Genomic DNA, 57,671 nt, shown 5'->3' with positions numbered 1-57,671 from the left:
ATTACCAATGCAAAAGATATTCAGGTTAGTGAAGAGGATCGTAAAGAACGCATAGGTTGGTTAAGTTGTGTGAGCCGCGCAATCCTAGACCAAAAAATCATTACTTACACACAGCCGATTGTTTCGGCCAGAACCCATGAAGTGATTGCTCAAGAGTGTTTAGTGAGAATCATGGAGCCGGATGGCAAAATAGTCATGCCGGGTAAGTTCCTGCCTATTATTACTGATACGCACCTATACACTAGACTCAGCCGACATATGATAAAGAGTACTTTAGGGTATATGGCGGATAAACAAGGTTCATTTTCCATTAACCTATCCCCTCAAGATTTGTTTAGTGACAAAACGCTCGAAGTGCTAGAAAGTTCAATCCTGAATATGAATGATCCGACTCGACTTGGTTTGGAAGTCTTAGAATCAGAACAAATAAAAGACTATGGTCGTATGATTGAAGTGTGTAACCACTTTCGTGCACTAGGGGCTCGTATCATTGTGGATGACTTTGGTGCTGGGTATTCGAATATCGATGAAATCATTAAGCTTGAGCCACAAATTATTAAATTAGATGGCAGTTTGATTCGCAATATAGATCAAGATATTAAGCAGCGAAAAATTGCTTCACAGCTCGTGCGATTGTGTCAGGTTTTCAATGCGAAAACTGTGGCCGAGTTTGTTCATAATCAGGCAGTTTGTGATATTACAAAGGATATGGGTGTCGACTATTTGCAAGGTTATCATTTAGGTAAACCGAAACGCTTGTTTTAGCAAAAAACGAAAGAAATTAACTGTATATTGGTGGCGCATTCCATAAACTGGATGACACGGACCTCACATTATTAATAAAGCTATCAGTTTTATTACGTGCATAGCACTAGAAATGCGAGCAGAATAACAAGCCATTAACTTAAAGATTAATGTGAATATGCAGTCTATTTCAATCTTGGTACAAGATTTTGACCAACTTCAAACGGAGTTAAGTCAGGTCTCTTTTTTATCTAATGAAAAACTATTAATTCAGGTCTTTTCTTCATTTGAAAAGAGTCGAGTTGAATCTGCATGTCTGGAGATTAAAAAGACTTTCCCCAACGCTCAGCTCATTGGTGCAAGCGCAAATCATTTTATTCGTAAAGGTGAAATAGAGTATCAAGGCCTTTACCTTATTATCACTCGCTTCTCTTCAGTTTCCCTTTCTTGCAGCCTTGTCTCATATAGCGATGACTTAGCAGCCGACAGCGCGCAAATGTGGCACCAATTAGAATGCACTAAGCATACTCAAGCCATTATTTGCTTTGCCGACCGAATGAATATGAGCAAACAAGCTCTTTTTTCCTCATTCAATCACTCTCGATTACAAATCCCGATTGCTGGTGGTGCTTCAACGATTACTGATTACGGCCGCTGGGTCATGTTGGATGGTTGTTGTTATGAAAATGCTTATGTGATGGTGGCTCTGCATGGCTCCGATTTGGCTATTGCCAAAGGCTTTTATACCGAGTGGAACCCAATAGGTAAAACATTCCGCGTGACTGCCGCTGATGGGAAATTGGTTTATGAACTGGATGGTCGCCCAGTAAGAGAACTTTATAATCATTATTTAGCGGATGGTCTAGAAGTACCTTTAGAGCAACTGCATGATTTTCCATTAATGGTTGGTGAGCCTAAAGACCAAAGTATTTTTTTACCGATGAGAATTGTCGACGATAATGCGCTTGAGTTTAATGGGGAATTTAATGTAGGTGATGAGGTTCGCTTTTGTTACGACCATCCATCGCTGACCCTGGAGCAAGTGCGGAATGGTGTGCAGCAAGTCGCTAGTCACGCTCCCGAACAATTTTTTATTTATAACTGTACCTCGCGTCTTGATTTCATTGAAGGCAACCAAGAAGTTTCTGTGTTCCAAAATTTGGCAGACAGCTTTGGTGTTTATTGTATGGGGGAGCTATACAGAGATGATGACCAGCAGCGATTATTGCACCATAGTTTGACCTATATAGCGTTGAGAGAAGGGGTTCACTCTAGCGAACAAGCCACACCTCTCAATAAAACGGCAAGTGCAATATCGCCATTATTTTCTTTGATCCGAAATGCGCTTGTTGATGTTGATGGCATGAACCAAACCATGACGAGTAAAATACAAAAACAAGCGACGGAGTTGACGGCGAGTTATCGAGTAGATCGCCGGACTCAGTTACCCAATCGTAGTGTATTGAGAGAAAAGCTCGCGCAGATGAAGCCATCAAGCCATTTATTGAGCTTAAAGGTGAGTAACTTCAGCCAGATAAATGAAAAATATGGTTATCACGTGGGTGATCAGCTATTGAATGATTTAAGTGAGTATTTTCAAAAAGCTCTTTGGAAGCTATTTGATAAAGACTGCTTGTTGTACAGCATTGGTATCGGTGAGTGGGCGGTAGTATTTGAAAGCATGCAGAGTGAAGAGTTTATACAAATGCGTTTCTCTGAATTTGCAGATACAACAGAGCATGTAAACTTTGAGCCGATGGGGCTACCTGATATCGATTACTTGTCAGTGTCTCTAAGTGCTGGCTTAGCGAGCCGTTGCGACTTTCCTAATTTATCAACTGACGATTTACTGCTTAAGTCGATAGAAGCGCGCCGTGATGCGGTACGTAATAATAAACACCTAGTGAATGCTCGAACCTTAATTAAGTTAGAACAAGAAAGGCAAGAGCAACTTGGCTGGTTATCTTGTGTTAGCCGTGCGGTTCTACATAAAAACGTGGTCGCTTGTGCTCAGCCCATCGTGGCAGCTCATACCCATCAAGTGGAAAGCTATGAATGTTTGGTTCGTATTGAAGAAGATGGAGAACTCATCGCACCAGGTAAATTCCTACCTATTATAGAAGGTACTCACCTATACACTCGTCTCAGTCGACAGATGATTACTCGAACGTTTGAGTGCATGAGTGAAAGAACCGACTCTTTTTCGATCAATCTATCTCCTCAAGATCTAACCAATGAGAAAACCTTATATCACTTGGAAGATGCCATTGGATTGATAAGCCACCCGCAGCGTATTGGGTTAGAAGTATTAGAGACCGAACAAATTAAGGATTACAGCCGTCTGATAGAGGTATGTAATCACTTCCGCGATTTAGGGGTAAATATTATTGTGGATGATTTTGGGTCGGGGTACTCGAACATTGATGAAATATTAAAACTCGAACCGCAAGTCATCAAATTAGATGGCAGCTTGATTCGCAATATTGACCAAGATGAGAAGCAAAGAAAAATAGCACAACAACTGGTGAGTTTATGCCAGATATTGAATGCAAAAACGGTCGCTGAATTTGTTCATAATCAGCAGGTTTGTGAAATTGCTGAAGATATGGGTGTCGATTATTTGCAAGGTTTTTACTTTAGTGAGCCGAAGCGTTTGTTCTAAACACGTTGACTTGTGCTCAGTGGAGCTTGGCAGTCTGCTTATAATCATAAGGTTTAAAATGGATGAGAATAAAGGGGCTGACGTTCCACGTGAAACATCCATGCATATAATTTGCAATAAAGGGAAGCGCTAGCTTCCCTTTATTGTTTGTGTTGTTACCTTAGCTGCTTACTGCAGTTTATGCCCGCACTTATCCGCTTTATAGACTTGTAAATACTGTTCAAAGTACTGCTCAATTTGGTCTGCTTGCTGATCTTGGTTGAGCTCTCTAAGCAATTGGATACCGACTTCACAAGTGCATAAATGACCAGCCTCTTGATTTCGCCTTAGTGTATACAGGGAATCGTGAGTGGTTTGCAGATGAATCGCGGGTAATGATTTTAGCCATGGGCTTTTATTGAGCATCTTCTTTGCTTCTTGCCAGGTTCCGTCCAGCATAATAAATAGTGGCTGGATATGCTCTTGGCTCGCAGGCAGGCTTTTTATGATTTGCTGACAAGATTGGCTGGTTTCACTAGGGAAGAGAACAAACGCCTGAAGCTCAGGCTGCGCAATCTTTTTAAGCAACTCTATCGGAGGCTCTTTTCTCTGCCATGTATACACGTGGCAGTTTTCTAGGGTTTGGTTGAGCAGTTTTCCGGTATTGGTTTCGCGAGAATGCTCGTTCTTATGAGTTAATAGTACTAACTCAATCGAGCTGTCCACTTGTGGTGTTTGATCGCAAATGCATTGGTGCTTAAACCCACAACCAGTACATACTTTTAGCTCTTGCTGCTCTTGCTGCTCTTGCTGCTCTTGCATTACAGCATGACTCCGTCTTGTACTGGAGTGATTTTGTCAGCGAAGAGTATTACGTCAGTTACATTATTACCTTGAACAACCGGTGACACACTCGGGTTCATTGGATAGCTTACCCCGGTGTAGCTTAACTTGTGTTGAGCTGGCGTTGCCCCTCCACCTCGAACATTGAAGATAAGATCTTGCCAGCCATGATTTTGGTTTTTGCCTAATCTAATATCATCTTGTACTAGGGTGATACGACTATTGAAACGCCAATCATCATTATGGTTTTCAAAGATAAGCAATGTACACCCACCTGAGCCGCACCAATCTAACTGCGCTAACAGTTCATCATTTCCATCACCATTGAGGTCATAGGTCAGCCACCTATATTTGGTGTTGTCTGGGGAGGTTTGGTGGATCTTGAAATATCGACGAATGGCATTGTCGACGTCTTGATTAAAATCGGAGCTGGAGTTTATCTGTTTTGCCGATAAATCTACGGATGTATTTGATGCTTTTTCAACTTGAGTGCTTAGCGTTGATTTTGCTCTAAATAAGGTAAGCCCCCCATTCGAGATAGGGTAAACCACGTTACCAACTTTTTCTTTTTCTGCAGTTAACTGATAACCATCCCGAGTAAAAATTCTCTCTGATATTAAATATTGCTGTTGATGTTGTGTCATCACTACTTGCACTTGATCTTTATTTAACTGTTGCCAGAAGCCTTGCTCGATAATAGATGGCTCGCCAGAAGTATAAGAATAAGTGGTCGTTGCACTATGGTTGCCATGCAGCTCTAGTTGAACAGAAAACCCTATGTTATCCGTTGAGCTAGCAAAATATAGCCCAGACCAATCCAGAGTGGAGTCGACATTCGCTACAGTTGCGCACCCATCTAAGTCTTTACTCCCAATAGTAAGTTGAGATTTCCAACCGTATATTGAATCGCTCATACCGTCGTTACAGGTTTCTTTTTGTAGCTCAAGCTCACCGTCATTCAGGCTATATTGCCTTTTATCAGCGCTTACTCGACTTGATTGGATAGCCAGATTCTGTGGTTTATCACCCATTGGGGTATAAGTAATTTGGTCTTTGTTAAAAGATGCAGACCAAAAAGGTTCTGTACCAAAGGCACGAGTCGGGCGAAGCGGTTGAGAGCATCGTTCAGGGTTTTCTGTAGTCAGTAAATTGACTTGCTCAACAACAAAGCGAGCTGTGAAATCTGCGTTATAGCCTGTTTGGCTGGGAACACTAAGGTGACCAATCATCTCACCATACATGGTTTGATAAGGTCTTGAAGGCAGAGCCAGTGCTTGTTGAAGTGCGCCTTTAGGGAGATCTAACCAGTATTGTTGCTGGCTACCACAAGGAGTGAAGGTTCGCGTCTCATGTCCGACAACCACTTGCCCACGCATGATGAATGTTTGAGGTTGAATGCTCTTAGGTTCATCTAAAGTTGCTGGTGGTAACTCAGGTTCAGTGACAACTTCAGGTGCAGAGCTGCAGCCTTGAAGTGCCAGAATAGCCAGCCACGTTGCTGGGTTTTTAAATGCCTTCATGTAATATCTTCCTATGAGCAACCGTTAACTGGATTTATTATGGCATATTGGTTATTTAAAACAGAACCCGACACATTCTCAATTAACACATTACGGACACAAAACTCCTCCTGTTGGGAGGGGGTGCGCAATTATCAAGCAAGAAATATGATGCGTGATGATGTGAAGTTGGGTGATTTAGTGCTGATCTATCATTCTTCATGCAAAAAGGTTGGGGTAGCAGGGATTGCAAAAGTGACCCGAGAAGCGTACCCCGATCATTTTCAGTTCGATCCGGAAAGCGATTATTACGATCCAAAATCTACCCAAGAGAATCCTAGGTGGATCATGGTTGATGTCGAGTTTGTACGAGTAACAGAAAGGCTTATACCCCTTGCGACATTAAAAGCGATGCCTGAGCTTGAAAATATGCCTTTGGTCAAACGTGGAAACCGCTTATCAATCATGCCCGTTTCAGAAGCAGAATGGACGGCAATTTTAAGTAAAGAGACATTACCGAAGCGCAGTTAAACAGTCTGTTGGAAGGATAAAAAGCAACCGAGTGGTTGCTTTTTTTAGGTTAAATACAGCTCGCTAATCGCTTATAGCAAGTGCTCATGCAGATAATGAGCGACAGCGTCATCGGCATTACTACCAATCACTTCGTTATTTGGTAAAGCTTTCAATACTTTCTCATGAGATGTTCCCATCACTAACCCTTTGCCAGCCATTGAAAGCATCTCTGCATCATTCATTCCATCACCAAAGGCGATACAGTGCTCCAAGCCTAAATTCATAGATTTAGCCACGGCTTCTAAAGCGTGACCTTTAGATACTTCATCCGCCATCACTTCTAAACACCAAGGTGTTGAGAATGCGATGTTTAGCTTGTCACCCAATAGCTCATTGAGTTTGTCTTCAAACGGAACAAGGTATTCGTGTTCTTGGTTAGGGTGAGTGAAGAAAATTTTAGCAATACCTTCTTGAGGGGCATTGTTGATGTCAAATAAACGATAAGTGAATCCGGTTTGGTCATGGAAGTTCTTCATGCCTTCGTCATCACGGTTCATTAGCCATTCGTCATTCATGTAAATATGAATGAAAATTTCCGGATCACCTTTAAGGACATCAACAACTTGTTGAACTAGGTGAGCAGGAATGTTCTTTGCGTAGGTGAGGTTATCATTTAAGTCATGAACACGTGCACCGTTGGATGTGATCATGTAGGCAGGAATGCCGGTTTGCTCGCGAATGCCTGCAACATCTACATGGTGACGACCAGTAGCAAAAATGAAGGTATAACCTTGCTGGTGCAATTCAGTGAGGGTTTGCTTAGTAAAGTCGCTGAGCTGGTGGTTTGGAGCGAGTAGTGTGCCATCGAGATCTGACGCGACAATTTTAACGGTATCTTTTAATGCAGAAGTAGTCATTTAGCCCTCATTGCGTTGTTATGAATGCTAGTGATCTAGCATCGTTCTTTTGACCTACAAATTGTATGCGAAAACAGAGAAAGAAAAGAGGGTAAAGGTCACTGACTTCTCTTCCTCTTTAGCAAGTTTGCTATTGTTCAGCGCTTATCTTGAGCGCTAAAAAAATCACAAATGGCATCCAGTGTTTGGTTTCGATACTGATCTTTTTCAAAGAGCACTTCATGCTGCGCATTGTTAATGGTCTTAAATTGGCAGAAAGGGTTGGTTTTAGCCAGTTTTTTGATAAAACGAACTTGAGCTTCATTACTCACAATCCTCTCGCTTCCGGCTTGAACAATCAGTAAGGGGATTTGAATTTGGCGAGTTTGCTGAATACATTGCTTAGCAGCCATAAGACCTTGCCATACCCAGCGAGTGCTGGCGCCGCCCACTTTCAATTCGGGTTTTTCTTCATAGAGTTTACGAAACCATTGATAGCGAACGTTACTTTGTGTTAAAGGATTATCTTCAAATGGTTTTTGGAAGTATTCCTTTTGTCCTGGAGCATAGGTTGCTTTTGTACTAATGGCTGTTAGCAGTTGGCTTAGTATTAGTGCCACTGGTTTTAAGTACCATTCTGTATTTACACCATACATTGGGGCACACAGTGCGACTTTATCAAAAGTATGTTCCTGTGTGATTTGCAAGTACCGAGTTGATATCGTACTTCCCATAGAATGACCTAATAAGTAGCGTTCTTTATAGCGCTCTATCTGGAAGCTTTTCACTAAAGTTGCCATGTCAGCGACATAATCATCAAATTCTTGGATGTGCCCAATGTCAGAGTCTTTTACCAATCGTTCTGATAACCCTTGCCCTTGATGATCAAAGGAATAAATATCGTAGCCTTTTTGAAAAAGGTCGTAGAAAAGCTCTTGGTATTTCCAGCATGACTCAATGCGCCCATTAACAATGACAATGACTTTATTGTGTTCAGGATGGGTATAACTGCACCAGTATGATTTTCTTTTATGGGATGTTGTAACATAACCTTCATTTCTTTGTTGCCAAAGGTTGGCTATTGGGTGTTTAATCGCTTGCTCGAACTGATGCTCTTGCGTATAAGAAGGGTGCATGGCACCTGAATTTTCCATGATGAAAATGCCTAAGTGAAACAGTGAGAGCGTAGTCGCTACTAATGATATTAGATTAATGAACTCATAAGGAAATGCAATGGATACTCATGTTTGGTTAGCTTATGTTGTTACCGCTATTCTTTTTAGCCTAGCACCTGGTTCTGGTACCGTTAACTCAATCAGTAATGGTTTGAGTTATGGGACGAGGAAGTCATTAGCATCGATTATTGGCCTGCAACTTGGTCTTGCTTTTCATATTGTTCTCGTTGGCGCAGGTATTGGTGCTTTGGTCGCAAAATCAGCTCTTGCATTCTCTATTATCAAATGGGTGGGTGTGATCTATTTAGTTTGGTTAGGGATTCAAAAGTGGCGTGATCGCTCAAGTTTGATCGCACAAACCGGCGAAGGAACTAAGTCGAGTTGGGACCTCATGCGTAATGCAGTGTTGATTAATTTGACTAACCCTAAGTCAATAGTTTTCCTTGTGGCACTTTTCCCACAATTTATAAACCCAATGCAACCTCAGATGCCACAACTTTTGGTTCTGGGTGTTACGACAGTTGTTATTGATGGTATCGTAATGCTTGGTTACATTTCATTGGCGGCACAAATGGGTCGATTTATTCGTTCTGACCGCGTAATGGGCAAAATTAATAAAGTATTTGGTGGTATGTTTATGGGCTGTGGAGCTCTACTTGCTGCCGCGAAAGCATAATGATAATAACGGCTTAACGGATTAAAATAGAAAGACAATGACTTCAACGTACGTCGCGCGCCAACCGATCTTTAACCGAAAAAAGCATACATTAGGTTATGAGTTGCTTTTTCGGGATGGGGAGAAAAATGCTTATCCTTCGCATATTGGATCTAATCGCGCGACGTATCGATTAATTGTCGAAAACTTCCTGTCTGTTGGGATAAACCCTTCCATTCCTACATCTCGTTGTTTCATCAACTTTCCGTATCAAAGCTTGATTCGTCGCTTACCATTGAGCCTACCTAAAGATAAAGTCGTGGTGGAAGTGTTGGAAACATGTTCGCCAACAGATGAGTTATTTGAAGCCATTAAAGATCTGTACCGGCAAGGTTATATGATCGCGCTGGATGATTTCACGTTGACTGAAGAGTGGAAGCGATTTCTTAAATATGTTCACATTATTAAGCTCGACATCATGCAGATGGGGCTTGATGCTGCCTGTGAATTGGTTCGTGAGCATCATGGGCAAAAATACAGTTTTCTAGCTGAAAGAATAGAAACATTGAAAGAGTTTGAACAAGCGAAAGAGGCTGGTTTTAAATTCTTCCAAGGTTATTTTTTTAGTAAGCCAGAAATAATAAAAACGAAATACGTGAGTCCAGAGCAAGCCATTGCCATGGAGCTATTTCAAGAAGTCTGCCAAGCTAATGTGGACTTTAAACGTGTAGAAAGTATTGTTGCGAAAGATGTGGCACTTTCTTATAAGTTACTGCGCTTTGTGAATACCATGTCTCCTCGTCTTGAAGTGACGATATCCTCTTTTAGACAAGCGCTTGTTTATCTTGGTCAAGATAAGTTGAAGATGTTTGTTTCACTCGCTGTCGCTTCGTATATTGCAGACTCCAAGCCAAAAGAGTTGCTTAACTTATCTCTTCAGCGAGCTCAATTTTGCCAATTGATGTCACGCTACCAGCCCTTTCAAAACCATACTGAACAAGCCTTTATGATTGGCTTATTCTCCATGTTGGATGCACTACTTGATCTGTCGCTGGAAAACCTTGTCGATCAACTCCCATTATGCAAAGTCATTAAAGTCGCCTTATTGCGCCGAGAAGGACCCTATGGAGTGCTATTAGCATTAGAAGAGAGCTTTGAGCTTGCTGATTGGAAAAGTATTGAAGGTTATTGCCAGCAGTTAGGATTAAATGCTGAAGATGTACAGCATGAATTGGTTCAAGCTCAGCGTTGGAGCCAAACCATGCAGCTCTAACATTGAATATGAATATTTGATGACAAACTAACGCACGCCTTGACGTGCGTTTTTTAATAACTAATATATATGCATATCCATATATGAGTATGTAGTTATGCTTCCTCACCAATTCTTTAAATTACTATCTGATGAAACAAGAGTGCGCTGTTTAATGTTGATAGTACGCCAGACTTGTTTATCGGTTGGTGAATTAACACAGGCATTAGAAGAAAGTCAGCCAAAAATATCTCGTCACTTAGCACAATTACGTTCGAGTGGCATTTTGACTGATGTTCGCCAAGGGCAATGGGTTTTTTATCGCCTGTCACAAGATTTACCGGGTTGGATGCTAAAGTTGATCGACGACCTTATCGCATCAAACTGTTTGAAAACTGAATACCAGCAAGACATCACGCGTTTAGAAGCTATGAGCTCACGCCCTGTATGTTGCGTTTAAATCCAAATTTAAGTTTCACCACTAATTTAAATTTCACCACTAGCTGAGAGAAAAGACAATGACAGTTAAAGTAGGTATTAATGGTTTTGGTCGTATTGGCCGTCTAGCACTTCGCGCAGCATTCGACTGGGCTGAATTAGAATTCGTACAAATTAATGATGTAGCTGGCGATACAGCAACATTGGCACACCTTCTTGAGTTCGATTCAGTGCAAGGTCGCTGGAACCACGAAGTTGCTGTAGAAGGCGATGAGATGATCATCAATGGTCAGCGTATTAAAACCACTCAGGAGCGCGATCTTGACGCTATTGATTGGTCTGGTTGTGATGTAGTTATCGAAGCGACAGGTGTTCACCGTAAAACGTCTTTCCTAAATAAATATCTTGAGCAAGGCGTGAAGCGTGTTGTTGTCTCTGCACCAGTGAAAGAAGAAGGCGTTGCGAATATTGTTGTTGGTGTGAACGATGAAATCTTCGATCCAGCAGTACACAAGATTGTGACAGCCGCTTCTTGTACAACTAACTGTATTGCCCCAGTGGTTAAGGTAATTAACGAAAAACTAGGTATTGAACAGGCGGCGTTTACGACCATTCATGATCTAACCAATACGCAGACTATTCTTGATGCGCCTCACAAAGACTTACGCCGCGCTCGTGCATGTGGCATGAGCCTTATTCCTACAACAACGGGTAGTGCAACCGCTATTGTTGAAATTTTCCCTGAGCTAAAAGATCGAATTAATGGTCATGCGGTACGTGTTCCTCTTGCGAACGCATCACTAACCGACATCATCTTTGATGTGAAACGCGATACGACTGTTGAAGAAGTGAATGCGCTACTTAAAGAAGCATCGGAAAACGAGTTAAAAGGCATTCTGGGCTTTGAAGAGCGCCCACTGGTTTCTATTGATTACAAAGGTGACCAACGTTCAACGATTGTTGACGCGCAATCAACAATGTTAGTTGGTAAGCGCATGTTGAAAATCTACGCTTGGTATGACAATGAAATGGGCTACGCAACTCGCACTGCTGAGCTAGTTCGTACTGTTGGTCTGGCGTAAGCCTTGGTTTCTAGGAGAAAAATAATGACAAATTCTACTGCTCACCCAACGTGGGAACTTAACCTTGAAACTGGTGCTTTGGTACTGACTCCGTGCCCTGGTACGAAAGAATCGAACCTTGATGATTCTCTTGCTCAGCTTAAAGCGCAAGGTGTTGAAGCGATTGTGACTGCGCTTGATGACGCAGAACTAGGAAGCAAAGGCGTTTCTGATCTGGGTGAAAAAGCTCAAGCGCTTGGTATGCAATGGTTTCAAATTGAAATCGAAGATGATAGAGCTCCGGGCTCTGATTTTGATTCAAAATGGCAAGCTGCTAGCCCAGCACTGCATGATGTAGTGAACAATGGCGGCAAAGTGGCTATGCATTGTATGGGCGGTTCGGGCCGTACTGGTTTATTGGCTGCTCATCTGTTACTTGAAAAAAATTGGGACATTGGAAAAGTGGTTCAGGAAGTTCAAGCTCTTCGCCCAGGTGCTTTTACAAAACCAATTCAAGTTGAATACATTCATGGTGTTGCTGCTCAGTAATCATTAATGGTCTAGACCGAGTTAATAGCTCGTTATAGTAAGACTAAGTGATTAAGACTGGTTAAAGGGCTTTTGGGACACCATGATCCAAAAGCTCTTTTTATTTGAACCCATGGTTTGAATTTGTGAGAAACGTATGTTTTCAAACTTAAGTAAAAGTGTTCGCCAATATATGTTGGTGACATTCAATTATTGGAACTTCACCATTACTGATGGTGCTCTTCGTATGCTGGTGGTGTTGTATTTCTACGACCTTGGCTACAGTTCGTTAGAGATCGCCTCACTGTTTCTTTTCTATGAATTCTTTGGTGTGGTGACTAACTTAATTGGTGGTTGGTTAGGGGCTCGTCTTGGTCTCAATAAGACCATGAACATCGGGTTGGGGATGCAGGTCGTCGCCTTGGGCATGCTCGCAGTGCCAAGTGCAATGTTGACTATTCCATGGGTCATGGCGGCGCAAGCTTTATCGGGCATTGCAAAAGATCTTAACAAGATGAGTGCCAAAAGCTCAATTAAGACTCTTGTGCCGGATGAGCAGCAGGGGGCGCTTTATAAGTGGATAGCGATTCTGACAGGGTCTAAGAATGCACTTAAAGGCGCTGGCTTTTTCATTGGCGGCTTACTGCTTTCGACTATCGGCTTCCAATATGCAGTACTCGCCATGGCTGCGGTTCTCACATTAGTCTTCATTGGCAGCGTATTAAGCCTAGAAGCAGATATGGGTAAAGCGAAAACAAAACCTAAGTTTAAACAAATTTTTTCCAAGTCAGACTCAATCAATATTCTTTCTGCGGCGCGAATGTTTTTGTTTGGTGCTCGTGACGTGTGGTTTGTTATTGCGTTGCCGATTTACCTAGGTAGTGTGTTTGGTTGGGACCATTCATGGGTAGGCGGCTTTTTAGCGGCTTGGACCATTGCTTATGGTTTTGTGCAAGGCATCGCACCTAAGATTACCGGTAAGGCACAAGGTAAAGTACCAGATGGGCATGCTGCTTTATTATGGGCCGGAGCATTAGCGGTTGTAACTGCTGCTATTGCTTACGCTGTTCAAATCGGCTGGCAACCAGAAGTGGTTATCATCGGTGGTTTGATGATATTTGGGGCAATCTTTGCTGTGAACTCATCGCTACACTCATACCTGATTGTGAGTTATGCGAAAGGTGATGGTGTGTCTCTTGATGTCGGTTTTTACTACATGGCGAATGCAATGGGCCGTTTGATTGGTACTATTTTATCTGGCTTGGTATTCCAAATGGCTGGCTTGTCAGCGTGCTTATGGGTGTCTTTCGCTTTCTTAGCACTGACTACTTTGATTTCTCTTCGACTACCGAAGGTTCCGCAAACTTCAGCCGCCTAGCCTAAATAAGCGATATGTAACTCCTTTAACAATAAGCTGACTTGGCATGTATACCGGTCAGCTTTTTTATTGCTATAGTTTGATGATTGAATATTAATCAGATACTTAAATGGAATAGAAAGCTCTATGAAGCAACGAGTATTGTTTTTTGACTTAGCAAGATGTGTCGCTGCGGTTGCCGTAATTGCTATTCATGTATTGGCGCCTTATCGACATGAATTGAATAGTATTCCATTTGGAGAATGGTTTACCGCTATCACGATAAATGGTTTTAGCCGCTGGGCGGTTCCTGTCTTTATCTTGATCACTGGTGCTCTTATGCTGAGTGACCAGCGCCCGTTTGACGCTAAATATTATGTGCAGCGCCGGTTGGGGAAAGTTCTCATCCCTTTCATTGTTTGGTCTTTGTTTTATACCTATTTGTCAGGTTGGTCATTAGAAGGCTTTGATAGCGGCGTGAGCTGGCAAGTATTGGCTGAAAGCTACCATCATTACACTTATTACCATTTAGGTTTCTTTTATTACTTCATCCCTCTGTATTTCGTGATTCCTTTCTTACAAATCATGCTTCGAAATTATGGTGATAAAAGCATTTATGCCCTAACTGGTGTGTGGCTGTTTACAACGTTACTGTTTTTACTCGGTATTGATGGACCTTGGAGCCATGAATTATGGCTTTACACGGGTTACTTGCCGTTAGGCTACATCCTTTATAAAAAGGTACCGTTAACTAAAACCACTATGTGGTCGATTGTCACCCTTGGTGGGTTAGCATTATTTGCTACCGTATTTATGGTCGTGGATGCCAGTTTGGTCGCTGAAAAATACACGGTAGGTCGCTGGCTTTCATATAAAACGCTGAATACCGTGATTATTGCCAGCATGGTTTTTTTACTGTGTCGTTATTTCGGAGAAGGGCTCTCAGATAAAAGTAATCAACTCGTGAGCTTTGTTAGTAAATACAGCTTGGGTATTTATCTGTTACATCCGATTTTCCTATGGCCGATGAAAGAGTTTGGTTGGTATCAAGGTCATCCTGCTTGGGTTATACCTCTATGGGTATTGATTGGGGGGGCTGGGGCATTATGGATGAGTTGGTTGTTGGCGAAATCAAGTAAGACTCGCTGGTTACTGCCGTAGAGTATTGCAGCTATAGGTTAAATTATAGAAATGAGTTGCAGAGCAGCGTGGGAAGCGCTCTGCAGTTTTAATCGATAAACCTATCGCTTTAACGCAAAGTGCAAAAATTTATCACCTTGGTAGGTCATTGTGCCTTTATCTCCAGGAGATAGGGCATGGAAATAATGGATCCCCACTTGAAACTCACGTTTTGGACCAATGCGACCTTTTTGTACATATATCCAATACTCTTGGTCTTCTTGTCCTGGTTCAGCATCAGGAAGATCAATGGATTGTTTATCTAAAATAGTGACATCAGCTTTTTGTTCGGGTGCATTTTCACCTTGCATGTGTTTTCGATAAAAACTCACAAATACCCAACCAGCGAGTAGGGCAAGTGTAAAAATGGCAAAAAACAGTGTGCTAGGCATATAACCCTCCAAATAATCGTAGGTGATATTTTAGTGTTACGGGCGTTTATAGGCTGTGTGTTAAGCCTCTATATCGTTAATTCCCATATTGATAGATGGTTATTTTTCGGCTGATATCACATTTACAAACTAGTGAGGGATAAGGCATTGTTATTTATTGTCTCTTTCTCACGTAAAAAGATTAGGGTTTATAGAAGAATAGGCAAATGCTCAACTAGAATGATGAGTAGAGTAGGAGGGCCGAAATGACAGACATAGAACAAGTAGTGACAAGAACTCGAAACATTGAGAAGTTATTACGGCTTCAGTATCACGCTGAAGGTGAAGGATTACATGAACTCATTACAAGTTGCGAAGAGCGGCTGCCTCATGATGTAGTGAGTAAACTAAGATACGTTGCGACGTGTCGTAATAAAGTTGTGAAGGATGATAAATCTGAACTAGAAGATCAGGCTAAATTTATATTAATGTGTGATGACTGTGAAAAAGAGCTCACACCAAGGAGTAGCCGATTTATCTGGCGAGTGGCTATTTTATTGATGGTAGTGATGACATTAGCAGCAGCTGGCTTTTATTACGCCAATTGGGATGTACTCACGCATCATTTTTTATCTAAATAATCCGATTTCATAAAGAAAAAGGGACGCATTAGCGTCCCTTTTTCTTTAGTAACTTTATAAGTTGCTTAGTACATCATCGGCAGTGTCATTAGGCCAACAACTACTGCGATCATTACAAGCCCTTGTTTTTGTGAAGAAGAAATCATAACACTGCCCCTTGATTTGGTTGATACTCTTTATGCTTATTAGAATAGCACTGTTTTTGGTGTTTATTCAAGTATTACTTTTGAAGCTTCCAAAAGTAGCATTAAAGTTGGCTAAAACTAGGTTATTTTGCCCATGTTTAGATATTGTTTTGGTGTGGTCGCTAATCGATCTAAGTGCTTTTTAATTGAGCTTTGTTTTTTTAAGTATATGAAATTAATGTAATTTTCAATGTAATGAATAATGTTAATAGTTGTTAAAGTGTATTAATGGATTTCATGGTTTGGGATTTTGCACTGAGGCTTGTTTGTTGGTTTTTGATGGCTTTGTATGTGGGGTTTTCGTTCATCGGAGCATAACTTTGGTAATTATTAAGATATTTAATTTAAATTTCGTTGGTTTGAATGATTGGTGAAGTTATGAGTGCTATTAACTTTATAAGTTGTGATTTTTATTTTTAAGTTGTTGTTTTATATTTCTTTGTCTCTTAATTTTTTTCCAGTTTAAATGTTTTTTGTGTAAAGGTTTTCGAGAGGATGATTAATAGCGAACGTAAAGTTTGTAGACTCTGAAGGTTGAAATCGGTCTCGCGGTGAATAATTGACATAAAGTGGTCAAGGTCAGGAAACTAGAATAGTTCCTTATTAAATCCTCTTATCTAATTTTTGCCGTAGCTTTTTAGTGGAACCGTAATCAAGATCCAATTTTGAAGTGCTGGCTCTTTACATCAAAGCCAGTGTGCCTAGACTGACCGCGATTTGTAGTAATAAGGTAAGCGTATGTGGAGTTGGTTGGCGGTTTCATTAGCAAGTATTGGAGCTGTATCAGGTACGAAACATGGGTTTATCGCTCAGTCCTTACTGTATAAAATCTTTACCTTTGCCTTACTGATCATCATTGCTATGACTCAGGCTTCTATCTATGAGTATACATATTGGATTGTGGGCGGTTTAGCGGTGTCCGCACTTGCTGATACTTTGCATACCTTAAAGCGAAAACGTACCTTTCATTTCATTTGCTTCCTTGTTGCCCAGTTTTGTTACAGCAAAGCATTTTGGCTTCAATTGTCCGGAGAGATGGTTTGGTGGCTATTTGCCTTATTGCTTGCCGCAAGTATTGTTGCTTTCTTTTTATTGCTTCCTCAGCTAGATAAACTGGTATTCCCAGTCGTTATTATGGGCATCATGCTTATTCAACTGTCTTGGGCGTCAGGAGAAGTGTGGTTAACCTCACCAACGCTAGCGAGTGGTATTGGTTTTGTTGGTGCGTGTGTATTACTGCTTTCAGCTCTTGCCTATGCACTGAATAGCTATCGCAGCCCGATTCGCCGTTCCTATGTTTGGGTCACGGGCAGTTACTTCTTAGCTCATGGGCTAATAGTCTCGTCTCTGGTTCTTTAACTGCTAGCTCGTTACTCATTTACGGCTTTGCTTGTTAAATTCATGACTAGTATGGTTCGTAATTATTTTTCTTGCGCTGCCTAACAGTCTCTATTTTGAGTAGGCGTTATTTAAATCGCGTAGCGGAGTCAGGTACGCAGTTAATTAAATAAATCCTGTTTAGTATCAAACTGCTTTTTTCATACATCAGTATTCTAGGTCTTCGTTGATTAAAATGAGACTTATAAGATGACAACTGAAATTCATGCCCATAGTGTTTTAAACCTGCTGAATGAAACCCCTCTGACCCGAGAAGAACTGGAAGCAGTATTGGCAGAGCAATATGGAGAGGATGCACGCTTTCATACTTGTAAACTCAACGACTTAGATTTAGACCGTTTATTAACCTTCTTTCTTAAGATGGAAAAAGTGGTGTTAGTTGGTGACAAGCTAAGTACAAATACCCATCGTGTATGCAGTCATTAAGTTTCTTATTGCGTACTAGTTCGTTGATATACTTTGATTTTTTTGTTTTATAATCTCTGAAATAATAGTGTATCTAGAGTTCGAAAAGCGAGATTGAGGCTGCTATACTCCGCGCAACTTCGCTTTTCGAGACAAACTTATGGAAATCTTATCCGCAGCTACCATGCTGTTTCTTATTATGGATCCGCTTGGTAACCTCCCAATCGTCCTTTCTATCCTTAAGCATATAGACCCGAAGCGTCGTCGTATTGTTCTCGTTCGAGAGCTAATCTTTGCACTTATAATCCTGCTGCTATTTTTGTTCGCAGGTCAAAGCATCATGAACTTCTTACATGTTCAGCCTGAAACTTTAAGTATTTCTGGCGGCATAATTCTATTCATTATTGCCATTAAGATGATCTTCCCAAGCGCCGGCAGCATTACTGGGTTAGCGGCTGGTGAAGAACCGTTTATCGTGCCAATGGCAATTCCTATGATTGCGGGTCCATCGGTGATTGCTGCACTGATTCTGCTTTCGACGCAGCACCCGGATAACATGTTAGAGCTCTCTGGAGCAGTGATGCTAGCGTGGGGCGCGACTTTCTTTATCTTGATGTTTAATGGCTTCTTCCTACGAGTTCTAGGAGAAAGAGGCTTGAAGGCGATAGAGCGTTTGATGGGCTTGCTACTAGTAATGATCTCGACTCAGATGTTCCTAGACGGCGTGAAGGGTTATCTTGGATAGTTCTTACGCGAATTGAACAAACAAAAAGGCAGCTCAAGTGAGCTGCCTTTTTTGTGTCCCCTAAATAAGGCGTTGGCTACCTTAAATAGTTTTCCACGAATAGTGTTACATCATGTGCTTGCGTCGGATATCAAGCAAAGCAAAAATACCGAAAATAAGAATTGACCACTTTTCCCAACGACTCATCGATATCTTGTCGCCAAACGCTCCAATGAAAATCAACATCTGCAACCCATGCATGAAGAACAAAAATGCCGTCATGATGTATAGCGCAATCGCTGAGTTACCTGGGAAAGGGTTAAATATATTGATGATTAAAACTAGCCAAACAAAAGCAATCGCCGCTTTGGCTAAGGTAAGCAATATTTTCATTCTGTTGCCCTATCTATTTTTATGATTCTTCGGATTCAACGAGCGTTCTATTGAACAATCGATAGCTAGATTGACCGGTTGTTTTATCTCGGTACAGTTCCCAGTTTTCCGGCATGGATTCTAATGCGAGCTCTTTTTCTGTTTCCACGTAGATGATGGCATCATCAGTGAGCCAGCCATTACTCTCAAGTAGTTGAACTGTTTCTGCGAGTAAGCCTTTACGGAAAGGTGGATCGATAAACACTAGATCGTGTGGCGTACCTTGATTACGAAGGTAAGAAAGCGCATCAGTATTCACAACATTAATATTGTCTGCTTTCAATTCTTTCGCATTATCCGACAGTTGCTTTGCTGCCTTTGGGTTCATTTCTAGTAAAGTGACAAGCTTGGCTTGGCGTGAAGCCGCCTCAAAGCCTAAGCCGCCAGAACCAGAGAAAACGTCTAAGCAGGTAGAATGAGGTACTTCTTGAGCTAACCAATTGAAAAGCGTTTCTTTAACTCGATCAATGGTTGGTCGTAACCCTTCCAAGTCATGAACCGGAAGCTTTCTTCCTCTCCAAGAGCCACTAATGATTCGAACAAAGCCACCTGATGGCTTTTTTTGTGATGTGTTTTGCTGGCGACGTCTTACCATAGATTTTTTGACCGCTAATAAAGTGATACTATACCGAGCCCAAATTTAATTTGGCTCGGGTATTAAATAAATTTGCAATGACAAAGTGTAGCAAGCTAAACGAAAAGTTATCACTGCTTTGTCATTTTTCTTTACTATTCGCTTATGCAAAATACGAATTGTATAGGTAGCGTAAAGAGTCGCGTGTATTAGTCAATAAAGTTAATAAGTAGATCTAGGGAACCCCTCTGATGGCGGAAAAAAAGAAGCGCGGTTTATTATCGTGGCTTGGCTTTGGTGAAGAAGAACAAAGCCCACAAACGCAAAACGAATCAAAAGCAGAACAACCTGCAGAAATAGAAAAAGAGGCTGTTGAAACAGAAGAGTCTCAAGTTGAATCAGAGCAACAAAAACAGGTTGAGAAATCAGAAGCTGATCAGGAAATAGAAGCGAACCTGGAAGAAATTCAGGAACAAGAACCTAACACTGAGCTAGCAGAAGCAGAAGCAGAAGCAGAAGCACCAGTTGTTCCTCGTGTTCAAGAACAAGAAAAACCTACAGAAAGCTTTTTCACACGATTAAAGCGTAGCTTAAGCCGTACTAAAGCAAATATTGGTGCTGGCTTCTTTGGTCTATTCAAAGGCAAAGAGATTGATGAAGATCTTTTTGAAGAGCTGGAAGAGCAGCTATTGATTGCTGATGTTGGTATGCCAACAACCGTAAAAATTATTGAAAACTTAACAGATAAAGCAACTCGCCAAGATTTGAAAGATGGCGAGGCGTTATACGGTCTGTTAAAAGAAGAGATGGCTGAAATTTTAAGCCAAGTAGAGCAGCCACTGGTTGTGGATACAACGAAAACGCCTTACGTTATTTTAATGGTGGGTGTGAACGGTGTCGGTAAAACGACCACTATTGGTAAGCTAGCGAAGCAGTTCCAAAGCGAAGGCAAGAAAGTCATGCTTGCTGCGGGTGATACATTCCGTGCAGCCGCAGTTGAGCAATTACAAGTGTGGGGCGAACGTAATGATGTTCCTGTTATCGCTCAACACACGGGTGCTGACAGTGCTTCTGTAATTTATGATGCGATTGAAGCTGCTAAAGCGCGTGGTGTTGATGTGGTTATCGCAGATACTGCGGGTCGCTTGCAAAACAAGAGCAACTTGATGGAAGAATTGCGCAAGATTGTTCGCGTAATGAAAAAAATTGATGATTCAGCACCACATGAAATTATGCTGACATTAGATGCCGGTACCGGTCAAAATGCGATTAGCCAAGCGAAGCTATTCAGTGAAGTTGCGCCAGTAACTGGGATTACGTTGACTAAACTGGATGGAACGGCAAAAGGTGGCGTTATCTTCTCTATTGCAGATCAATTCCAAATTCCAATTCGTTTTATTGGAGTGGGTGAAGGTATCGATGATTTACGTCCGTTTGAATCTCAAGATTTCATCGAAGCGTTATTCAGCCGAGAAGAATAATTCTTGCCGTGAGTTTACGTAGTAAAGTGTTTTAAACGTTAAAGTACTACGATTTAAATTTGATATTAGTGATCGTAAGAGGAATGTTCGGTGATCAAATTTCAGCAAGTGAGCAAAGCCTATCGAGGCGGGCGCCAAGCGTTACAAAAAGTGGATTTTCACCTTCGACGTGGTGAAATGGCTTTTTTAGGTGGTCACTCAGGGGCGGGTAAAAGTACCTTGTTGAAATTGATCTGTGCGATTGAACGCCCAACCGATGGAAAAATTCGTTTTAACGATCACGATATCACTCGTATCCCCTCTAAAGATATTCCGTTCTTACGCCGCAATATCGGTATTGTTTTTCAAGACCACCGGCTGCTGATGGATCGTTCTATTTTTGACAATGTTGCACTGCCTATGCGTATTGAGTCTATCTCAGAAAGTGAGATTAAACGTAGGGTCAATGCGGCACTAGATAAAACCGATCTATTGGATAAAGCCCGTTGTTTACCTAGCCAACTTTCTGGTGGTGAGCAGCAGCGAGTCGGTATTGCGCGTGCTGTGGTAAACCGCCCAACATTACTTTTAGCTGATGAGCCTACCGGCAACTTAGATCCAGAGCTTTCGAATCGAGTCTTACGACTTTTTGAAGAGTTCAACCGTGCGGGTGTCACTATTCTTTTAGCTACACATGACGTGGGGTTAGTGAATACTCGCCCTCAATATCGCCATCTTGAGCTGAACCAAGGCTTCTTGAGTGAGGTTGAAGATTATGGCAGGTAACAAACGTCTCAAAAAGCCGGCACCGAAAGCGAGCAGAGCCAATAATCGACCTGCGAGTGATGGCTTTTTTAGAATCCACCTAAAACAAGCAAAATCCTCTTTTTCAGAATTATGGAAGAGACCAATTGGTAACATTTTAACACTTGCCGTTATTTCAATGGCACTGGCGATGCCCGCTTGTTTGTATCTATTGGGAAAAAATATCAGCGAAGTCGCAAAAGATGTCGCAAGCCCGTCACAAATCAGTGCTTATATAGAAGAGGGTACACCAGAGCCAAGAGTCATGGTGTTGAAAGATGAAATCGAAAGTTGGGAACAGGTTGCGCTAGTTGAGTATATTTCTCCGCAACAGGGCTTAGAAGAACTAAGCCAATATTCCGGCTTTGATGACGCATTATCGTTGTTGGATGATTATTCTCTGCCTGGTGTTTTAGTTATTACACCAAGTGTTGAAGATAATTCAGCAACAAAAAGTATATCGAGCAAAATTAAACAACAGCCTTCTATTACAGATGTTCGATTGGATGAAGATTGGTTAGCAAGGCTTGATGCCATTAAAGCATTAGCTGCGGTTATCGTCATCACTCTGACATTACTGATGCTTGGAGCAGTATTCTTAATTATTGGTAATACGCTGCGCTTTAATGTTCTGGCACGAAAAGAAGAAATTCAAACCATGAAGTTAATTGGTGCAACGGACAGCTTCATTTTGCGCCCTTATCTTTATTCAGGTATGTGGTTTGGTGTACTTGGCGCTGTGGCGGCATGGGTAATGACAGCATTAATTACGATATTACTGAATGGTGCGGTGGACGAGTTGGCTCAGTTATACGATAGCCACTTTAGATTGATTGGACTCAGCTGGGATGAATCCCTATTGCTATTAATAGTGGGCACCTTGTTAGGCAGTATCGCAGCTCGTCTTTCAGCACAGCGACACCTAAAAGAAATTGAACCAGTTTAGTTGAATGCGGTCATATTTAGACAAAAAATAGGCAAGTATTACCCAGTAATTGCCTTGTATAGACGAAATGATTATGCATAATAACTTCCCCCTCCTTGAATCCTGTTCATTTTAGGTTCAAGATTAGCGGGTTTTAATAGCAAAAATACTCCAGATCAGCGATTGATGAGGAACCGAATGGCAAACGCGTATCAAATGTCTCTAGTTACACAAGATAGTTTAGACAGCTATATCCGTTCAGCGAACAGCTACCCAATGCTGAAACCTGAAGAGGAACGTGAACTTGCAGAAAGACTACATTACAAAGGTGAGATTGATGCCGCGAAAGGCTTGATCCTTTCTCACTTGAGGTTCGTTGTGCACGTAGCGAGAGGTTACTCTGGTTACGGGTTACCAATGGCAGACCTTGTTCAAGAGGGTAATATCGGCTTGATGAAGGCGGTTAAACGCTTTAATCCTGAAGTTGGTGTCCGACTTGTTTCTTTCGCTGTTCACTGGATCAAAGCTGAAATCCACGAGTATGTATTACGTAACTGGCGTATCGTTAAGATCGCAACGACAAAAGCTCAACGTAAATTGTTCTTCAACCTACGTAAGTCTAAAAAGCGTTTAGGTTGGTTCAATAATGGTGAAGTTGAAACGGTTGCTCGCGAGTTAGGTGTTGAACCTTCTGAGGTTCGAGAGATGGAATCTCGCCTTGCTGCGCAAGATGCTACATTCGAAGCTCCAATGGATGATGATGACTCAAGTTCGGCGTATACCGCTCCTGTTTACTACTTAGAAGATAAAGCGTCTGATGTAGCTGATACAGTTGAAGCTGCGAACTGGGAATCACACACGAATAATCGTTTAGGCTTAGCGTTAGCAAGCTTAGATGATAGAAGCCAGCATATTGTGCGTTCTCGTTGGTTGGATGATGAGAAGTCAACACTTCAAGACCTTGCGGATACTTACGGTATTTCAGCAGAGCGTGTTCGTCAGCTAGAAAAAAATGCGATGAAAAAGCTTAAACAAGCAGTAGGCGACTTTTAGCCTTTTTCGCATGACATGCACTTAGTGCGTATAGTTTTATATAAAGCCGAGATCGAGAGATCTCGGCTTTTTTATTTGGATCGCAAAAGTAACAGAAGTGATCGATATTATTCCAATAAAAATGTGGATAACTCTGTGAGAAGTTTATTCATCACTTGTCGAAAAGCAGGGTGTTATAAGGCTAGAGAGCTATTTTTCTCGTGGGGATATGTTTCTATTAACTCACAGTTAGATCAGGATCATTACTACATCTAGTGGATCTATTTTAAGAAAGACACTTTATTCACGCAATCCACAGTTTTATCCACAAATGATGGAAAAGTGATCATTGGTGGATAACCTTAATAACTGGATGTGAATGTTCGTCTTGGGATAGGTTACAATGGCAGCAAATAAAAATAGTCATAAAAGAGAAGGTAATGGACCAATTTAAGCATATCGATGTTCAAGGTGCGCAAGCTTTGATTCAGCAAAAAGAAGCAAGGCTAGTGGATATTAGAGACCCACAATCTTTTGCTGTTGCTCACCCGGAAACTGCATATCATTTGACGAACGATACTATGGTCTCATTCATGGATGAGGTAGAGTTTGAACAACCGGTTTTAGTGATGTGCTATCACGGGATCAGCAGCCAAGGTGCCGCTCAATATTTAGTGAATCAAGGTTTTGAAGAGGTATACAGTGTCGATGGTGGCTTTGAAGCATGGCATCGAGCTGAATTACCCGTGATTACTGGCTAGAAAGCCGCAAGCGAGAGAAAATATGATTCGATTAATAGCAATAGACAACCCAAGACTTGCTCAAGCATTTATTGATTATATGGACTCTCGCCGCATCCCAATCCAATTGGCTCCTGATGGAGAGGGGAAGTTCGCTCTATGGCTAACAGATAATCAATATCAAATTGAAGCTGAATCCGAGCTACAACGTTTTCTTGCCGAACCCACTCATGCTCGTTATCAAGCGGCATCTTGGAATATGGCAGAAACTCGCAAGAATAAACTGCATTATCGTACTCCTAGTTTTATCAGCATGATCAAAGCGAAAGCTGGACCAGTAACTTTGAGCTTAATGGTTGTGTGTATTGTCATTTTTGCATTACAACAGGTAGGTTTTGGAAGCGAAATTTTTTCTGCTTTGCATTTCCCTGCTGTTGAAGGGCAGCAGTGGCAGCTATGGCGCTGGCTCAGTCATGCTGTACTTCATTTCTCTGCTATTCACATCGCTTTTAATATTTTGTGGTGGTGGCAGTTAGGTGGAGACATCGAGAAGAAGCTTGGTGGATTAAAACTTCTGCAAATCTTTGTTGTTTCTTCAGCTTTATCTGGCGCAGGTCAGTATTGGATAGAAGGGGCTAACTTTGGTGGTTTGTCTGGGGTTGTTTATGCTCTGGTCGGTTACTTATGGGTATTGAGTGTTAGAGCACCACAATTAGGCTTAGGTATTCAAAAGCAGGTTGTTGGCTTTATGCTTATTTGGTTGGCATTGGGCTATGTTCAACCATTTATGGCGATAGCGAATACGGCTCATTTAGCCGGTTTGGCTTCGGGCATTGCACTTGGTTGGTTGGATGCTGCTAAAACGGTTCAGCGCCGTTCATAGATTATGTATAGATAGTTTTCGTTTTTATGGTCGGAGCTCGATTGTTGACGTCACTGAGCAACCTATTTTTACGATAAACCAGTAATAAAAAAGCGGCTTGAAAGCCGCTTTTTTATGTATGAAATTTATTGATACAAATATTTAGTAAACAGTAAATCTGCAATCACCGTTTTGCCGGTTTCTGGCAGCAGAATTTTGTTCAAATGGTTGACTAAAGTTTTTCTTAAGTCTTCACGACCAGAAAGAGACTTGATAGTGTCTTCGCTTTGCTTACCAAGGAGCTCAATCACAGCATCTCTGATTAAAGGCTGGTGCAATTCAATTAACTCAAGGTCGATGCTATTCGCAACCATGATATCGATACGAACTTGAATGTAGCCAAGCTTCTTACCTTTTGTATGGAAATTAGTCGTTAGATCCGGCTCAAGCGTAAAGTATGCAAGTTGAGGCGTTGCATTTTCTTCTTCTGCAAAGCTTGGTACCGAAAAAAGTAGGCTAATCGCGAGAATTATTTGGGTTACATAACGTTTGTGCATATTTCTGACTTTTCTTTAGTTTAATCGCGATATTCGAAACGCGTTTGTCTTGTTACAATGAACGGTCTAAATCTAAATACGTTTATAACATAGCTGATGGTTAATTGTGGTCATTAGTTGCAGGTTTATTGTACGCGTAAAGCCACTTATTGAATACTAGTATGAATCAGTCAATACCGCTCTATCTGAATTTGTTAATGAATGTCGATTGGCAAAATACCGAAACATTCGCTTTTCCAAGCAAAACTGCACAGCGGTGGCTTATGGAGCAAGGGTCGCTTTCTCGTTTACTTGAGAAGCATTGCCAACACCTGTCAGTTGAGCTGCTACACAACCAAGTTATTGAAAGTTCGCTTTTGAAAGAAGATGAAGAAACTCTGCTTTCCTCTTCAGATTGTTTGCTACGTAAAGTGATTTTACAAGGTAATGATGTCGAGTGGGTGATCGGGCGAACGTTAATTCCACGTATCACCCTAGAAGATCAGAGCTATGATCTTTCCCAGCAGGGCAACATCCCTTTAGGTCTAACAGTATTTAGCGCTGAAAATGTTAAAAGAGATGCTTTGCAAGTCGGTTGGGTGGAAATGGACGGTGTTTGCTTATTAGCTCGCCGTTCTCGCTTATGGATGAACCATAAGCCTATGCTTGTCGCTGAACTTTTCTTACCTGAATCACCAATTTACGCCAAGGAGAATGTGTAAATGCTTGCCACCAAAGCGAAAGCGTATTGGCAATTAACGCGAATGGATCGCCCAATTGGTACGTTATTGTTGTTATGGCCAACCTTATGGGCATTGGTTATCGCCGCGGAAGGCATGCCAAGCATAAATGTACTGATTGTGTTTATCTTAGGCGTGTTTTTAATGCGCTCGGCTGGGTGTGTTATCAATGACTTTGCTGATCGTAAAGTAGATGGTCACGTTAAGCGAACCAAAAACCGACCTTTGCCATCAGGCGTAGTCACGAGTAAAGAAGCTATTGGGTTATTCCTTTTCCTTGCGGTGGTTTCATTTTTGCTTGTGCTGACAATGAATCCATTAACCGTGAAGCTTTCTTTCGCGGGAATTGGATTGGCATTTATTTACCCATTCATGAAGCGTTTTACTCATCTTCCTCAATTATTCCTTGGGCTTGCTTTTAGCTGGGCAATACCAATGGCTTGGGCGGCCCAAACCAATGAGCTACCTAGTATTGTGTGGTTTATTTTTGCGATCAATGCTCTATGGACGATCGCTTATGACACGCAGTATGCAATGGTGGATAGGGATGATGATTTAAAGATTGGTATCAAATCGACAGCTATTTTATTCGGTCGCTTTGACAAGCTAACCATAGGTTTACTTCAGTTAATTACTCTAGCGATGTTGATTGCTTTAGGTATGCATTACCAGTTAGGTGACAGTTTTTACTGGAGCTTATTGGTAGTCGGTAGCTTGTTTGTTTATCAGCAACATTTAATGCGCCATCGTGATAGAGATTTATGTTTTCAGGCATTCTTAAATAATAACTATGTAGGTATGGCAATCACAGCTGGCTTGCTGGTGGCATTCTGGTAGCTATGCTGACTTAGGTAACAGGTTAGATTAAGTTTTAGCCCGTTATTTGAAGTAACTTGAGCATATTAGGAATAAAAAGGCATCCAATAGGATGCCTTTTTTATTATTACTGATTACCTAACGCTATTCATTTTCACTAGCAATTTCAGCTTGGTGAATACTTTCTTGAATCGTTAAACGAACTTCTGGGTAAAGCATGGAGTAGAGTAGGTAGGCAAACGGCTTCGTTTTCTCTAAGTCGCAGTTACCATCTTCATCTAGATATTGTTGCTGTTTCAGTGTCGTGAACATTGCAGCAAAGACGCCTTTATCAAAGAACTCTGGAGCATTGATACCATGGAGGCGACCTAGGCGCTGTGCAATGTCTTGGCTCTTTTGTTCCAATTCAGCTTTGTCTAGTTCTGGTGTTTGAACCAGCAAGTTAAGCGCAATTGAGTAACGCTGCAAAGTTTCCGAAATTGTGCGACCTAATAGCATCAAAGGTTGGCTATTGGATTGGTTGATCGTGATTTCGTTTTCTTCGACAACAATCATCCCTTGTTGAGCCAGCTCGGCGATAATGTCCGCTACAACAGAATCCAGTTTGTTTTCTTCATAACTTAAGAACAGCTCTTTCTTAAGGAATGGATAGAGAGTTGCGATGTTCTTCTGGATAGTATCGATAGATAAACTGCGCTGGCGAATGAGCATCTGCGCAATCAAAGAAGGCAGAGCAAATAAGTGGATGATGTTATTGCGATAGTAAGTCATCAAAATGGATTGGTGACGGTCTAAAGAAATAATATCGCCCATAGAGTCTGATTCAATTAAGAATTTATCTAACGATTCAGCGTGTTTTACCAAGTCTTCTGCACTATCTGTTGGGATGGTGTAAGTCGACGAGTAAGGCACATTTTTCAGGATAGATAAATAACACTCAATTTGGGAGACAAGAGAATCACGTGACAATGCACGCTGACGAGAAGCAAGCAAAGCGGTCGCACATAATGTCAGTGCGTTAGTCGCTGCTGCATCATTAATGTGTGTCATCATTTTTGTTGCTAGGTCATTCACAACAGGCGTCATCCATTGTGGTTTGTTTGCGCCCATAGGATCGATATCTTGAGTCCACTCCGGAGCATGTTCATTTAAGTATTGGTTAAGTGGAATTGGCTCACCAAAGTTTACATAGCCTTGCCCAAAGTTTCTTAGCTTACGAAGGGTACGAATTACTAGGCTCGCATTTTCTTTCTCTTTGCGTTTTCCTCGTAATTCTTTTGCGTAAGTGCTTACTTCCATCACATGCTCATAACCAATATAGACTGGCACTAAGGTTACTGGGCGATCTAACCCTCGTAACATTGCCTGAATAGTCATGGCTAACATGCCTGTTTTAGCTTGCAGTAAACGACCCGTGCGTGAACGACCACCTTCACTGAAGTATTCAACGGAATAGCCTTTAGTGAACAGTTCCGCTAAATATTCGCGGAAAATGGTTGAGTAAAGTTTATTCCCTTTAAAGCTACGGCGAATAAAGAAAGCGCCGCCACGGCGGAAAATCGGACCTGCAGGGAAGAAGTTAAGGTTAATACCTGCAGCAATATGCGGAGGAACCATACCTTCGTGATACAAGACGTAAGAAAGCAGTAAATAGTCCATGTGGCTACGGTGACACGGCACATACACAATTTCATGACCATCTTGAGCAAGCTTACGAACCGTTGATGCATTGTTAATGTGTAAGCCTTGATACAGTTTATTCCAAAGCCAACCCAGTAATTTTTCACCGCGCTTGATTAACGAATAAGAAAAGTCAGCTGCAATTTCATCCATGATGTCTTGCGCTTCTTTGTTCGCTTTCTCAATCGAGATGTTTTTCGATTTTGCTTCGTCTTCAATTGCTTTTTTGATGGCTTCTGATTTTAAGAGGCGATCAAACAACGCTTGGCGGCTAGGAAGGTTAGGACCTGAAGCTGCAAGCTTTTGACGAGAAAAGTGAATACGCGCGACACGTGCTAATTTGTGTGCAATTGATGTGTCCGTGCCGTGAGAGTCAGCCATATAGCGCAAGGAAACGACTGGGCTGAAACGAACCAAACAATCTCTACCTGCAAGCAGTACAGCTTTGGCTTTTTCAGGACCATTCATTGCCTGTAAATACGGCTTTTGCTTGTTCTCTTTACCAGGTTTTCTACCCCAAAGCACGGTGGCGGGGATGACTTGAATATCTAGCTCTGTATCTTCACCGTGCTGCTTTAGTAACTCACTAAACAGTTCAATAGACGAGGTCGGTACGTACTCATCATTTTTCAGCAGTGTTGGACGTGATGAGATAAACACATAGCGTTGCAGTGTTTTACCATTTAGCTCTAATGGGCTAAGTGGGTCAGGTAAGCCTAATTCAAGTGCGTGTTTTTGTAGAGTCAGTAAGTCGACGCTTGAACGGAAAGGTAAGGCATACACAATCGGTTTATTTACATCAATGTTCAGCTCTTCAATCGGGTTAGAAGGAATAGATGTCCCTTTTACTAATACCGATAAAGGAAGTTTCATTAATGAACGTGAAAAAGATTGTCCAGAAGACATAAAGGTTCTCTGCCTCAAAAGTTAGGGAACAATAGTTATGTAGCAATGCTTAAGCGCATCTCTATTTCAAACTGTAGAAGGTAAAAACCAAAGGTGAAATGGAGATAGGCCTAGGCGCAAATTTTAAGCGGAGCAAGAATACCAGAAACTGGTCGAACCTTTTACTGGAATTAGTCATGTTGGCGTTAAGTTTAATCAAAATCATTCATCACCTGATTGATTATAGGTGGAGATTCATTAGTGATCTGCAAAGGAAATTCAAACAAGCTGGTGTTTATTCTTATAGCAGTTAGGGAGGTGGGCATTATTTAGTGAATATTTTCATGAGTTTTCACGCGTTACCTCTCTTGGGTTGGTTAAGAATTATTTAAAATGAATTAAAAACAACCAATTGCTTTGCTTTTACTCACTCACTGGATATACTCACAGTTAACTGTATAAAAAGACAGGTGACTCATGAAGCCGTTAACGCCCCGACAACAAGAAGTGTTCAATCTTATTAAGAATAAAATTGAAGACTGCGGTATGCCACCAACGCGTGCAGAAATTGCTCGTGAACTTGGCTTCCGTTCTGCTAATGCAGCAGAAGAACATTTAAAAGCGCTTGCTCGCAAAGAAGCCATTGAGATTATCCCGGGAGCCTCTCGCGGTATTCGCATCCTACTTGAAGATGCAGCTAATGATGATCAAGGGCTGCCCTTGATTGGTCAAGTTGCCGCTGGTGAGCCAATTCTTGCGCAAGAGCATGTTGAGATGCACTACCAAGTTGACCCTGGCATGTTTAAGCCTCAAGCGGATTTCTTACTTCGTGTAAATGGCGAAAGCATGAAAGACATCGGTATTATGGATGGTGACTTACTTGCCGTGCATAAAACACAAGATGTTCGTGATGGTCAAGTTGTCGTAGCTCGTGTTGATGATGACGTAACCGTTAAACGCTTAGAGCGCAAAGGCTCAACGGTGTTACTGCATGCTGAAAACGAAGAATTTTCACCCATTCAAGTTGATCTTGAGTCTCAGCACTTAGCGATTGAAGGGTTGGCTGTTGGTATTATCCGTAATACTGATTGGATGTAATCAGAGTACGCTTTGAGCAACAACTCATTAGTAATCATCAATTATGATACTGATATTCATTCTCAATAGCTTGATGTTGTAATTGATATTCATTATCATCTTCTCTATGGTGACATAAGGAAGATGATGATGCCCCGCCCAACGAAACCCGACTTACCCCGACCAACAGCGAAGAAATCGTCTAAGCAAGAATTTCAAGTTCCTGTTAGCTTAGTGCAACCTCTTTGGTTTCGTAGCCGTGAAAGCTTAGTCGATAATGGTCTCGTATATGATCCTATTGCGGCTCAAGCCTGCACTCGTTGCAAGCTCGCGCCTGAGTGTTTATCGGGTGATGTAGATCAACAGCAACTCCTTCATGCTACTTTAACTCAGCTGTGCGATCTTCAAGTTCGTCATTTTATTTCCCAACATCCTGATGCATGGATAATTAATGTAGGTGCAGGGCTCGATACTCGCTTTTATCGAATTGATAATGGCCGTTGTCATTGGGTTGAGTTGGATGTCACCGAAAATCTAGTATGGCGACAACGTCTGTTTCATAAGAATGAACGTTACCAATTAGAATGTGGTTCAGTGGAAGATATTAGTTGGCTCGATCATCTTAATATTCCAGAGCAATCACCCGTTATGATTGTGTGTGAGCATGCACTACTTGATTGTAATGATCAGCAAGCGGCGCACTTTATACAGAATTTAGGTCGCCACTTTGTTCATGCTGAAGCATGTTTAGTACTCGCTGGTGATAAAAGTTCGACGACATTGGGGCAAAAGCTTGGGGCTGGTCAGTATGCTCATGGTTTAGCTTCACCAGTAGACAGTATTTTAAACTGGTTACCTTGGGCTCAGTCGGTTAAATCATATTCTCCACTCGACCAGCAATGCAGTCGTTGGAAATTATGGCAACGATGGTTATGCAAGCTCTCTCAATTTAAAACGCGCTTAACGCCTCAGCTCATTCAAGTGAAGTGGTAATCTGCTTCAAAAGCTAAATAGATATAGCTATGTAGTCATGGACGACAGCTATTCCTCCGACTTAAAAGTAGTTCATAAAATAGGGCTAGGTTAGACTATCACCTCATTAAGAAGAGGTGCTCGTGAAGTCATTTAATTCCCAATTCCAATCCATTCTTCAAATCTTATTGGATCAAGCAATGCACAAAAAGGTGTTGTTGCTTGCGATTCCTATGGTGCTATCCAATATCACTGTACCTTTGCTTGGGCTGGTGGATGCGGCTGTGATAGGTCACTTAGAGCATGCTTGGTACTTAGGTGGTGTAGCTCTTGGCGGCACAATGATCAGTGTGACCTTTTGGTTACTTGGTTTCCTAAGAATGTCGACAACAGGGTTGGCAGCTCAATCTTTTGGAGCGAATGATACTAAGCAGTTAGCCCTTGTATTTGTACAAGGCGTAATGATGGCTTTAGGCTTTGCTGGCGTATTTTTACTGCTACACGGTGTCGTGTCTGATGCAATATTTTCATTTAGCCAAGCAAGTGAAGAAGTTAAACATTACGGGCAGCAGTACTTTTCTATTAGAGCGTGGAGCGCCCCAGCTTCATTAGTGAATTTTGTTATCTTAGGTTGGCTGCTTGGAACACAGAATGCGAAAGCACCGATGTGGATGGTCATTATTACTAACCTAACGAATATTATATTTGATGTGTTATTCGTGATTGGTCTTGGTTGGCAAGTGGAAGGCGCAGCTCTTGCATCGGTACTTGCTGATTACACCGGGCTTTTTTTTGGCCTAATCTGCGTGTGGCGTATTTGGACCAGAAAACAGTTACCGTCTTTATCTTCATTACTAGAACAAACGACCGAAGGGTTAGGGCGCTTTGTAAAACTTAACCGAGACATTTTTCTTCGTTCTTTGTGCCTGCAAGCCACTTTTACCTTTATGACTTTCCAAGGTGCCAGCTTTGGAGATGAAGTAGTCGCAGCCAATGCGGTACTTATGAGCTTTTTGATGATGATCTCTTATGGGATGGATGGCTTTGCCTACGCAATGGAAGCTATGGTCGGAAAAGCCATGGGTGCTAAGAGTAAGCATGAACTCAAGCAATCATTGGTCGGAACTTTCTTTTGGAGCCTCATTACGTGCATTTTACTGACCTTAGTATTTGGTGTTATGGGATCTAATTTGATCAATATGATCACTACTATTCCAGAAGTAAAAGCCGAGGCTTCCACCTATCTACCATGGTTGATTGCGATGCCATTAGTTTCTATGTGGTGCTTCTTATTGGATGGTATTTTTGTAGGGGCGACCAAAGGAAAAGACATGCGTAATAGCATGTTCGTAGCGACTTGTTCATTCTTTGCTATGTTTTACTTGGCAAGTGGTGCTGAAAATCATGCGCTGTGGTTTGCGATGCTGAGCTTTATGGGGATGAGAGGTATTGGCTTAGGAGTGCTGTTTATCCGACAATGGAAAAGAGGGGAATTTCTTGCCTGAACTCGACTTCCTTTGACCGTCTTACCATCATTCATAAACAAAACAGCAAGCCATATTTAGCTTGCTGTTTTTGTATAGGTTAGATGATTGAGCGTTAGAAGAGGCGATTTAAACCGTTCAGAGCTGCCACGCGATATGCTTCTGCCATGGTTGGGTAATTGAACGTGGTGTTAACGAAATACTCAATGGTATTGGCTTCCCCTTTTTGTTCCATGATGGCTTGTCCGATATGAATAATCTCTGCGGCTCTTTCACCAAATACGTGAATACCTAGAATTTCTTTGGTTTCACGATGGAAGAGAATCTTTAAACTGCCAATGTCTTTCCCTGCAATTTGCGCTCTTGCGAGATGCTTAAATGACGAACGCCCAACTTCGTAAGGGACTTTTGCGGCTGTCAGTTCTTGCTCAGTTTTACCAACCGAACTGATTTCAGGAATGGTGTAAATACCGGTTGGGATGTCTTCAATTAAGTGTCTATCCGCCTTTCCTTTTATAATCGCTTGTGCAACAAATCGACCTTGGTCATAAGCTGCGCTGGCTAAGCTTGGGTAACCAATCACGTCACCTACTGCATAGACATGATCAACAGAAGTTTGGTAATTGCTGTTAATTGCTACTTGTCCACGAGAATCAGCTTCTAGCCCAACCGCTCCAAGGTTTAGTTTATCAGTATTACCCGTTCTACCATTGGCGTACAGCAAGCAGTCGGCACGCATTTTTTTTCCTGATTCTAAGTGGATGATCACGCCATCATCCGTACCTTCAATTTTCTCAAAGGTCTCATCGTTACGAATTACGACACCACTGTTCCAAAAGTGATAAGACAATGCATCAGAAGTTTCGTTATCTAAGAAAGATAACAGACGGTCACGAGTATTGATAAGATCCGTCTTCACGCCTAAACCGCGGAAAATTGAAGCGTATTCACAACCGATAACACCAGCACCGTAAATGATGATGTGTTGTGGGTCATGCTTAAGAGACAAGATTGAGTCGCTGTCGTAGATACGGTCATGCAGGAAATCAACGTTATCTGGCTGGTAAGGGCGCGAACCTGTTGCGATAACAAACCTGTCGGCGCTGTAATGTTCTTCCGTGCCGTCACTTTGCATGACTGATACGGTATGTGAATCAATAAAGTGAGCCGTACCAAAGACTAGTGTGCACTGGTTACGGTCATAAAACCCCTGGCGTAAACGAGTTTGCTTATCGATAACGGATTTAGCGTGACCTAAGATGTTTGAAAAAGTGGAATGAATACTGGTGTTGTTGTCGCAGAAGAGTGGGTTACTATTAAATTCGATAATACGGCTAACGGCGTGTCGGAGAGCCTTAGACGGAATAGTACCCCAGTGAGTACAACCACCACCTACACTGCTTTCTTTTTCAATAATAGCGACATTCAATCCGGCTTTGGTTAATCCCATCGCTGCCCCTTCTCCTCCGGGACCACTACCAATTACGATCACATCAAAGTGGTTGGAATGTGGCATAGATATCTTCCTTGTTATATTTGATTAACATTGCTGTAGCGAGATTTTAACTGATTCTATTGTTTGGTACATGAAAAGCGCACTATAGAGTGGATGGGATCACGCAGAATTCAAGAAAAGCCTGATTTGGTATGCTGTATGTCTACAATTGACAGCGCAAAGATTGAAATTCGAGCTTCGAACGTATTAACTTCGATACCGTGAACAAAGAGGTGGATTGAATGTCTTATATAACAGCGAGTTTCGCGTTATATTGACTTAAGAATTAAACACACCTTTTTAGGCTGTAGACAGAAGATATAAATTAAGTATGAAACCTATGGGAATCCGCGCACAGCAAAAAGAAAAAACACGCCGAAGTTTAATTGATGCTGCATTTAGCCAATTGAGTGCTGATCGTAGCTTTTCGAATTTAAGCTTACGCGAAGTAGCAAGAGAAGCTGGAATTGCGCCGACCTCTTTTTATCGTCATTTTAAAGATATGGATGAGCTAGGCTTAACCATGGTTGATGAAGGTGGCTTATTGCTTCGTCAATTAATGCGACAAGCAAGGCAGCGAATCGTAAAAGAAGGCAGTGTGATTCGTACCTCGGTTGAAACTTTTATGGAATTCATAGAAAGCAGCCCGAACGTATTTAGATTATTACTACGCGAACGCTCTGGAACATCGTTTGAGTTCAGAACAGCAGTGGTTCGTGAGATACAGCACTTCTCTGCTGAGTTAACGGAATACTTGATTACAACCGGAATGACGAGAGATGAAGCCCATACCCAAGCGGCGGCTTCAGTTACTTTAGTCTTTAACTCAGGGGCAGAAGCTTTAGATTTAGATCGACGTCAGCGAGATGAATTAGCTGAGCGGTTGATCATGCAGCTGCGAATGATGGCCAAAGGGGCTTATTGGTATCGCAAAGAACGTGAACGTAACCGATTAAAAGGCGGGATTGAATAATGTCGAATGAAAATAATACAGTGAACCGTGGTTCAGAAAAAAAAGCACTTGTACTTGCTTTGATTGCAGGTGTTTGTGGTGATGCATTGTTGTCTTGGGTAACTATGAGTGAAGTGGCTTTCTCTATTTTCCCACTTATTGCTCTTGTTCTGTCAGTACAAGCATTGTATCAAGAATATTTAGCTAACCCAGTATCAGAAGAGATCCCATTATTAGGCTTGGCCTGCTTCTTTGTAGGTGCATTTGGTCATTCTGCTTTTGTAAAAGCGCAACACCCAGATGCAGGGTCGAACTTCTTCGCAATCATTGTCGCAATGTTACTACTAGCATGGGTAGGCAAGAAACTAGGTTATATGTCTAAAACGGCTTAGTACTTATAAGTACTATCTAATATAGAGAATAAAAAACGAGCCATTGGGCTCGTTTTTTATTCTGCTCATTTCTGAAAATTAGAAACTTAAGCAAATTACAAACTCATAAATCAAAGATTGTAGGCTTGCTATAGCTAGCATCTGAAATTTTAAGCTTTACGTTCTAAAAAGACACCAGCTTCCATATGGTGGGTATATGGGAATTGGTCAAATAGCGCAAAACGAGTGATATCGTGTGTTTGGCTTAAAATGTCTAAGTTATCTTTCAATGTTTCTGGGTTACAAGAGATATACATAATGCGCTCATAGCCTTGAACCATTTTACACGTGTCTTCATCCATACCTGAACGCGGTGGATCAACAAAGATGGTGTTGCAGTTGTAACTCTTAAGGTCAACATTCGCTTGTTGTAAACGGCGGAACTCACGCTTACCTTCCATTGCAATCGTGAAATCTTCTGCAGACATACGAATGATCTGAACATTATCAATCTTATTAGCAGCAATGTTGTATTGCGCAGACTCTACAGATGGCTTCGCTAACTCAGTCGCAAGGACACGGTCAAAATTTTGCGCCAGTGCAAGTGAGAAGTTACCGTTACCACAGTAAAGTTCTAGCAAGTCACCTTTACTGTCTTGAGTACAATCGACAGCCCACTCCAACATTTTCTCAGCAACTTTGCCGTTGGGTTGAGTAAAGCTATTTTCTACTTGTTGGTAAATATAGCTGTCGCCATTCACGTCTAGCTTTTCAATTACGTAGTCACGGTCCAATACGATTTTCATCTTACGCGCTCGACCAATTAGGTTTAGGTTAAAACCTTCATCGTTCAATTGCTGCTTTAGTGCTTTAGCATCTTTGATCCACTGCTCACCCAATTGACGGTGGTATAGCAGTGACACCAATATCTCGCCGCTTAACGTAGATAAGAAGTCAACTTGGAATAGTTTGTGGCGTAGAGAATGGTTCTCTTTCATTGCATCTGTTAATAGAGGCATTAAGTCGTTAATAAGACGGCTAGCAGCAGGGAACTGATCGACACGGTATTTTTCTTTAGTCTCTTGATTGAACATGACGTAGTACATATCGTCACCTTCATGCCATACGCGAAATTCTGCACGCATGCGATAGTGTTGCTCTGGAGATTCGTACACTTCTAACTCAGGAACATTGTATTGTGCGAACATATCGGTAAGACGCTCGGTCTTTTCTGCCAGTTGTTCTTGGTAGCTTTGTGGGTTTACGTCTAGAGTCGCCATGTTTATGCCTTTTGCTTTGGTGCATTCAAATCAAGAGCGCAGATTTTATTCAATCCCTAGCAGTTGTCCAGTGCTGTCGCGTAATCTGCTCAAAACATATCCTAAAAACTATAGCTTATACCAATCTTTAACTAGACAAAGTATCTACAGAACAATATTATCCCCGCAAGCTGGTGCCATTTAGATGTATAGATGGCTGAAGAGGGAATCTGGTGGAAATCCAGAACTGACGCGCAGCGGTAAAAGAGAACGAGTATTCAAAGACACTGCACATAGCATTGTGCGGGAAGTCGAATATTAGGTAGCCATTAGTTAGGTAACTAGTCGGTTGTGCTCTTAAGTCCGAATACCTGCCAGCAACTGAACCATGCCGTATGGCTCAGTAGGAATTTACGCGACTTAGGATCACAACATGAACAAATCCCTTTTAGCGGTTGCTGTTGCATCGCTACTCTCACCTATCTCCAATTTACACGCACAAGAAGCATCTGCAGACGAAACGATGGTCGTTACTGCCAACCGTTTTGAGCAACCGTTGAATGATGTTATCGCTTCAACTACGGTTATCTCACGTCAGGAAATCGAAGAAACACAATCAAAAACGCTTGTCGATGTATTAAAACGAGTGCCGGGTGTTGAAGTTTCTCAAAGTGGCGGACGTGGACACAGCGCATCTGTTTTTATGCGTGGTTACAATAGCGATCAAGTGCTGTTTCTTATTGATGGCGTTCGTATTAATTCTGCTGCTGGTGGTATTAGCTTTAATCATATTCCAGTCGGTATTATCGAAAGAGTTGAAGTTATTCGTGGTGCTGGTGGGGCATTATATGGCTCAGATGCAATTGCAGGTGTTATCAATGTGGTTACTGCATCTGGTGATGCAAAAGAGGCAACGATTGTATCTGTTGGCGTGGGTAGTGATTCTCAAAAAGAGGCAAACTTTTCTACAACGAAAAAGTTAGATAACGGAAGTACTCTTAAGCTAGCTGGTGGGTTTGAAGAAACAGATGGCTACGATATCAAAGACCCACTAACAGGGCTTAATTATGGCTATGAAAGTCAAAATCTTTTTGCATCATATTCATTGCCTATTACAGAGTCGTTAACGGGTTCAGCTTCTGTTCGTTGGTATGACAGCCTCGCTGAGTATGATTCTGGTGGTAAAAACTATGGGTATTCAGAAAACCTTAGCCTCACAGCTGAGCTTGAATATCAAGGTAAGAGCTTAAATTCAACGTTTAGAGCAAACCAACAATCTATTGAGAACTTAGATTATTCTCAAGCTGATGGCAAAGATAATGCTGGAACGAAGAAAAAAATTGATTTAACAAACTTACAGTTTCTGAATCAATACTATGTGTCTGATAGTTTGGCTATTGGTGCCGGAGCTGATTGGCGAAAAGAAAAGTTAAATGATGATGCGTTGTCATATGGATCACCAGATGCCCTTGCTGGGGAATCGCGTAATACAACGGGTGTTTATATTTCTTCTGATTTTCGTGTATCAAGCTTACATTTAACAGGTAGTATTCGAAATGATAAGCATGATACTTATGACAATCATACAACTTGGTCTGTCGGTGGGCGTTATCACCTTACGGAGTCTCACTCATTGCGAGCAGCTGCAGGGACTTCATTCAAAGCGCCTAGCTATTCTGATCTCACTACAAATCCTGATCTTAAACCAGAAGAAGCTAATAACCGAGAGATAGGTTATACCGGTGAGTTTGACCTATTTAAGCTGGACGTAACGGCTTATGACAATGATGTGGATAACCTTATTATTTGGTTTGAAGGCTCGCCGTGGTGGTATCCGCTTAATGTTGATGCTGAGCTAAAAGGGTTAGAAATTACAGGTACTTTCAATACAGGGTTCATTAACCATACGCTTATTGCTGAGTTTAAAGATCATAAAGATTCTGCAGGGAATAAGTTGGCAAAAAGGGCAGATGAAAATTATAAGTGGCTAATGGATGCATCTTACGAAGACTTTGATGTAAACCTTACTTATACCTATACAGGTGACAGGCTTGGAAACCCTAAAGAAACAACGGATCCAAATAATGTACTGCCATCGGTTAGCTTGTGGGATGTTTCAGTAGGCTACTGGATTTCACCTGAATTAGTTGTCCGTGGTCGAATTGATAATCTAACGAATGAAGAGTATCAAACAACATTAGGCTACAACGCTCCTGAACGTCGCTACTTCGCCAATCTTACCTACCAATTCTAAATATTAACCGCCTCCGGGCGGTTTTTTCTTATTAGGTCTCTCAATGAAAAAGAAAGTTATCATTAGCTGGTCATCAGGCAAGGATTCAGCACTCACACTTGAAAGGCTACTTCAAGATTCAAATTATGAAGTCGTTGGGTTGTATACCACCTATGTTGGTGACGAAGTGCCATTCCAGGTGACTCCACTACCTGTTGTTGAAATGCAATCTAAGCTAATTGGTTTACCGCTGATTTCAATCGAACTGCCTGAAGTCTTCCCAGCTAATGAGGTTTATCAATCTACAATTATCAATGCACTAAAACAGTCGAACTTAGAAATCGAAGCCGTCGCTTTCGGCGATATGTTTTGCAATGGGATTGCTGACTACCGAAGAAGTTATATAGAACCGGCTGGCTGGGAATGTGTTTTTCCGTTGATGGGGCAAAGCAGTAATGATCTTGCGAATGAAATAATTAATCTAGGTATTCGAACTTGGTTGGTAACAGTCGATGGTAATGCACTTAACTCCGAGTTTTGCGGAAAGCTTTATACAAAAGAGTTGTTAGAGGCGCTTCCCGAAGACGTTGACCCTTGCGGCGAAGACGGTGAATTCCATACTTTAGTCACTCATGCTCCGTGCTTTAAAGGTTATCTGGAAATTAATAAGACAGAAATAGAGAAGGGAAAGAGATTTACACATCAGCGTTATGAGGCAATTCTTCATCCCGAGTGATATTGGCGAAAATCCTACAAGCGAGTATTATTGTCAGGAATAATATAAATAGGTAAGAACAGTGTTGGAACAGCGACAAAAGAATGTATTGGTCTTTGACTCTGGAGTCGGTGGGCTTTCTGTTTATAACGAAGTCAGTTCGCTGCTACCCAACTTAAACTATATCTATGTATTCGATAATGAAGCTTATCCATATGGTGAGTTAGAGCCTGCTACATTAATACGTAGAGTTTCTTGTTTCATTGATGATTTCATTCAAGCCTATAATATTGATCTAGTGATCATTGCCTGTAATACCGCGAGTACGATTGTTTTACCAACTCTACGCCAATCTCATTCCATTCCTATTGTAGGTGTTGTCCCAGCAATTAAACCTGCTTCATTAATATCACGTAAAGCTGTTGGCTTAATTGCGACACCAGCCACGATAACGCGCGAATATACCCATGACTTGATCAAAAACTTTGCAAATGACAGAGATGTAAAACTACTTGGTTCAACACGGATGGTGGATATGGCTGAAAATAAGCTGAGAGGTTGTGAGGTGAATTTAGAAGAGCTTGCAGAAATCCTTTCCCCATTGATGAATCACATTGATGTAGCGGTATTAGGATGCACCCATTTCCCACTTTTAAAAGACGAGATACAAACCGTTCTTGGTCAAGAGGTCGTGATGATAGATTCAGGGAAAGCAATAGCTGATCGAGTGAGTTGTTTACTGGATGAAAAAGCGAATACTAAAGAGATTGGTACGAGGAAGGTATTTTGTAGTGCACTTCCTATGGAAGAAAGTGCACTAAACGTTGCTTTGAATCAGTTAGGCTTTACACCAACCCAGCTTCATCCGATTCTGGATGTTTAGGGTCGTTTGCAATGCGCACTTTTAGAGAGCGTTGCATGTAATCTTTGTCATTCAGTTCAGCAATAGCCGCTTGCACGTCATCACTCGCCATAACAACAAACCCAAACCCTCTTCTTTTACCAGTGCGTTTATCTTTCATTAAACGTACTGCAAACACTTCGCCGTGTTCCGAGAATAGCTCACGTACGTGAGACTCATTTGCTTTATAAGGTAAGTTACCTACATAAAGCGTTTTAGTTGATGCCTTCGGCTCTGATTCAGTTTGTGACTGGTTACTTGAAAGGTTTACAACAAAAGCGGATACCAAGACACCAATAATAAAGGTAATAGCAGGAGATATTTCTACCTGAGAGAAAACAATGCCGCCAAGCACAGCAAGTGCGACAATTAATAACATCGGTTTTTTTGAGTTCATATTTGAATACTACACATTAATAAATGAAATAGACGCATCTACCATTAACAAAATAGACACATGAATCTTACGTTCATGGTTTCCATTTTTCCAATATATTGCTGTGATATGTTTCAAATGTTTAGTTTTTATTCGAAAAATGCCGATTTGATGGTGTTTTAAGCGAACGAGAACTTTATTTCATTTTTATTTCGAAAAGCCCTTGTGCTCCTAAGCAATCTCTCTATAATGCCGCCTCACCGACACGGAGTGAGACGAGAGTCACACATCAGAATCGGTAGAGAGAAAAGAAGTTGAAAACAACGCTTGACTCTCAATTCGGTGCGAGTATAGTACGCACCCCTAGCAAGTGAGATGTTAATCACAAATGCTAGCGCTCTTTAACAATTTAAACCTATCAATCTGTGTGGGCACTCGTTGATGAATATCAAAATTTGTTTTGCAATAGCAAAGCAAGATTTCTTCGGAAATCAATTTGGTTTCAATGAACTGAGTGACCAATACAAAATTAAGTTTACTTAATTTTGGCACAGTCAATTCATTACCATTCTGTTGGAATGGTAATAGCTTTAGAATTACATGTTTACTTCGGTAAATATTAGTTTTGAAGTCAGTATTCATTGAGCCGACAAAATCTTAAATTGAAGAGTTTGATCATGGCTCAGATTGAACGCTGGCGGCAGGCCTAACACATGCAAGTCGAGCGGAAACGACAACATTGACTCTTCGGATGATTTGTTGGGCGTCGAGCGGCGGACGGGTGAGTAATGCCTAGGAAGTTGCCCGGTAGAGGGGGATAACCATTGGAAACGATGGCTAATACCGCATAATCTCTACGGAGCAAAGCAGGGGACCTTCGGGCCTTGTGCTACCGGATACGCCTAGGTGGGATTAGCTAGTTGGTGAGGTAATGGCTCACCAAGGCGACGATCCCTAGCTGGTCTGAGAGGATGATCAGCCACACTGGAACTGAGACACGGTCCAGACTCCTACGGGAGGCAGCAGTGGGGAATATTGCACAATGGGCGAAAGCCTGATGCAGCCATGCCGCGTGTATGAAGAAGGCCTTCGGGTTGTAAAGTACTTTCAGTTGTGAGGAAGGGGGTAAGCTTAATACGCTTATCTCTTGACGTTAGCAACAGAAGAAGCACCGGCTAACTCCGTGCCAGCAGCCGCGGTAATACGGAGGGTGCGAGCGTTAATCGGAATTACTGGGCGTAAAGCGCATGCAGGTGGTTCATTAAGTCAGATGTGAAAGCCCGGGGCTCAACCTCGGAACTGCATTTGAAACTGGTGAACTAGAGTACTGTAGAGGGGGGTAGAATTTCAGGTGTAGCGGTGAAATGCGTAGAGATCTGAAGGAATACCAGTGGCGAAGGCGGCCCCCTGGACAGATACTGACACTCAGATGCGAAAGCGTGGGGAGCAAACAGGATTAGATACCCTGGTAGTCCACGCCGTAAACGATGTCTACTTGGAGGTTGTGGCCTTGAGCCGTGGCTTTCGGAGCTAACGCGTTAAGTAGACCGCCTGGGGAGTACGGTCGCAAGATTAAAACTCAAATGAATTGACGGGGGCCCGCACAAGCGGTGGAGCATGTGGTTTAATTCGATGCAACGCGAAGAACCTTACCTACTCTTGACATCCAGAGAAGCCAGCGGAGACGCAGGTGTGCCTTCGGGAGCTCTGAGACAGGTGCTGCATGGCTGTCGTCAGCTCGTGTTGTGAAATGTTGGGTTAAGTCCCGCAACGAGCGCAACCCTTATCCTTGTTTGCCAGCGAGTAATGTCGGGAACTCCAGGGAGACTGCCGGTGATAAACCGGAGGAAGGTGGGGACGACGTCAAGTCATCATGGCCCTTACGAGTAGGGCTACACACGTGCTACAATGGCGCATACAGAGGGCAGCAAGCTAGCGATAGTGAGCGAATCCCAAAAAGTGCGTCGTAGTCCGGATTGGAGTCTGCAACTCGACTCCATGAAGTCGGAATCGCTAGTAATCGTGAATCAGAATGTCACGGTGAATACGTTCCCGGGCCTTGTACACACCGCCCGTCACACCATGGGAGTGGGCTGCAAAAGAAGTGGGTAGTTTAACCTTTCGGGGAGGACGCTCACCACTTTGTGGTTCATGACTGGGGTGAAGTCGTAACAAGGTAGCCCTAGGGGAACCTGGGGCTGGATCACCTCCTTATACGAAGATATCGTTGATGAGTACCCACACAGATTGATGGTTTAGATTTAGTTAAAGCCAGAGCTTTAATTAATAACGCGAGTTATTGATTAAAGCTTTTTGCTTTATGCTCTTTAACAATTTGGAAAGCTGACTGATTGATTACTTACGAGTAATTCAATCAAATTTAAAAGTTCTCAATGTTTATCTTTAACTAGATAAACACAACAAACACATTCAAGTGTCTTGTATTCGAATCAAACTTTAGTTTGATTCACAATTGAGTCCGGCAAACAGTTATCAAGAATTAACCCTTCTTGATGACAACCAAAAACCTTGGTTAGTTGCCATACACAAGACCCTTTCGGGTTGTATGGTTAAGTGACTAAGCGTACACGGTGGATGCCTTGGCAGTCAGAGGCGATGAAAGGCGTAATAACTTGCGATAAGCCCAGATTAGGTAGTAATAACCTTTTGAGTCTGGGATTCCTGAATGGGGAAACCCACTTACATAAGTAAGTATCCTGTTGTGAATACATAGCAACAGGAGGCAAACCGGGGGAACTGAAACATCTAAGTACCCCGAGGAAGAGAAATCAACCGAGATTCCGAAAGTAGCGGCGAGCGAAATTGGATTAGCCCTTAAGCTTTTAATGATGCAGGTGAAGACTCTGGAAAGTGTCGCAACAAAGGGTGATAGCCCCGTAACCGACGCATCATAATCAGTGAAATCGAGTAGGGCGGGACACGTGATATCCTGTCTGAATATGGGGGGACCATCCTCCAAGGCTAAATACTACTGACTGACCGATAGTGAACCAGTACCGTGAGGGAAAGGCGAAAAGAACCCCTGTGAGGGGAGTGAAATAGAACCTGAAACCGTGTACGTACAAGCAGTAGGAGCACCTTCGTGGTGTGACTGCGTACCTTTTGTATAATGGGTCAGCGACTTAATTTTAGTAGCAAGGTTAACCGTTTAGGGGAGCCGTAGGGAAACCGAGTCTTAACTGGGCGTACAGTTGCTAGGATTAGACCCGAAACCAGGTGATCTAGCCATGGGCAGGTTGAAGGTTGAGTAACATCAACTGGAGGACCGAACCGACTAATGTTGAAAAATTAGCGGATGACTTGTGGCTAGGGGTGAAAGGCCAATCAAACCTGGAGATAGCTGGTTCTCCCCGAAAGCTATTTAGGTAGCGCCTCGGACGAATACTACTGGGGGTAGAGCACTGTTAAGGCTAGGGGGTCATCCCGACTTACCAACCCTTTGCAAACTCCGAATACCAGTAAGTACTATCCGGGAGACACACGGCGGGTGCTAACGTCCGTCGTGGAGAGGGAAACAACCCAGACCGCCAGCTAAGGTCCCAAAGTATAGCTAAGTGGGAAACGATGTGGGAAGGCTCAGACAGCCAGGATGTTGGCTTAGAAGCAGCCATCATTTAAAGAAAGCGTAATAGCTCACTGGTCGAGTCGGCCTGCGCGGAAGATGTAACGGGGCTAAGCTATACACCGAAGCTGCGGCTACGTACCTTAGGGTATGTGGGGTAGGGGAGCGTTCTGTAAGCCGTTGAAGGTGGTCTGTAAGGGCTGCTGGAGGTATCAGAAGTGCGAATGCTGACATGAGTAACGATAAAGGGAGTGAAAAACTCCCTCGCCGGAAGACCAAGGGTTCCTGTCCAACGTTAATCGGGGCAGGGTAAGTCGACTCCTAAGGCGAGGCCGAAAGGCGTAGTCGATGGGAAACAGGTTAATATTCCTGTACTTCTTATAATTGCGATGGGGGGACGGAGAAGGCTAGGTGAGCCTGGCGACGGTTGTCCAGGTCCAAGTACGTAGGCGGAAAGTTTAGGTAAATCCGGACTTTCATTAACGCTGAGATACGATGTCGAGCTACTACGGTAGTGAAGTCATTGATGCCATACTTCCAGGAAAAGCCTCTAAGCTTCAGATTATAAGAAATCGTACCCCAAACCGACACAGGTGGTCGGGTAGAGAATACCAAGGCGCTTGAGAGAACTCGGGTGAAGGAACTAGGCAAAATGGTACCGTAACTTCGGGAGAAGGTACGCTCTTATCAGTGAAGTCCCTTGCGGATGGAGCAGACGAGAGTCGCAGATACCAGGTGGCTGCAACTGTTTATTAAAAACACAGCACTGTGCAAAATCGTAAGATGACGTATACGGTGTGACGCCTGCCCGGTGCCGGAAGGTTAATTGATGGGGTTAGACTTCGGTCGAAGCTCTTGATCGAAGCCCCGGTAAACGGCGGCCGTAACTATAACGGTCCTAAGGTAGCGAAATTCCTTGTCGGGTAAGTTCCGACCTGCACGAATGGCGTAATGATGGCCACGCTGTCTCCACCCGAGACTCAGTGAAATTGAAATCGCTGTGAAGATGCAGTGTACCCGCGGCTAGACGGAAAGACCCCGTGAACCTTTACTACAGCTTGGCACTGAACATTGACCCTACATGTGTAGGATAGGTGGGAGACTATGAAATTGCGTCGCTAGATGTGATGGAGTCGTCCTTGAAATACCACCCTTGTATGCTTGATGTTCTAACGTCGGTCCCTGAATCGGGATTACGGACAGTGCCTGGTGGGTAGTTTGACTGGGGCGGTCTCCTCCCAAAGAGTAACGGAGGAGCACGAAGGTGGGCTAAACACGGTTGGACATCGTGTGGTTAGTGCAATGGCATAAGCCCGCTTGACTGCGAGAATGACAATTCGAGCAGGTGCGAAAGCAGGTCATAGTGATCCGGTGGTTCTGAATGGAAGGGCCATCGCTCAACGGATAAAAGGTACTCCGGGGATAACAGGCTGATACCGCCCAAGAGTTCATATCGACGGCGGTGTTTGGCACCTCGATGTCGGCTCATCACATCCTGGGGCTGAAGTCGGTCCCAAGGGTATGGCTGTTCGCCATTTAAAGTGGTACGCGAGCTGGGTTTAGAACGTCGTGAGACAGTTCGGTCCCTATCTGCCGTGGGCGTTGGAAAATTGAAAGGGGCTGCTCCTAGTACGAGAGGACCGGAGTGGACGAACCTCTGGTGTTCGGGTTGTCATGCCAATGGCATTGCCCGGTAGCTAAGTTCGGAATCGATAAGCGCTGAAAGCATCTAAGCGCGAAGCGAGCCTTGAGATGAGTTTTCCCTGACGCTTTAAGCGTCCTTAAGGGTTGTCGTAGACTACGACGTTGATAGGCAGGGTGTGTAAGTGCTGCGAGGCATTGAGCTAACCTGTACTAATTGCCCGTGAGGCTTAACCATACAACACCCAAGGGGTTTTGTGGACTCATAGAAATACCAGACCTTGAATGAGTTTGAAGAGAACAAAAACAGCTTTCCAGATTATTTTGCCTTCAGTTTTTAAACTGAAAGTAAAAGCAAAATTTGCTTGGCGACCATAGCATTGTGGACCCACCTGATCCCATGCCGAACTCAGAAGTGAAACACAATAGCGCCGATGGTAGTGTGGGGCTTCCCCATGTGAGAGTAGGACATCGCCAGGCTTTAATTTCGACTTTGTCTAGTTTCTAGACGAGTCACCATAGAGTTCTAAGTTTTCTTAGTATTTTATGTTGACTTTCAAAGTAGAAAGCGTACTATGCGCGTCCTGCTTAAGTGCTAAGGCACTGAAAGCGTTCTCTTTTATAGAGAATAAGCTCTTTAACAATTTAAACCTATCAATCTGTGTGGGCACTCGTTGATGAATATCAAAATTTGTTTTGCATTAGCAAAGCAAGATTTCCTCGGAAATCAATTTGGTTTCAATGAACTGAGTGACCAATACAAAATTAAGTTTACTTAATTTTGGCACAGTCAATTCATTACCATTCTGTTGGAATGGTAATAGCTTTAGAATTACATGTTCCCGTTCTTTTTCGAAAGAGTGGTGAATATTAGTTTTGAAGTCAGTATTCATTGAGCCGACAAAATCTTAAATTGAAGAGTTTGATCATGGCTCAGATTGAACGCTGGCGGCAGGCCTAACACATGCAAGTCGAGCGGAAACGACAACATTGACTCTTCGGATGATTTGTTGGGCGTCGAGCGGCGGACGGGTGAGTAATGCCTAGGAAGTTGCCCGGTAGAGGGGGATAACCATTGGAAACGATGGCTAATACCGCATAATCTCTACGGAGCAAAGCAGGGGACCTTCGGGCCTTGTGCTACCGGATACGCCTAGGTGGGATTAGCTAGTTGGTGAGGTAATGGCTCACCAAGGCGACGATCCCTAGCTGGTCTGAGAGGATGATCAGCCACACTGGAACTGAGACACGGTCCAGACTCCTACGGGAGGCAGCAGTGGGGAATATTGCACAATGGGCGAAAGCCTGATGCAGCCATGCCGCGTGTATGAAGAAGGCCTTCGGGTTGTAAAGTACTTTCAGTTGTGAGGAAGGGGGTAAGCTTAATACGCTTATCTCTTGACGTTAGCAACAGAAGAAGCACCGGCTAACTCCGTGCCAGCAGCCGCGGTAATACGGAGGGTGCGAGCGTTAATCGGAATTACTGGGCGTAAAGCGCATGCAGGTGGTTCATTAAGTCAGATGTGAAAGCCCGGGGCTCAACCTCGGAACTGCATTTGAAACTGGTGAACTAGAGTACTGTAGAGGGGGGTAGAATTTCAGGTGTAGCGGTGAAATGCGTAGAGATCTGAAGGAATACCAGTGGCGAAGGCGGCCCCCTGGACAGATACTGACACTCAGATGCGAAAGCGTGGGGAGCAAACAGGATTAGATACCCTGGTAGTCCACGCCGTAAACGATGTCTACTTGGAGGTTGTGGCCTTGAGCCGTGGCTTTCGGAGCTAACGCGTTAAGTAGACCGCCTGGGGAGTACGGTCGCAAGATTAAAACTCAAATGAATTGACGGGGGCCCGCACAAGCGGTGGAGCATGTGGTTTAATTCGATGCAACGCGAAGAACCTTACCTACTCTTGACATCCAGAGAAGCCAGCGGAGACGCAGGTGTGCCTTCGGGAGCTCTGAGACAGGTGCTGCATGGCTGTCGTCAGCTCGTGTTGTGAAATGTTGGGTTAAGTCCCGCAACGAGCGCAACCCTTATCCTTGTTTGCCAGCGAGTAATGTCGGGAACTCCAGGGAGACTGCCGGTGATAAACCGGAGGAAGGTGGGGACGACGTCAAGTCATCATGGCCCTTACGAGTAGGGCTACACACGTGCTACAATGGCGCATACAGAGGGCAGCAAGCTAGCGATAGTGAGCGAATCCCAAAAAGTGCGTCGTAGTCCGGATTGGAGTCTGCAACTCGACTCCATGAAGTCGGAATCGCTAGTAATCGTGAATCAGAATGTCACGGTGAATACGTTCCCGGGCCTTGTACACACCGCCCGTCACACCATGGGAGTGGGCTGCAAAAGAAGTGGGTAGTTTAACCTTTCGGGGAGGACGCTCACCACTTTGTGGTTCATGACTGGGGTGAAGTCGTAACAAGGTAGCCCTAGGGGAACCTGGGGCTGGATCACCTCCTTATACGAAGATATCGTTGATGAGTACCCACACAGATTGATTTAGGTTTAAAAAGTTAAGAGTAAAATACTTTTCCAGATGGGGCTATAGCTCAGCTGGGAGAGCGCCTCGCTGGCAGCGAGGAGGTCTGCGGTTCGATCCCGCATAGCTCCACCATCTTTAAGTGTTTTTCTTGAAAATATTTAAAAATGGTGTGTTTTTGAAACATATCTAGCTCTTTAACAATTTGGAAAGCTGACTGATTGATTACTTACGAGTAATTCAATCAAATTTAAAAGTTCTCAATGTTTATCTTTCATTAGATAAACACAACAAACACATTCAAGTGTCTTGTATTCGAATCAAACCTAGTTTGATTCACAATTGAGTCCGGCAAACAGTTATCAAGAATTAACCCTTCTTGATGACAACCAAAACCTTGGTTAGTTGCCATACACTAAGACCCTTTCGGGTTGTATGGTTAAGTGACTAAGCGTACACGGTGGATGCCTTGGCAGTCAGAGGCGATGAAAGGCGTAATAACTTGCGATAAGCCCAGATTAGGTAGTAATAACCTTTTGAGTCTGGGATTCCTGAATGGGGAAACCCACTTACATAAGTAAGTATCCTGTTGTGAATACATAGCAACAGGAGGCAAACCGGGGGAACTGAAACATCTAAGTACCCCGAGGAAGAGAAATCAACCGAGATTCCGAAAGTAGCGGCGAGCGAAATTGGATTAGCCCTTAAGCTTTTAATGATGCAGGTGAAGACTCTGGAAAGTGTCGCAACAAAGGGTGATAGCCCCGTAACCGACGCATCATAATCAGTGAAATCGAGTAGGGCGGGACACGTGATATCCTGTCTGAATATGGGGGGACCATCCTCCAAGGCTAAATACTACTGACTGACCGATAGTGAACCAGTACCGTGAGGGAAAGGCGAAAAGAACCCCTGTGAGGGGAGTGAAATAGAACCTGAAACCGTGTACGTACAAGCAGTAGGAGCACCTTCGTGGTGTGACTGCGTACCTTTTGTATAATGGGTCAGCGACTTAATTTTAGTAGCAAGGTTAACCGTTTAGGGGAGCCGTAGGGAAACCGAGTCTTAACTGGGCGTACAGTTGCTAGGATTAGACCCGAAACCAGGTGATCTAGCCATGGGCAGGTTGAAGGTTGAGTAACATCAACTGGAGGACCGAACCGACTAATGTTGAAAAATTAGCGGATGACTTGTGGCTAGGGGTGAAAGGCCAATCAAACCTGGAGATAGCTGGTTCTCCCCGAAAGCTATTTAGGTAGCGCCTCGGACGAATACTACTGGGGGTAGAGCACTGTTAAGGCTAGGGGGTCATCCCGACTTACCAACCCTTTGCAAACTCCGAATACCAGTAAGTACTATCCGGGAGACACACGGCGGGTGCTAACGTCCGTCGTGGAGAGGGAAACAACCCAGACCGCCAGCTAAGGTCCCAAAGTATAGCTAAGTGGGAAACGATGTGGGAAGGCTCAGACAGCCAGGATGTTGGCTTAGAAGCAGCCATCATTTAAAGAAAGCGTAATAGCTCACTGGTCGAGTCGGCCTGCGCGGAAGATGTAACGGGGCTAAGCTATACACCGAAGCTGCGGCTACGTACCTTAGGGTATGTGGGGTAGGGGAGCGTTCTGTAAGCCGTTGAAGGTGGTCTGTAAGGGCTGCTGGAGGTATCAGAAGTGCGAATGCTGACATGAGTAACGATAAAGGGAGTGAAAAACTCCCTCGCCGGAAGACCAAGGGTTCCTGTCCAACGTTAATCGGGGCAGGGTAAGTCGACTCCTAAGGCGAGGCCGAAAGGCGTAGTCGATGGGAAACAGGTTAATATTCCTGTACTTCTTATAATTGCGATGGGGGGACGGAGAAGGCTAGGTGAGCCTGGCGACGGTTGTCCAGGTCCAAGTACGTAGGCGGAAAGTTTAGGTAAATCCGGACTTTCATTAACGCTGAGATACGATGTCGAGCTACTACGGTAGTGAAGTCATTGATGCCATACTTCCAGGAAAAGCCTCTAAGCTTCAGATTATAAGAAATCGTACCCCAAACCGACACAGGTGGTCGGGTAGAGAATACCAAGGCGCTTGAGAGAACTCGGGTGAAGGAACTAGGCAAAATGGTACCGTAACTTCGGGAGAAGGTACGCTCTTATCAGTGAAGTCCCTTGCGGATGGAGCAGACGAGAGTCGCAGATACCAGGTGGCTGCAACTGTTTATTAAAAACACAGCACTGTGCAAAATCGTAAGATGACGTATACGGTGTGACGCCTGCCCGGTGCCGGAAGGTTAATTGATGGGGTTAGACTTCGGTCGAAGCTCTTGATCGAAGCCCCGGTAAACGGCGGCCGTAACTATAACGGTCCTAAGGTAGCGAAATTCCTTGTCGGGTAAGTTCCGACCTGCACGAATGGCGTAATGATGGCCACGCTGTCTCCACCCGAGACTCAGTGAAATTGAAATCGCTGTGAAGATGCAGTGTACCCGCGGCTAGACGGAAAGACCCCGTGAACCTTTACTACAGCTTGGCACTGAACATTGACCCTACATGTGTAGGATAGGTGGGAGACTATGAAATTGCGTCGCTAGATGTGATGGAGTCGTCCTTGAAATACCACCCTTGTATGCTTGATGTTCTAACGTCGGTCCCTGAATCGGGATTACGGACAGTGCCTGGTGGGTAGTTTGACTGGGGCGGTCTCCTCCCAAAGAGTAACGGAGGAGCACGAAGGTGGGCTAAACACGGTTGGACATCGTGTGGTTAGTGCAATGGCATAAGCCCGCTTGACTGCGAGAATGACAATTCGAGCAGGTGCGAAAGCAGGTCATAGTGATCCGGTGGTTCTGAATGGAAGGGCCATCGCTCAACGGATAAAAGGTACTCCGGGGATAACAGGCTGATACCGCCCAAGAGTTCATATCGACGGCGGTGTTTGGCACCTCGATGTCGGCTCATCACATCCTGGGGCTGAAGTCGGTCCCAAGGGTATGGCTGTTCGCCATTTAAAGTGGTACGCGAGCTGGGTTTAGAACGTCGTGAGACAGTTCGGTCCCTATCTGCCGTGGGCGTTGGAAAATTGAAAGGGGCTGCTCCTAGTACGAGAGGACCGGAGTGGACGAACCTCTGGTGTTCGGGTTGTCATGCCAATGGCATTGCCCGGTAGCTAAGTTCGGAATCGATAAGCGCTGAAAGCATCTAAGCGCGAAGCGAGCCTTGAGATGAGTTTTCCCTGACGCTTTAAGCGTCCTTAAGGGTTGTCGTAGACTACGACGTTGATAGGCAGGGTGTGTAAGTGCTGCGAGGCATTGAGCTAACCTGTACTAATTGCCCGTGAGGCTTAACCATACAACACCCAAGGGGTTTTGTGGACTCATAGAAATACCAGACCTTGAATGAGTTTGAAGAGAACAAAAACAGCTTTCCAGATTATTTTGCCTTCAGTTTTTAAACTGAAAGTAAAAGCAAAATTTGCTTGGCGACCATAGCATTGTGGACCCACCTGACTCCATGCCGAACTCAGAAGTGAAACACAATAGCGCCGATGGTAGTGTGGGGCTTCCCCATGTGAGAGTAGGACATCGCCAGGCTTTAATTTCGACTTTGTCTAGTTTCTAGACAAGTCACCATAGAGTTCTAAGTTTTCTTAGTATTTTATGTTGACTTTCAAAGTAGAAAGCGTATTATACGCGTCCTGCTTAAGTGCTAAGGCACTGAAAGCAAAGCTCTTTAACAATTTAAACCTATCAATCTGTGTGGGCACTCGTTGATGAATATCAAAATTTGTTTTGCAATAGCAAAGCAAGATTTCTTCGGAAATCAATTTGGTTTCAATGAACTGAGTGACCAATACAAAATTAAGTTTACTTAATTTTGGCACAGTCAATTCATTACCATTCTGTTGGAATGGTAATAGCTTTAGAATTACATGTTTACTTCGGTAAATATTAGTTTTGAAGTCAGTATTCATTGAGCCGACAAAATCTTAAATTGAAGAGTTTGATCATGGCTCAGATTGAACGCTGGCGGCAGGCCTAACACATGCAAGTCGAGCGGAAACGACAACATTGACTCTTCGGATGATTTGTTGGGCGTCGAGCGGCGGACGGGTGAGTAATGCCTAGGAAGTTGCCCGGTAGAGGGGGATAACCATTGGAAACGATGGCTAATACCGCATAATCTCTACGGAGCAAAGCAGGGGACCTTCGGGCCTTGTGCTACCGGATACGCCTAGGTGGGATTAGCTAGTTGGTGAGGTAATGGCTCACCAAGGCGACGATCCCTAGCTGGTCTGAGAGGATGATCAGCCACACTGGAACTGAGACACGGTCCAGACTCCTACGGGAGGCAGCAGTGGGGAATATTGCACAATGGGCGAAAGCCTGATGCAGCCATGCCGCGTGTATGAAGAAGGCCTTCGGGTTGTAAAGTACTTTCAGTTGTGAGGAAGGGGGTAAGCTTAATACGCTTATCTCTTGACGTTAGCAACAGAAGAAGCACCGGCTAACTCCGTGCCAGCAGCCGCGGTAATACGGAGGGTGCGAGCGTTAATCGGAATTACTGGGCGTAAAGCGCATGCAGGTGGTTCATTAAGTCAGATGTGAAAGCCCGGGGCTCAACCTCGGAACTGCATTTGAAACTGGTGAACTAGAGTACTGTAGAGGGGGGTAGAATTTCAGGTGTAGCGGTGAAATGCGTAGAGATCTGAAGGAATACCAGTGGCGAAGGCGGCCCCCTGGACAGATACTGACACTCAGATGCGAAAGCGTGGGGAGCAAACAGGATTAGATACCCTGGTAGTCCACGCCGTAAACGATGTCTACTTGGAGGTTGTGGCCTTGAGCCGTGGCTTTCGGAGCTAACGCGTTAAGTAGACCGCCTGGGGAGTACGGTCGCAAGATTAAAACTCAAATGAATTGACGGGGGCCCGCACAAGCGGTGGAGCATGTGGTTTAATTCGATGCAACGCGAAGAACCTTACCTACTCTTGACATCCAGAGAAGCCAGCGGAGACGCAGGTGTGCCTTCGGGAGCTCTGAGACAGGTGCTGCATGGCTGTCGTCAGCTCGTGTTGTGAAATGTTGGGTTAAGTCCCGCAACGAGCGCAACCCTTATCCTTGTTTGCCAGCGAGTAATGTCGGGAACTCCAGGGAGACTGCCGGTGATAAACCGGAGGAAGGTGGGGACGACGTCAAGTCATCATGGCCCTTACGAGTAGGGCTACACACGTGCTACAATGGCGCATACAGAGGGCAGCAAGCTAGCGATAGTGAGCGAATCCCAAAAAGTGCGTCGTAGTCCGGATTGGAGTCTGCAACTCGACTCCATGAAGTCGGAATCGCTAGTAATCGTGAATCAGAATGTCACGGTGAATACGTTCCCGGGCCTTGTACACACCGCCCGTCACACCATGGGAGTGGGCTGCAAAAGAAGTGGGTAGTTTAACCTTTCGGGGAGGACGCTCACCACTTTGTGGTTCATGACTGGGGTGAAGTCGTAACAAGGTAGCCCTAGGGGAACCTGGGGCTGGATCACCTCCTTATACGAAGATATCGTTGATGAGTACCCACACAGATTGATTAGGTTTAAAAAGTAAAAGAGACGATATTGGGTCTGTAGCTCAGCTGGTTAGAGCGCTCGCCTGATAAGCGGGAGGTCGGTGGTTCAAGTCCACTCAGACCCACCAATATCGATTGCAACACAGATGGGGCTATAGCTCAGCTGGGAGAGCGCCTGCCTTGCACGCAGGAGGTCTGCGGTTCGATCCCGCATAGCTCCACCATCTTTAAGCACATTTACTTAAGTGTTTTTAAAAATGGTTCAATTTATTGAATCAAGCTCTTTAACAATTTGGAAAGCTGACTGATTGATTACTTACGAGTAATTCAATCAAATTTAAAAGTTCTCAATGTTTATCTTTAACTAGATAAACACAACAAACACATTCAAGTGTCTTGTATTCGAATCAAACCTAGTTTGATTCACAATTGAGTCCGGCAAACAGTTATCAAGAATTAACCCTTCTTGATGACAACCAAAACCTTGGTTAGTTGCCATACACAAGACCCTTTCGGGTTGTATGGTTAAGTGACTAAGCGTACACGGTGGATGCCTTGGCAGTCAGAGGCGATGAAAGGCGTAATAACTTGCGATAAGCCCAGATTAGGTAGTAATAACCTTTTGAGTCTGGGATTCCTGAATGGGGAAACCCACTTACATAAGTAAGTATCCTGTTGTGAATACATAGCAACAGGAGGCAAACCGGGGGAACTGAAACATCTAAGTACCCCGAGGAAGAGAAATCAACCGAGATTCCGAAAGTAGCGGCGAGCGAAATTGGATTAGCCCTTAAGCTTTTAATGATGCAGGTGAAGACTCTGGAAAGTGTCGCAACAAAGGGTGATAGCCCCGTAACCGACGCATCATAATCAGTGAAATCGAGTAGGGCGGGACACGTGATATCCTGTCTGAATATGGGGGGACCATCCTCCAAGGCTAAATACTACTGACTGACCGATAGTGAACCAGTACCGTGAGGGAAAGGCGAAAAGAACCCCTGTGAGGGGAGTGAAATAGAACCTGAAACCGTGTACGTACAAGCAGTAGGAGCACCTTCGTGGTGTGACTGCGTACCTTTTGTATAATGGGTCAGCGACTTAATTTTAGTAGCAAGGTTAACCGTTTAGGGGAGCCGTAGGGAAACCGAGTCTTAACTGGGCGTACAGTTGCTAGGATTAGACCCGAAACCAGGTGATCTAGCCATGGGCAGGTTGAAGGTTGAGTAACATCAACTGGAGGACCGAACCGACTAATGTTGAAAAATTAGCGGATGACTTGTGGCTAGGGGTGAAAGGCCAATCAAACCTGGAGATAGCTGGTTCTCCCCGAAAGCTATTTAGGTAGCGCCTCGGACGAATACTACTGGGGGTAGAGCACTGTTAAGGCTAGGGGGTCATCCCGACTTACCAACCCTTTGCAAACTCCGAATACCAGTAAGTACTATCCGGGAGACACACGGCGGGTGCTAACGTCCGTCGTGGAGAGGGAAACAACCCAGACCGCCAGCTAAGGTCCCAAAGTATAGCTAAGTGGGAAACGATGTGGGAAGGCTCAGACAGCCAGGATGTTGGCTTAGAAGCAGCCATCATTTAAAGAAAGCGTAATAGCTCACTGGTCGAGTCGGCCTGCGCGGAAGATGTAACGGGGCTAAGCTATACACCGAAGCTGCGGCTACGTACCTTAGGGTATGTGGGGTAGGGGAGCGTTCTGTAAGCCGTTGAAGGTGGTCTGTAAGGGCTGCTGGAGGTATCAGAAGTGCGAATGCTGACATGAGTAACGATAAAGGGAGTGAAAAACTCCCTCGCCGGAAGACCAAGGGTTCCTGTCCAACGTTAATCGGGGCAGGGTAAGTCGACTCCTAAGGCGAGGCCGAAAGGCGTAGTCGATGGGAAACAGGTTAATATTCCTGTACTTCTTATAATTGCGATGGGGGGACGGAGAAGGCTAGGTGAGCCTGGCGACGGTTGTCCAGGTCCAAGTACGTAGGCGGAAAGTTTAGGTAAATCCGGACTTTCATTAACGCTGAGATACGATGTCGAGCTACTACGGTAGTGAAGTCATTGATGCCATACTTCCAGGAAAAGCCTCTAAGCTTCAGATTATAAGAAATCGTACCCCAAACCGACACAGGTGGTCGGGTAGAGAATACCAAGGCGCTTGAGAGAACTCGGGTGAAGGAACTAGGCAAAATGGTACCGTAACTTCGGGAGAAGGTACGCTCTTATCAGTGAAGTCCCTTGCGGATGGAGCAGACGAGAGTCGCAGATACCAGGTGGCTGCAACTGTTTATTAAAAACACAGCACTGTGCAAAATCGTAAGATGACGTATACGGTGTGACGCCTGCCCGGTGCCGGAAGGTTAATTGATGGGGTTAGACTTCGGTCGAAGCTCTTGATCGAAGCCCCGGTAAACGGCGGCCGTAACTATAACGGTCCTAAGGTAGCGAAATTCCTTGTCGGGTAAGTTCCGACCTGCACGAATGGCGTAATGATGGCCACGCTGTCTCCACCCGAGACTCAGTGAAATTGAAATCGCTGTGAAGATGCAGTGTACCCGCGGCTAGACGGAAAGACCCCGTGAACCTTTACTACAGCT

At 43.5% G+C, this 57,671-nt stretch carries 44 protein-coding genes, 3 tRNA genes, 8 rRNA genes and 1 riboswitch (2 of these 56 only partly in view); of the genes, 41 read left to right on the top strand and 14 right to left on the bottom strand.

Going from position 1 to position 57,671, the window contains the following annotated elements; translation table 11 throughout:
• Positions 1 to 765: the end of a bifunctional diguanylate cyclase/phosphodiesterase gene (locus OCU78_RS13950; RefSeq protein ID WP_137375471.1), read on the top strand. Its footprint begins 1,731 nt before the window's first position; the window shows 765 of its 2,496 coding nt (coding positions 1,732–2,496); its start codon lies beyond the left edge, outside the window; it ends in the stop codon at positions 763 to 765.
• Between the two features lie 157 nt (positions 766 to 922).
• A complete protein-coding gene (locus OCU78_RS13945) occupies positions 923 to 3,406 on the top strand; it encodes a bifunctional diguanylate cyclase/phosphodiesterase (protein ID WP_137375472.1) in 2,484 nt (827 codons plus the stop codon).
• A gap of 168 nt (positions 3,407 to 3,574) precedes the next feature.
• On the opposite strand, the gene OCU78_RS13940 is transcribed toward OCU78_RS13945, so the two are convergent.
• Positions 3,575 to 4,207: a tRNA-uridine aminocarboxypropyltransferase gene (locus tag OCU78_RS13940; protein WP_137375473.1), complete on the bottom strand. Its 633-nt coding sequence runs from the start codon at positions 4,205 to 4,207 to the stop codon at positions 3,575 to 3,577.
• Positions 4,207 to 5,748: a COG3650 family protein gene (locus OCU78_RS13935; RefSeq protein WP_137375474.1), complete on the bottom strand. Its 1,542-nt coding sequence runs from the start codon at positions 5,746 to 5,748 to the stop codon at positions 4,207 to 4,209. The genes OCU78_RS13940 and OCU78_RS13935 overlap by 1 nt, the downstream gene beginning before the upstream one ends.
• Positions 5,749 to 5,787: 39 nt before the next feature.
• On the opposite strand from OCU78_RS13935, the gene OCU78_RS13930 reads away from it, so the two are divergent.
• Positions 5,788 to 6,258, top strand: a complete 471-nt coding sequence (locus tag OCU78_RS13930; RefSeq protein WP_137375475.1) for an EVE domain-containing protein — start codon at positions 5,788 to 5,790, stop codon at positions 6,256 to 6,258.
• A gap of 71 nt (positions 6,259 to 6,329) precedes the next feature.
• On the opposite strand, the gene OCU78_RS13925 is transcribed toward OCU78_RS13930, so the two are convergent.
• On the bottom strand, positions 6,330 to 7,157 hold the full coding sequence (locus tag OCU78_RS13925) for a Cof-type HAD-IIB family hydrolase (protein ID WP_137375476.1): 828 nt from the start codon (positions 7,155 to 7,157) through the stop codon (positions 6,330 to 6,332).
• Between the two features lie 137 nt (positions 7,158 to 7,294).
• Positions 7,295 to 8,290 carry an alpha/beta fold hydrolase gene (locus OCU78_RS13920; RefSeq protein ID WP_137375477.1) on the bottom strand — a complete coding sequence of 332 codons (996 nt, stop codon included), beginning with the start codon at positions 8,288 to 8,290 and terminating at the stop codon, positions 7,295 to 7,297.
• 79 nt (positions 8,291 to 8,369) lie between these two features.
• Here OCU78_RS13920 and rhtB point away from each other — a divergent pair, with 79 nt between their 5' ends.
• The 7 genes from rhtB to OCU78_RS13885 all read left to right on the top strand — a co-directional run bounded on the left by rhtB (position 8,370) and on the right by OCU78_RS13885 (position 14,763).
• Positions 8,370 to 8,987: a homoserine/homoserine lactone efflux protein gene (rhtB, locus tag OCU78_RS13915; protein ID WP_137375478.1), complete on the top strand. Its 618-nt coding sequence runs from the start codon at positions 8,370 to 8,372 to the stop codon at positions 8,985 to 8,987.
• A 37-nt stretch (positions 8,988 to 9,024) separates the two neighbouring features.
• On the top strand, positions 9,025 to 10,239 hold the full coding sequence (locus OCU78_RS13910) for an EAL and HDOD domain-containing protein (RefSeq protein ID WP_137375479.1): 1,215 nt from the start codon (positions 9,025 to 9,027) through the stop codon (positions 10,237 to 10,239).
• A gap of 97 nt (positions 10,240 to 10,336) precedes the next feature.
• A complete protein-coding gene (locus OCU78_RS13905) occupies positions 10,337 to 10,678 on the top strand; it encodes a metalloregulator ArsR/SmtB family transcription factor (protein WP_137375480.1) in 342 nt (113 codons plus the stop codon).
• A 58-nt stretch (positions 10,679 to 10,736) separates the two neighbouring features.
• Positions 10,737 to 11,738, top strand: coding sequence for an ArsJ-associated glyceraldehyde-3-phosphate dehydrogenase (locus OCU78_RS13900; protein WP_137375481.1), 1,002 nt, complete (start codon positions 10,737 to 10,739; stop codon positions 11,736 to 11,738).
• Positions 11,739 to 11,762: 24 nt separating this feature from the next.
• Positions 11,763 to 12,266, top strand: coding sequence for a cyclin-dependent kinase inhibitor 3 family protein (locus OCU78_RS13895; RefSeq protein WP_137375482.1), 504 nt, complete (start codon positions 11,763 to 11,765; stop codon positions 12,264 to 12,266).
• Between the two features lie 136 nt (positions 12,267 to 12,402).
• The gene (arsJ, locus tag OCU78_RS13890; RefSeq protein ID WP_137375483.1) at positions 12,403 to 13,623 is read left to right on the top strand and encodes an organoarsenical effux MFS transporter ArsJ; all 1,221 of its coding nucleotides are present in this window, start codon (positions 12,403 to 12,405) and stop codon (positions 13,621 to 13,623) included.
• A gap of 126 nt (positions 13,624 to 13,749) precedes the next feature.
• Positions 13,750 to 14,763, top strand: a complete 1,014-nt coding sequence (locus tag OCU78_RS13885) for an acyltransferase (RefSeq protein WP_137375484.1) — start codon at positions 13,750 to 13,752, stop codon at positions 14,761 to 14,763.
• A gap of 80 nt (positions 14,764 to 14,843) precedes the next feature.
• On the opposite strand, the gene OCU78_RS13880 is transcribed toward OCU78_RS13885, so the two are convergent.
• Entirely contained in the window at positions 14,844 to 15,173 is a 330-nt protein-coding gene (locus OCU78_RS13880) for a DUF2500 domain-containing protein (protein ID WP_137375485.1), read from the bottom strand.
• A 245-nt stretch (positions 15,174 to 15,418) separates the two neighbouring features.
• Between OCU78_RS13880 and OCU78_RS13875 the strand changes: the two genes are divergently transcribed.
• The 4 genes from OCU78_RS13875 (at position 15,419) to OCU78_RS13860 (ending at position 18,526) form a co-directional block, all read left to right on the top strand.
• Positions 15,419 to 15,793: a DUF4145 domain-containing protein gene (locus OCU78_RS13875; protein ID WP_137375486.1), complete on the top strand. Its 375-nt coding sequence runs from the start codon at positions 15,419 to 15,421 to the stop codon at positions 15,791 to 15,793.
• A 923-nt stretch (positions 15,794 to 16,716) separates the two neighbouring features.
• On the top strand, positions 16,717 to 17,337 hold the full coding sequence (locus tag OCU78_RS13870; protein WP_137375487.1) for a lysoplasmalogenase: 621 nt from the start codon (positions 16,717 to 16,719) through the stop codon (positions 17,335 to 17,337).
• A 228-nt stretch (positions 17,338 to 17,565) separates the two neighbouring features.
• Positions 17,566 to 17,802, top strand: a complete 237-nt coding sequence (locus OCU78_RS13865; RefSeq protein ID WP_137375488.1) for a YecH family metal-binding protein — start codon at positions 17,566 to 17,568, stop codon at positions 17,800 to 17,802.
• 139 nt (positions 17,803 to 17,941) lie between these two features.
• Entirely contained in the window at positions 17,942 to 18,526 is a 585-nt protein-coding gene (locus OCU78_RS13860; RefSeq protein WP_137375489.1) for a YhgN family NAAT transporter, read from the top strand.
• 105 nt (positions 18,527 to 18,631) lie between these two features.
• On the opposite strand, the gene OCU78_RS13855 is transcribed toward OCU78_RS13860, so the two are convergent.
• A complete protein-coding gene (locus OCU78_RS13855) occupies positions 18,632 to 18,898 on the bottom strand; it encodes a DUF1145 domain-containing protein (RefSeq protein WP_137375490.1) in 267 nt (88 codons plus the stop codon).
• A 19-nt stretch (positions 18,899 to 18,917) separates the two neighbouring features.
• Positions 18,918 to 19,532 carry a 16S rRNA (guanine(966)-N(2))-methyltransferase RsmD gene (rsmD, locus tag OCU78_RS13850; protein ID WP_137375491.1) on the bottom strand — a complete coding sequence of 205 codons (615 nt, stop codon included), beginning with the start codon at positions 19,530 to 19,532 and terminating at the stop codon, positions 18,918 to 18,920.
• A gap of 230 nt (positions 19,533 to 19,762) precedes the next feature.
• Between rsmD and ftsY the strand changes: the two genes are divergently transcribed.
• From ftsY to glpG, 6 genes are all read left to right on the top strand, one after another.
• On the top strand, positions 19,763 to 20,992 hold the full coding sequence (ftsY, locus tag OCU78_RS13845) for a signal recognition particle-docking protein FtsY (protein WP_137375492.1): 1,230 nt from the start codon (positions 19,763 to 19,765) through the stop codon (positions 20,990 to 20,992).
• A 90-nt stretch (positions 20,993 to 21,082) separates the two neighbouring features.
• Positions 21,083 to 21,757 (top strand): cell division ATP-binding protein FtsE, encoded by a 675-nt coding sequence (gene ftsE, locus OCU78_RS13840; RefSeq protein WP_137375493.1) that lies wholly within the window; start codon positions 21,083 to 21,085, stop codon positions 21,755 to 21,757.
• Positions 21,747 to 22,721, top strand: coding sequence for a permease-like cell division protein FtsX (ftsX, locus tag OCU78_RS13835; protein ID WP_137375494.1), 975 nt, complete (start codon positions 21,747 to 21,749; stop codon positions 22,719 to 22,721). Before ftsE ends, ftsX begins: the two co-directional genes overlap by 11 nt.
• A 177-nt stretch (positions 22,722 to 22,898) precedes the next feature.
• On the top strand, positions 22,899 to 23,753 hold the full coding sequence (gene rpoH / locus OCU78_RS13830; RefSeq protein WP_137375495.1) for an RNA polymerase sigma factor RpoH: 855 nt from the start codon (positions 22,899 to 22,901) through the stop codon (positions 23,751 to 23,753).
• Positions 23,754 to 24,172: 419 nt separating this feature from the next.
• A complete protein-coding gene (glpE, locus tag OCU78_RS13825; protein WP_137375496.1) occupies positions 24,173 to 24,493 on the top strand; it encodes a thiosulfate sulfurtransferase GlpE in 321 nt (106 codons plus the stop codon).
• Between the two features lie 22 nt (positions 24,494 to 24,515).
• The gene (glpG, locus tag OCU78_RS13820; protein WP_137375497.1) at positions 24,516 to 25,355 is read left to right on the top strand and encodes a rhomboid family intramembrane serine protease GlpG; all 840 of its coding nucleotides are present in this window, start codon (positions 24,516 to 24,518) and stop codon (positions 25,353 to 25,355) included.
• A 125-nt stretch (positions 25,356 to 25,480) separates the two neighbouring features.
• Here glpG and OCU78_RS13815 read toward each other — a convergent pair whose 3' ends face one another.
• On the bottom strand, positions 25,481 to 25,891 hold the full coding sequence (locus tag OCU78_RS13815) for a flagellar basal body-associated protein FliL (protein WP_137375498.1): 411 nt from the start codon (positions 25,889 to 25,891) through the stop codon (positions 25,481 to 25,483).
• Positions 25,892 to 26,052: 161 nt separating this feature from the next.
• Between OCU78_RS13815 and OCU78_RS13810 the strand changes: the two genes are divergently transcribed.
• The gene (locus OCU78_RS13810; RefSeq protein ID WP_167494083.1) at positions 26,053 to 26,592 is read left to right on the top strand and encodes a chorismate lyase; all 540 of its coding nucleotides are present in this window, start codon (positions 26,053 to 26,055) and stop codon (positions 26,590 to 26,592) included.
• Complete coding sequence (gene ubiA, locus OCU78_RS13805; protein ID WP_137375500.1) at positions 26,593 to 27,447, top strand: 4-hydroxybenzoate octaprenyltransferase; 855 nt, start codon at positions 26,593 to 26,595, stop codon at positions 27,445 to 27,447.
• 123 nt (positions 27,448 to 27,570) lie between these two features.
• Here the strand turns inward: ubiA and plsB are convergent, their stop codons facing one another.
• Positions 27,571 to 30,012, bottom strand: a complete 2,442-nt coding sequence (gene plsB / locus OCU78_RS13800; RefSeq protein ID WP_137375501.1) for a glycerol-3-phosphate 1-O-acyltransferase PlsB — start codon at positions 30,010 to 30,012, stop codon at positions 27,571 to 27,573.
• Positions 30,013 to 30,468: 456 nt separating this feature from the next.
• On the opposite strand from plsB, the gene lexA reads away from it, so the two are divergent.
• From lexA to dinF, 3 genes are all read left to right on the top strand, one after another.
• Complete coding sequence (lexA, locus tag OCU78_RS13795; RefSeq protein WP_137375502.1) at positions 30,469 to 31,089, top strand: transcriptional repressor LexA; 621 nt, start codon at positions 30,469 to 30,471, stop codon at positions 31,087 to 31,089.
• Positions 31,090 to 31,218: 129 nt separating this feature from the next.
• Positions 31,219 to 32,061 (top strand): class I SAM-dependent methyltransferase, encoded by an 843-nt coding sequence (locus OCU78_RS13790; RefSeq protein ID WP_372266359.1) that lies wholly within the window; start codon positions 31,219 to 31,221, stop codon positions 32,059 to 32,061.
• 122 nt (positions 32,062 to 32,183) lie between these two features.
• Positions 32,184 to 33,545: an MATE family efflux transporter DinF gene (dinF, locus tag OCU78_RS13785; protein WP_373367635.1), complete on the top strand. Its 1,362-nt coding sequence runs from the start codon at positions 32,184 to 32,186 to the stop codon at positions 33,543 to 33,545.
• Between the two features lie 94 nt (positions 33,546 to 33,639).
• Here dinF and sthA read toward each other — a convergent pair whose 3' ends face one another.
• Positions 33,640 to 35,040: a Si-specific NAD(P)(+) transhydrogenase gene (gene sthA, locus OCU78_RS13780; RefSeq protein ID WP_137375504.1), complete on the bottom strand. Its 1,401-nt coding sequence runs from the start codon at positions 35,038 to 35,040 to the stop codon at positions 33,640 to 33,642.
• Positions 35,041 to 35,350: 310 nt separating this feature from the next.
• Between sthA and fabR the strand changes: the two genes are divergently transcribed.
• Both fabR and OCU78_RS13770 read left to right on the top strand, forming a co-directional pair.
• Positions 35,351 to 35,992: an HTH-type transcriptional repressor FabR gene (gene fabR / locus OCU78_RS13775; RefSeq protein ID WP_137375505.1), complete on the top strand. Its 642-nt coding sequence runs from the start codon at positions 35,351 to 35,353 to the stop codon at positions 35,990 to 35,992.
• A complete protein-coding gene (locus OCU78_RS13770) occupies positions 35,992 to 36,363 on the top strand; it encodes a YijD family membrane protein (protein ID WP_137375506.1) in 372 nt (123 codons plus the stop codon). Before fabR ends, OCU78_RS13770 begins: the two co-directional genes overlap by 1 nt.
• A gap of 149 nt (positions 36,364 to 36,512) precedes the next feature.
• On the opposite strand, the gene trmA is transcribed toward OCU78_RS13770, so the two are convergent.
• Entirely contained in the window at positions 36,513 to 37,622 is a 1,110-nt protein-coding gene (trmA, locus tag OCU78_RS13765; protein ID WP_137375507.1) for a tRNA (uridine(54)-C5)-methyltransferase TrmA, read from the bottom strand.
• Positions 37,623 to 37,776: 154 nt separating this feature from the next.
• A riboswitch (cobalamin riboswitch) is annotated at positions 37,777 to 37,994 on the top strand.
• 40 nt (positions 37,995 to 38,034) lie between these two features.
• On the opposite strand from trmA, the gene OCU78_RS13760 reads away from it, so the two are divergent.
• The 3 genes from OCU78_RS13760 to murI all read left to right on the top strand — a co-directional run bounded on the left by OCU78_RS13760 (position 38,035) and on the right by murI (position 41,432).
• Positions 38,035 to 39,855, top strand: a complete 1,821-nt coding sequence (locus tag OCU78_RS13760; protein WP_137375508.1) for a TonB-dependent receptor domain-containing protein — start codon at positions 38,035 to 38,037, stop codon at positions 39,853 to 39,855.
• Between the two features lie 43 nt (positions 39,856 to 39,898).
• Positions 39,899 to 40,570 (top strand): Dph6-related ATP pyrophosphatase, encoded by a 672-nt coding sequence (locus tag OCU78_RS13755; protein ID WP_137375509.1) that lies wholly within the window; start codon positions 39,899 to 39,901, stop codon positions 40,568 to 40,570.
• A 61-nt stretch (positions 40,571 to 40,631) separates the two neighbouring features.
• A complete protein-coding gene (gene murI / locus OCU78_RS13750) occupies positions 40,632 to 41,432 on the top strand; it encodes a glutamate racemase (protein ID WP_137375510.1) in 801 nt (266 codons plus the stop codon).
• Here murI and OCU78_RS13745 read toward each other — a convergent pair.
• Complete coding sequence (locus tag OCU78_RS13745; protein ID WP_137375511.1) at positions 41,395 to 41,847, bottom strand: RNA recognition motif domain-containing protein; 453 nt, start codon at positions 41,845 to 41,847, stop codon at positions 41,395 to 41,397. The genes murI and OCU78_RS13745 overlap by 38 nt on opposite strands.
• A 638-nt stretch (positions 41,848 to 42,485) precedes the next feature.
• Here OCU78_RS13745 and OCU78_RS13740 point away from each other — a divergent pair.
• From OCU78_RS13740 to OCU78_RS13720, 5 genes are all read left to right on the top strand, one after another.
• Positions 42,486 to 44,040, top strand: a 16S ribosomal RNA gene (locus OCU78_RS13740).
• A 354-nt stretch (positions 44,041 to 44,394) separates the two neighbouring features.
• Positions 44,395 to 47,288: ribosomal RNA gene (locus tag OCU78_RS13735) — 23S ribosomal RNA — on the top strand.
• 126 nt (positions 47,289 to 47,414) lie between these two features.
• Positions 47,415 to 47,530, top strand: a 5S ribosomal RNA gene (gene rrf / locus OCU78_RS13730).
• A gap of 430 nt (positions 47,531 to 47,960) precedes the next feature.
• Positions 47,961 to 49,515, top strand: a 16S ribosomal RNA gene (locus tag OCU78_RS13725).
• 77 nt (positions 49,516 to 49,592) lie between these two features.
• A tRNA-Ala gene (locus OCU78_RS13720) sits at positions 49,593 to 49,668 on the top strand.
• A gap of 142 nt (positions 49,669 to 49,810) precedes the next feature.
• Here the strand turns inward: OCU78_RS13720 and OCU78_RS13715 are convergent.
• A complete protein-coding gene (locus OCU78_RS13715) occupies positions 49,811 to 49,945 on the bottom strand; it encodes a hypothetical protein (RefSeq protein WP_261856019.1) in 135 nt (44 codons plus the stop codon).
• 25 nt (positions 49,946 to 49,970) lie between these two features.
• On the opposite strand from OCU78_RS13715, the gene OCU78_RS13710 reads away from it, so the two are divergent.
• The 5 genes from OCU78_RS13710 to OCU78_RS13690 all read left to right on the top strand — a co-directional run bounded on the left by OCU78_RS13710 (position 49,971) and on the right by OCU78_RS13690 (position 55,298).
• A 23S ribosomal RNA gene (locus tag OCU78_RS13710) occupies positions 49,971 to 52,864 on the top strand.
• Positions 52,865 to 52,990: 126 nt separating this feature from the next.
• Positions 52,991 to 53,106 (top strand): 5S ribosomal RNA (rrf, locus tag OCU78_RS13705).
• Between the two features lie 397 nt (positions 53,107 to 53,503).
• Positions 53,504 to 55,058, top strand: a 16S ribosomal RNA gene (locus tag OCU78_RS13700).
• A gap of 67 nt (positions 55,059 to 55,125) precedes the next feature.
• A tRNA-Ile gene (locus tag OCU78_RS13695) sits at positions 55,126 to 55,202 on the top strand.
• A 20-nt stretch (positions 55,203 to 55,222) separates the two neighbouring features.
• A tRNA-Ala gene (locus tag OCU78_RS13690) sits at positions 55,223 to 55,298 on the top strand.
• A gap of 140 nt (positions 55,299 to 55,438) precedes the next feature.
• Here OCU78_RS13690 and OCU78_RS13685 read toward each other — a convergent pair.
• Positions 55,439 to 55,573 carry a hypothetical protein gene (locus tag OCU78_RS13685; RefSeq protein WP_261856019.1) on the bottom strand — a complete coding sequence of 45 codons (135 nt, stop codon included), beginning with the start codon at positions 55,571 to 55,573 and terminating at the stop codon, positions 55,439 to 55,441.
• A 24-nt stretch (positions 55,574 to 55,597) separates the two neighbouring features.
• Between OCU78_RS13685 and OCU78_RS13680 the strand changes: the two genes are divergently transcribed.
• Positions 55,598 to 57,671: ribosomal RNA gene (locus OCU78_RS13680) — 23S ribosomal RNA — on the top strand (it continues 820 nt past the right edge of the window).
• The 16S, 23S and 5S rRNA genes sit together here with 3 tRNA genes alongside, the layout of an rRNA operon.

The organism is Vibrio gallaecicus (assembly GCF_024347495.1).
Lineage (GTDB): Bacteria > Pseudomonadota > Gammaproteobacteria > Enterobacterales > Vibrionaceae > Vibrio > Vibrio gallaecicus.
The sequence above is the reverse complement of the archived record's forward strand: the minus strand, read 5'-3'. Positions and strand labels throughout refer to the sequence as shown.

Bases quoted from the DNA above. Each gene is read 5' to 3' on its own strand.
- OCU78_RS13945 (WP_137375472.1), top strand. From the start codon at position 923: ATGCAGTCTATTTCAATCTTGGTACAAGATTTTGACCAACTTCAAACG.
- OCU78_RS13940 (WP_137375473.1), bottom strand. From the start codon at position 4,207: ATGCAAGAGCAGCAAGAGCAGCAAGAGCAGCAAGAGCTAAAAGTATGT.
- OCU78_RS13935 (WP_137375474.1), bottom strand. From the start codon at position 5,748: ATGAAGGCATTTAAAAACCCAGCAACGTGGCTGGCTATTCTGGCACTT.
- OCU78_RS13930 (WP_137375475.1), top strand. From the start codon at position 5,788: ATGGCATATTGGTTATTTAAAACAGAACCCGACACATTCTCAATTAAC.
- OCU78_RS13925 (WP_137375476.1), bottom strand. From the start codon at position 7,157: ATGACTACTTCTGCATTAAAAGATACCGTTAAAATTGTCGCGTCAGAT.
- OCU78_RS13920 (WP_137375477.1), bottom strand. From the start codon at position 8,290: ATGGAAAATTCAGGTGCCATGCACCCTTCTTATACGCAAGAGCATCAG.
- rhtB (WP_137375478.1), top strand. From the start codon at position 8,370: ATGGATACTCATGTTTGGTTAGCTTATGTTGTTACCGCTATTCTTTTT.
- OCU78_RS13910 (WP_137375479.1), top strand. From the start codon at position 9,025: ATGACTTCAACGTACGTCGCGCGCCAACCGATCTTTAACCGAAAAAAG.
- OCU78_RS13905 (WP_137375480.1), top strand. From the start codon at position 10,337: ATGCTTCCTCACCAATTCTTTAAATTACTATCTGATGAAACAAGAGTG.
- OCU78_RS13900 (WP_137375481.1), top strand. From the start codon at position 10,737: ATGACAGTTAAAGTAGGTATTAATGGTTTTGGTCGTATTGGCCGTCTA.
- OCU78_RS13895 (WP_137375482.1), top strand. From the start codon at position 11,763: ATGACAAATTCTACTGCTCACCCAACGTGGGAACTTAACCTTGAAACT.
- arsJ (WP_137375483.1), top strand. From the start codon at position 12,403: ATGTTTTCAAACTTAAGTAAAAGTGTTCGCCAATATATGTTGGTGACA.
- OCU78_RS13885 (WP_137375484.1), top strand. From the start codon at position 13,750: ATGAAGCAACGAGTATTGTTTTTTGACTTAGCAAGATGTGTCGCTGCG.
- OCU78_RS13880 (WP_137375485.1), bottom strand. From the start codon at position 15,173: ATGCCTAGCACACTGTTTTTTGCCATTTTTACACTTGCCCTACTCGCT.
- OCU78_RS13875 (WP_137375486.1), top strand. From the start codon at position 15,419: ATGACAGACATAGAACAAGTAGTGACAAGAACTCGAAACATTGAGAAG.
- OCU78_RS13870 (WP_137375487.1), top strand. From the start codon at position 16,717: ATGTGGAGTTGGTTGGCGGTTTCATTAGCAAGTATTGGAGCTGTATCA.
- OCU78_RS13865 (WP_137375488.1), top strand. From the start codon at position 17,566: ATGACAACTGAAATTCATGCCCATAGTGTTTTAAACCTGCTGAATGAA.
- OCU78_RS13860 (WP_137375489.1), top strand. From the start codon at position 17,942: ATGGAAATCTTATCCGCAGCTACCATGCTGTTTCTTATTATGGATCCG.
- OCU78_RS13855 (WP_137375490.1), bottom strand. From the start codon at position 18,898: ATGAAAATATTGCTTACCTTAGCCAAAGCGGCGATTGCTTTTGTTTGG.
- rsmD (WP_137375491.1), bottom strand. From the start codon at position 19,532: ATGGTAAGACGTCGCCAGCAAAACACATCACAAAAAAAGCCATCAGGT.
- ftsY (WP_137375492.1), top strand. From the start codon at position 19,763: ATGGCGGAAAAAAAGAAGCGCGGTTTATTATCGTGGCTTGGCTTTGGT.
- ftsX (WP_137375494.1), top strand. From the start codon at position 21,747: ATGGCAGGTAACAAACGTCTCAAAAAGCCGGCACCGAAAGCGAGCAGA.
- rpoH (WP_137375495.1), top strand. From the start codon at position 22,899: ATGGCAAACGCGTATCAAATGTCTCTAGTTACACAAGATAGTTTAGAC.
- glpE (WP_137375496.1), top strand. From the start codon at position 24,173: ATGGACCAATTTAAGCATATCGATGTTCAAGGTGCGCAAGCTTTGATT.
- glpG (WP_137375497.1), top strand. From the start codon at position 24,516: ATGATTCGATTAATAGCAATAGACAACCCAAGACTTGCTCAAGCATTT.
- OCU78_RS13815 (WP_137375498.1), bottom strand. From the start codon at position 25,891: ATGCACAAACGTTATGTAACCCAAATAATTCTCGCGATTAGCCTACTT.
- OCU78_RS13810 (WP_167494083.1), top strand. From the start codon at position 26,053: ATGAATCAGTCAATACCGCTCTATCTGAATTTGTTAATGAATGTCGAT.
- ubiA (WP_137375500.1), top strand. From the start codon at position 26,593: ATGCTTGCCACCAAAGCGAAAGCGTATTGGCAATTAACGCGAATGGAT.
- plsB (WP_137375501.1), bottom strand. From the start codon at position 30,012: ATGTCTTCTGGACAATCTTTTTCACGTTCATTAATGAAACTTCCTTTA.
- lexA (WP_137375502.1), top strand. From the start codon at position 30,469: ATGAAGCCGTTAACGCCCCGACAACAAGAAGTGTTCAATCTTATTAAG.
- OCU78_RS13790 (WP_372266359.1), top strand. From the start codon at position 31,219: ATGCCCCGCCCAACGAAACCCGACTTACCCCGACCAACAGCGAAGAAA.
- sthA (WP_137375504.1), bottom strand. From the start codon at position 35,040: ATGCCACATTCCAACCACTTTGATGTGATCGTAATTGGTAGTGGTCCC.
- fabR (WP_137375505.1), top strand. From the start codon at position 35,351: ATGAAACCTATGGGAATCCGCGCACAGCAAAAAGAAAAAACACGCCGA.
- OCU78_RS13770 (WP_137375506.1), top strand. From the start codon at position 35,992: ATGTCGAATGAAAATAATACAGTGAACCGTGGTTCAGAAAAAAAAGCA.
- trmA (WP_137375507.1), bottom strand. From the start codon at position 37,622: ATGGCGACTCTAGACGTAAACCCACAAAGCTACCAAGAACAACTGGCA.
- OCU78_RS13760 (WP_137375508.1), top strand. From the start codon at position 38,035: ATGAACAAATCCCTTTTAGCGGTTGCTGTTGCATCGCTACTCTCACCT.
- OCU78_RS13755 (WP_137375509.1), top strand. From the start codon at position 39,899: ATGAAAAAGAAAGTTATCATTAGCTGGTCATCAGGCAAGGATTCAGCA.
- OCU78_RS13745 (WP_137375511.1), bottom strand. From the start codon at position 41,847: ATGAACTCAAAAAAACCGATGTTATTAATTGTCGCACTTGCTGTGCTT.
- OCU78_RS13715 (WP_261856019.1), bottom strand. From the start codon at position 49,945: ATGGCAACTAACCAAGGTTTTGGTTGTCATCAAGAAGGGTTAATTCTT.
- OCU78_RS13685 (WP_261856019.1), bottom strand. From the start codon at position 55,573: ATGGCAACTAACCAAGGTTTTGGTTGTCATCAAGAAGGGTTAATTCTT.